Annotated in this window: 60 protein-coding genes, 1 pseudogene and 2 riboswitches (2 of these 63 only partly in view); of the genes and pseudogenes, 34 read left to right on the forward strand and 27 right to left on the reverse strand. The window is 47.9% G+C overall.

Annotation, left to right across the window (positions count from 1 at the left end):
• From AC5LIL_RS07085 to AC5LIL_RS07100, 4 genes are all read left to right on the forward strand, one after another.
• Window positions 1-625: the 3' portion of a carboxypeptidase M32 gene (locus AC5LIL_RS07085; RefSeq protein WP_499825307.1), read on the forward strand. 848 nt of this gene lie to the left of the window's left edge; the window shows 625 of its 1,473 coding nt (coding positions 849-1,473); the start codon falls outside the window, past its left edge; it ends in the stop codon at window positions 623-625.
• On the forward strand, window positions 622-1,329 hold the full coding sequence (locus tag AC5LIL_RS07090; protein WP_499825308.1) for a glycerophosphodiester phosphodiesterase: 708 nt from the start codon (window positions 622-624) through the stop codon (window positions 1,327-1,329). The genes AC5LIL_RS07085 and AC5LIL_RS07090 overlap by 4 nt, the downstream gene beginning before the upstream one ends.
• A 248-nt stretch (window positions 1,330-1,577) precedes the next feature.
• The gene (locus AC5LIL_RS07095) at window positions 1,578-2,375 is read left to right on the forward strand and encodes a DUF4397 domain-containing protein (RefSeq protein WP_499825309.1); all 798 of its coding nucleotides are present in this window, start codon (window positions 1,578-1,580) and stop codon (window positions 2,373-2,375) included.
• Window positions 2,320-2,967, forward strand: a complete 648-nt coding sequence (locus AC5LIL_RS07100) for a class F sortase (protein WP_339963086.1) — start codon at window positions 2,320-2,322, stop codon at window positions 2,965-2,967. The genes AC5LIL_RS07095 and AC5LIL_RS07100 overlap by 56 nt, the downstream gene beginning before the upstream one ends.
• 91 nt (window positions 2,968-3,058) lie before the next feature.
• Here AC5LIL_RS07100 and AC5LIL_RS07105 read toward each other — a convergent pair whose 3' ends face one another.
• The gene (locus AC5LIL_RS07105; RefSeq protein WP_074034413.1) at window positions 3,059-3,496 is read right to left on the reverse strand and encodes a MarR family winged helix-turn-helix transcriptional regulator; all 438 of its coding nucleotides are present in this window, start codon (window positions 3,494-3,496) and stop codon (window positions 3,059-3,061) included.
• A gap of 88 nt (window positions 3,497-3,584) precedes the next feature.
• Window positions 3,585-4,643: a GTP pyrophosphokinase gene (locus AC5LIL_RS07110; protein WP_274664382.1), complete on the reverse strand. Its 1,059-nt coding sequence runs from the start codon at window positions 4,641-4,643 to the stop codon at window positions 3,585-3,587.
• Window positions 4,644-4,727: 84 nt separating this feature from the next.
• On the opposite strand from AC5LIL_RS07110, the gene AC5LIL_RS07115 reads away from it, so the two are divergent.
• Together AC5LIL_RS07115 and AC5LIL_RS07120 are read left to right on the forward strand one after the other, a co-directional pair.
• On the forward strand, window positions 4,728-4,946 hold the full coding sequence (locus AC5LIL_RS07115; protein ID WP_499825310.1) for a hypothetical protein: 219 nt from the start codon (window positions 4,728-4,730) through the stop codon (window positions 4,944-4,946).
• Between the two features lie 88 nt (window positions 4,947-5,034).
• Entirely contained in the window at window positions 5,035-5,355 is a 321-nt protein-coding gene (locus AC5LIL_RS07120) for a YflT domain-containing protein (RefSeq protein WP_214782886.1), read from the forward strand.
• A 27-nt stretch (window positions 5,356-5,382) separates the two neighbouring features.
• On the opposite strand, the gene AC5LIL_RS07125 is transcribed toward AC5LIL_RS07120, so the two are convergent.
• Window positions 5,383-6,423 carry an SDR family oxidoreductase gene (locus AC5LIL_RS07125; RefSeq protein WP_214782889.1) on the reverse strand — a complete coding sequence of 347 codons (1,041 nt, stop codon included), beginning with the start codon at window positions 6,421-6,423 and terminating at the stop codon, window positions 5,383-5,385.
• 189 nt (window positions 6,424-6,612) lie between these two features.
• Between AC5LIL_RS07125 and AC5LIL_RS07130 the strand changes: the two genes are divergently transcribed.
• Entirely contained in the window at window positions 6,613-7,908 is a 1,296-nt protein-coding gene (locus AC5LIL_RS07130; RefSeq protein WP_214692487.1) for a glutamine synthetase family protein, read from the forward strand.
• 42 nt (window positions 7,909-7,950) lie between these two features.
• On the opposite strand, the gene AC5LIL_RS07135 is transcribed toward AC5LIL_RS07130, so the two are convergent.
• From AC5LIL_RS07135 to AC5LIL_RS07145, 3 genes are all read right to left on the reverse strand, one after another.
• Entirely contained in the window at window positions 7,951-9,444 is a 1,494-nt protein-coding gene (locus AC5LIL_RS07135; protein WP_214782892.1) for a peptide MFS transporter, read from the reverse strand.
• A gap of 145 nt (window positions 9,445-9,589) precedes the next feature.
• Complete coding sequence (locus AC5LIL_RS07140; RefSeq protein WP_214782895.1) at window positions 9,590-10,834, reverse strand: MDR family MFS transporter; 1,245 nt, start codon at window positions 10,832-10,834, stop codon at window positions 9,590-9,592.
• Window positions 10,835-11,103: 269 nt separating this feature from the next.
• Entirely contained in the window at window positions 11,104-12,204 is a 1,101-nt protein-coding gene (locus tag AC5LIL_RS07145; protein WP_499825311.1) for an AI-2E family transporter, read from the reverse strand.
• 158 nt (window positions 12,205-12,362) lie between these two features.
• Window positions 12,363-12,462: riboswitch (SAM riboswitch) on the forward strand.
• Between the two features lie 78 nt (window positions 12,463-12,540).
• Between AC5LIL_RS07145 and AC5LIL_RS07150 the strand changes: the two genes are divergently transcribed.
• From AC5LIL_RS07150 to AC5LIL_RS07170, 5 genes are all read left to right on the forward strand, one after another.
• Window positions 12,541-13,716: an aminotransferase class I/II-fold pyridoxal phosphate-dependent enzyme gene (locus AC5LIL_RS07150; RefSeq protein WP_214782898.1), complete on the forward strand. Its 1,176-nt coding sequence runs from the start codon at window positions 12,541-12,543 to the stop codon at window positions 13,714-13,716.
• Window positions 13,713-14,729, forward strand: a complete 1,017-nt coding sequence (locus AC5LIL_RS07155) for an iron-containing alcohol dehydrogenase (protein WP_214782901.1) — start codon at window positions 13,713-13,715, stop codon at window positions 14,727-14,729. The genes AC5LIL_RS07150 and AC5LIL_RS07155 overlap by 4 nt, the downstream gene beginning before the upstream one ends.
• Before the next feature lie 41 nt (window positions 14,730-14,770).
• Window positions 14,771-14,874: riboswitch (SAM riboswitch) on the forward strand.
• 73 nt (window positions 14,875-14,947) lie between these two features.
• Window positions 14,948-15,769, forward strand: a complete 822-nt coding sequence (locus tag AC5LIL_RS07160; protein ID WP_499825312.1) for a MetQ/NlpA family ABC transporter substrate-binding protein — start codon at window positions 14,948-14,950, stop codon at window positions 15,767-15,769.
• An 11-nt stretch (window positions 15,770-15,780) separates the two neighbouring features.
• The gene (locus tag AC5LIL_RS07165) at window positions 15,781-16,815 is read left to right on the forward strand and encodes a methionine ABC transporter ATP-binding protein (protein ID WP_214782906.1); all 1,035 of its coding nucleotides are present in this window, start codon (window positions 15,781-15,783) and stop codon (window positions 16,813-16,815) included.
• A complete protein-coding gene (locus tag AC5LIL_RS07170; RefSeq protein WP_214782909.1) occupies window positions 16,787-17,449 on the forward strand; it encodes a methionine ABC transporter permease in 663 nt (220 codons plus the stop codon). The genes AC5LIL_RS07165 and AC5LIL_RS07170 overlap by 29 nt, the downstream gene beginning before the upstream one ends.
• Window positions 17,450-17,479: 30 nt before the next feature.
• Here the strand turns inward: AC5LIL_RS07170 and AC5LIL_RS07175 are convergent, their stop codons facing one another.
• Complete coding sequence (locus AC5LIL_RS07175; protein WP_012726343.1) at window positions 17,480-17,875, reverse strand: Spx/MgsR family RNA polymerase-binding regulatory protein; 396 nt, start codon at window positions 17,873-17,875, stop codon at window positions 17,480-17,482.
• Between the two features lie 161 nt (window positions 17,876-18,036).
• Here AC5LIL_RS07175 and AC5LIL_RS07180 point away from each other — a divergent pair, with 161 nt between their 5' ends.
• The 3 genes from AC5LIL_RS07180 to AC5LIL_RS07190 all read left to right on the forward strand — a co-directional run bounded on the left by AC5LIL_RS07180 (window position 18,037) and on the right by AC5LIL_RS07190 (window position 21,091).
• The gene (locus tag AC5LIL_RS07180) at window positions 18,037-18,420 is read left to right on the forward strand and encodes a DUF302 domain-containing protein (RefSeq protein WP_214782912.1); all 384 of its coding nucleotides are present in this window, start codon (window positions 18,037-18,039) and stop codon (window positions 18,418-18,420) included.
• A gap of 98 nt (window positions 18,421-18,518) precedes the next feature.
• On the forward strand, window positions 18,519-19,808 hold the full coding sequence (locus AC5LIL_RS07185) for a hypothetical protein (protein ID WP_499825313.1): 1,290 nt from the start codon (window positions 18,519-18,521) through the stop codon (window positions 19,806-19,808).
• Window positions 19,805-21,091: a hypothetical protein gene (locus AC5LIL_RS07190; protein WP_499825314.1), complete on the forward strand. Its 1,287-nt coding sequence runs from the start codon at window positions 19,805-19,807 to the stop codon at window positions 21,089-21,091. Before AC5LIL_RS07185 ends, AC5LIL_RS07190 begins: the two co-directional genes overlap by 4 nt.
• 12 nt (window positions 21,092-21,103) lie before the next feature.
• On the opposite strand, the gene AC5LIL_RS07195 is transcribed toward AC5LIL_RS07190, so the two are convergent.
• On the reverse strand, window positions 21,104-21,757 hold the full coding sequence (locus AC5LIL_RS07195) for a M48 family metallopeptidase (RefSeq protein WP_499825315.1): 654 nt from the start codon (window positions 21,755-21,757) through the stop codon (window positions 21,104-21,106).
• Window positions 21,758-21,872: 115 nt separating this feature from the next.
• Between AC5LIL_RS07195 and AC5LIL_RS07200 the strand changes: the two genes are divergently transcribed.
• From AC5LIL_RS07200 to AC5LIL_RS07210, 3 genes are read left to right on the forward strand one after another with little or no spacing between them, the layout of a single operon-like run.
• Window positions 21,873-23,045 (forward strand): MalY/PatB family protein, encoded by a 1,173-nt coding sequence (locus tag AC5LIL_RS07200; protein ID WP_499825316.1) that lies wholly within the window; start codon window positions 21,873-21,875, stop codon window positions 23,043-23,045.
• 55 nt (window positions 23,046-23,100) lie between these two features.
• On the forward strand, window positions 23,101-24,312 hold the full coding sequence (locus AC5LIL_RS07205; protein ID WP_499825317.1) for a hypothetical protein: 1,212 nt from the start codon (window positions 23,101-23,103) through the stop codon (window positions 24,310-24,312).
• Entirely contained in the window at window positions 24,309-25,448 is a 1,140-nt protein-coding gene (locus AC5LIL_RS07210; RefSeq protein WP_499825318.1) for a hypothetical protein, read from the forward strand. Before AC5LIL_RS07205 ends, AC5LIL_RS07210 begins: the two co-directional genes overlap by 4 nt.
• Window positions 25,449-25,510: 62 nt before the next feature.
• On the opposite strand, the gene AC5LIL_RS07215 is transcribed toward AC5LIL_RS07210, so the two are convergent.
• Together AC5LIL_RS07215 and AC5LIL_RS07220 are read right to left on the reverse strand one after the other, a co-directional pair.
• Window positions 25,511-26,524 carry a tyrosine-type recombinase/integrase gene (locus tag AC5LIL_RS07215; protein ID WP_499825319.1) on the reverse strand — a complete coding sequence of 338 codons (1,014 nt, stop codon included), beginning with the start codon at window positions 26,522-26,524 and terminating at the stop codon, window positions 25,511-25,513.
• On the reverse strand, window positions 26,521-27,582 hold the full coding sequence (locus tag AC5LIL_RS07220) for a GGDEF domain-containing protein (protein ID WP_499825320.1): 1,062 nt from the start codon (window positions 27,580-27,582) through the stop codon (window positions 26,521-26,523). Before AC5LIL_RS07220 ends, AC5LIL_RS07215 begins: the two co-directional genes overlap by 4 nt.
• Window positions 27,583-27,923: 341 nt before the next feature.
• On the opposite strand from AC5LIL_RS07220, the gene AC5LIL_RS07225 reads away from it, so the two are divergent.
• The 3 genes from AC5LIL_RS07225 to parC all read left to right on the forward strand — a co-directional run bounded on the left by AC5LIL_RS07225 (window position 27,924) and on the right by parC (window position 32,830).
• Window positions 27,924-28,328: a CoA-binding protein gene (locus AC5LIL_RS07225; protein WP_074034448.1), complete on the forward strand. Its 405-nt coding sequence runs from the start codon at window positions 27,924-27,926 to the stop codon at window positions 28,326-28,328.
• A 126-nt stretch (window positions 28,329-28,454) separates the two neighbouring features.
• Window positions 28,455-30,422, forward strand: a complete 1,968-nt coding sequence (gene parE / locus AC5LIL_RS07230; protein WP_339963070.1) for a DNA topoisomerase IV subunit B — start codon at window positions 28,455-28,457, stop codon at window positions 30,420-30,422.
• A gap of 2 nt (window positions 30,423-30,424) precedes the next feature.
• Window positions 30,425-32,830 (forward strand): DNA topoisomerase IV subunit A, encoded by a 2,406-nt coding sequence (gene parC / locus AC5LIL_RS07235; protein WP_499825321.1) that lies wholly within the window; start codon window positions 30,425-30,427, stop codon window positions 32,828-32,830.
• A gap of 32 nt (window positions 32,831-32,862) precedes the next feature.
• Here the strand turns inward: parC and AC5LIL_RS07240 are convergent, their stop codons facing one another.
• The gene (locus tag AC5LIL_RS07240) at window positions 32,863-33,369 is read right to left on the reverse strand and encodes a DinB family protein (protein WP_214782942.1); all 507 of its coding nucleotides are present in this window, start codon (window positions 33,367-33,369) and stop codon (window positions 32,863-32,865) included.
• Window positions 33,370-33,499: 130 nt separating this feature from the next.
• On the opposite strand from AC5LIL_RS07240, the gene AC5LIL_RS07245 reads away from it, so the two are divergent.
• Genes AC5LIL_RS07245 through AC5LIL_RS07255 form a run of 3 tightly spaced genes read left to right on the forward strand, consistent with a single transcriptional unit; the run spans window position 33,500 to window position 35,311 of the window.
• The gene (locus AC5LIL_RS07245; protein WP_337873860.1) at window positions 33,500-34,117 is read left to right on the forward strand and encodes an NUDIX hydrolase; all 618 of its coding nucleotides are present in this window, start codon (window positions 33,500-33,502) and stop codon (window positions 34,115-34,117) included.
• A 12-nt stretch (window positions 34,118-34,129) separates the two neighbouring features.
• On the forward strand, window positions 34,130-34,843 hold the full coding sequence (locus tag AC5LIL_RS07250) for an MBL fold metallo-hydrolase (RefSeq protein ID WP_499825322.1): 714 nt from the start codon (window positions 34,130-34,132) through the stop codon (window positions 34,841-34,843).
• Window positions 34,844-34,858: 15 nt separating this feature from the next.
• Window positions 34,859-35,311, forward strand: coding sequence for a GNAT family N-acetyltransferase (locus AC5LIL_RS07255; protein WP_214782950.1), 453 nt, complete (start codon window positions 34,859-34,861; stop codon window positions 35,309-35,311).
• Between the two features lie 109 nt (window positions 35,312-35,420).
• Here the strand turns inward: AC5LIL_RS07255 and AC5LIL_RS07260 are convergent, their stop codons facing one another.
• Window positions 35,421-35,975, reverse strand: a complete 555-nt coding sequence (locus AC5LIL_RS07260; RefSeq protein WP_499825323.1) for a GNAT family N-acetyltransferase — start codon at window positions 35,973-35,975, stop codon at window positions 35,421-35,423.
• Between the two features lie 260 nt (window positions 35,976-36,235).
• On the opposite strand from AC5LIL_RS07260, the gene AC5LIL_RS07265 reads away from it, so the two are divergent.
• The 5 genes from AC5LIL_RS07265 to AC5LIL_RS07285 all read left to right on the forward strand — a co-directional run bounded on the left by AC5LIL_RS07265 (window position 36,236) and on the right by AC5LIL_RS07285 (window position 40,821).
• Window positions 36,236-37,084, forward strand: coding sequence for a transporter substrate-binding domain-containing protein (locus AC5LIL_RS07265; protein WP_499825324.1), 849 nt, complete (start codon window positions 36,236-36,238; stop codon window positions 37,082-37,084).
• Window positions 37,085-37,093: 9 nt separating this feature from the next.
• Window positions 37,094-37,792 (forward strand): amino acid ABC transporter permease, encoded by a 699-nt coding sequence (locus AC5LIL_RS07270; protein WP_214874398.1) that lies wholly within the window; start codon window positions 37,094-37,096, stop codon window positions 37,790-37,792.
• Window positions 37,793-37,908: 116 nt separating this feature from the next.
• Entirely contained in the window at window positions 37,909-38,817 is a 909-nt protein-coding gene (locus AC5LIL_RS07275; RefSeq protein ID WP_214692405.1) for an AAA family ATPase, read from the forward strand.
• Between the two features lies 1 nt (window position 38,818).
• Window positions 38,819-39,847 carry a DUF58 domain-containing protein gene (locus AC5LIL_RS07280; protein ID WP_499825325.1) on the forward strand — a complete coding sequence of 343 codons (1,029 nt, stop codon included), beginning with the start codon at window positions 38,819-38,821 and terminating at the stop codon, window positions 39,845-39,847.
• Entirely contained in the window at window positions 39,844-40,821 is a 978-nt protein-coding gene (locus AC5LIL_RS07285; RefSeq protein WP_499825326.1) for a hypothetical protein, read from the forward strand. The genes AC5LIL_RS07280 and AC5LIL_RS07285 overlap by 4 nt, the downstream gene beginning before the upstream one ends.
• Before the next feature lie 41 nt (window positions 40,822-40,862).
• Here AC5LIL_RS07285 and cls read toward each other — a convergent pair.
• Window positions 40,863-42,329 (reverse strand): annotated as a pseudogene (gene cls, locus AC5LIL_RS07290) (cardiolipin synthase).
• Between the two features lie 109 nt (window positions 42,330-42,438).
• Between cls and AC5LIL_RS07295 the strand changes: the two are divergent.
• Window positions 42,439-43,659 (forward strand): cation:proton antiporter, encoded by a 1,221-nt coding sequence (locus tag AC5LIL_RS07295; protein WP_214782965.1) that lies wholly within the window; start codon window positions 42,439-42,441, stop codon window positions 43,657-43,659.
• A gap of 47 nt (window positions 43,660-43,706) precedes the next feature.
• On the opposite strand, the gene AC5LIL_RS07300 is transcribed toward AC5LIL_RS07295, so the two are convergent.
• Window positions 43,707-44,489 carry a LysM peptidoglycan-binding and 3D domain-containing protein gene (locus tag AC5LIL_RS07300; RefSeq protein ID WP_214782968.1) on the reverse strand — a complete coding sequence of 261 codons (783 nt, stop codon included), beginning with the start codon at window positions 44,487-44,489 and terminating at the stop codon, window positions 43,707-43,709.
• Window positions 44,490-44,697: 208 nt separating this feature from the next.
• On the opposite strand from AC5LIL_RS07300, the gene AC5LIL_RS07305 reads away from it, so the two are divergent.
• Together AC5LIL_RS07305 and AC5LIL_RS07310 are read left to right on the forward strand one after the other, a co-directional pair.
• Window positions 44,698-44,958 (forward strand): DUF1294 domain-containing protein, encoded by a 261-nt coding sequence (locus AC5LIL_RS07305; RefSeq protein WP_499825327.1) that lies wholly within the window; start codon window positions 44,698-44,700, stop codon window positions 44,956-44,958.
• 149 nt (window positions 44,959-45,107) lie between these two features.
• Complete coding sequence (locus AC5LIL_RS07310) at window positions 45,108-45,902, forward strand: helix-turn-helix domain-containing protein (protein WP_339963057.1); 795 nt, start codon at window positions 45,108-45,110, stop codon at window positions 45,900-45,902.
• A 16-nt stretch (window positions 45,903-45,918) separates the two neighbouring features.
• Here the strand turns inward: AC5LIL_RS07310 and AC5LIL_RS07315 are convergent, their stop codons facing one another.
• Window positions 45,919-46,677 carry a glucose 1-dehydrogenase gene (locus tag AC5LIL_RS07315; protein WP_339963056.1) on the reverse strand — a complete coding sequence of 253 codons (759 nt, stop codon included), beginning with the start codon at window positions 46,675-46,677 and terminating at the stop codon, window positions 45,919-45,921.
• A gap of 181 nt (window positions 46,678-46,858) precedes the next feature.
• Between AC5LIL_RS07315 and AC5LIL_RS07320 the strand changes: the two genes are divergently transcribed.
• Window positions 46,859-47,710 carry an alpha/beta hydrolase gene (locus tag AC5LIL_RS07320; RefSeq protein ID WP_499825328.1) on the forward strand — a complete coding sequence of 284 codons (852 nt, stop codon included), beginning with the start codon at window positions 46,859-46,861 and terminating at the stop codon, window positions 47,708-47,710.
• A 22-nt stretch (window positions 47,711-47,732) separates the two neighbouring features.
• On the opposite strand, the gene AC5LIL_RS07325 is transcribed toward AC5LIL_RS07320, so the two are convergent.
• The 8 genes from AC5LIL_RS07325 to bglA all read right to left on the reverse strand — a co-directional run bounded on the left by AC5LIL_RS07325 (window position 47,733) and on the right by bglA (window position 53,382).
• Window positions 47,733-48,686, reverse strand: coding sequence for an alpha/beta hydrolase (locus AC5LIL_RS07325; RefSeq protein WP_499825329.1), 954 nt, complete (start codon window positions 48,684-48,686; stop codon window positions 47,733-47,735).
• Window positions 48,679-49,233: a helix-turn-helix domain-containing protein gene (locus AC5LIL_RS07330; protein WP_499825330.1), complete on the reverse strand. Its 555-nt coding sequence runs from the start codon at window positions 49,231-49,233 to the stop codon at window positions 48,679-48,681. Before AC5LIL_RS07330 ends, AC5LIL_RS07325 begins: the two co-directional genes overlap by 8 nt.
• 131 nt (window positions 49,234-49,364) lie before the next feature.
• The gene (locus tag AC5LIL_RS07335; RefSeq protein ID WP_427373281.1) at window positions 49,365-49,589 is read right to left on the reverse strand and encodes an excalibur calcium-binding domain-containing protein; all 225 of its coding nucleotides are present in this window, start codon (window positions 49,587-49,589) and stop codon (window positions 49,365-49,367) included.
• Between the two features lie 153 nt (window positions 49,590-49,742).
• Window positions 49,743-50,333, reverse strand: coding sequence for an SDR family NAD(P)-dependent oxidoreductase (locus tag AC5LIL_RS07340; protein ID WP_499825331.1), 591 nt, complete (start codon window positions 50,331-50,333; stop codon window positions 49,743-49,745).
• 40 nt (window positions 50,334-50,373) lie between these two features.
• Window positions 50,374-50,562, reverse strand: a complete 189-nt coding sequence (locus AC5LIL_RS07345) for an SDR family NAD(P)-dependent oxidoreductase (protein WP_499825332.1) — start codon at window positions 50,560-50,562, stop codon at window positions 50,374-50,376.
• An 87-nt stretch (window positions 50,563-50,649) separates the two neighbouring features.
• Window positions 50,650-50,973, reverse strand: a complete 324-nt coding sequence (locus AC5LIL_RS07350) for an ArsR/SmtB family transcription factor (RefSeq protein WP_214782999.1) — start codon at window positions 50,971-50,973, stop codon at window positions 50,650-50,652.
• 69 nt (window positions 50,974-51,042) lie between these two features.
• Entirely contained in the window at window positions 51,043-51,852 is an 810-nt protein-coding gene (locus AC5LIL_RS07355; protein ID WP_499825333.1) for an MBL fold metallo-hydrolase, read from the reverse strand.
• 93 nt (window positions 51,853-51,945) lie between these two features.
• Window positions 51,946-53,382: a 6-phospho-beta-glucosidase BglA gene (gene bglA / locus AC5LIL_RS07360; protein WP_499825334.1), complete on the reverse strand. Its 1,437-nt coding sequence runs from the start codon at window positions 53,380-53,382 to the stop codon at window positions 51,946-51,948.
• Between the two features lie 136 nt (window positions 53,383-53,518).
• Between bglA and AC5LIL_RS07365 the strand changes: the two genes are divergently transcribed.
• Complete coding sequence (locus AC5LIL_RS07365; RefSeq protein WP_499825335.1) at window positions 53,519-54,229, forward strand: GntR family transcriptional regulator; 711 nt, start codon at window positions 53,519-53,521, stop codon at window positions 54,227-54,229.
• Between the two features lie 34 nt (window positions 54,230-54,263).
• On the opposite strand, the gene AC5LIL_RS07370 is transcribed toward AC5LIL_RS07365, so the two are convergent.
• The 4 genes from AC5LIL_RS07370 to AC5LIL_RS07385 form a co-directional block, all read right to left on the reverse strand.
• Window positions 54,264-54,815, reverse strand: a complete 552-nt coding sequence (locus AC5LIL_RS07370; RefSeq protein WP_499825336.1) for a suppressor of fused domain protein — start codon at window positions 54,813-54,815, stop codon at window positions 54,264-54,266.
• A 105-nt stretch (window positions 54,816-54,920) separates the two neighbouring features.
• Window positions 54,921-55,634 carry a hypothetical protein gene (locus AC5LIL_RS07375; protein WP_499825337.1) on the reverse strand — a complete coding sequence of 238 codons (714 nt, stop codon included), beginning with the start codon at window positions 55,632-55,634 and terminating at the stop codon, window positions 54,921-54,923.
• Complete coding sequence (locus AC5LIL_RS07380; protein ID WP_499825338.1) at window positions 55,631-56,353, reverse strand: hypothetical protein; 723 nt, start codon at window positions 56,351-56,353, stop codon at window positions 55,631-55,633. Before AC5LIL_RS07380 ends, AC5LIL_RS07375 begins: the two co-directional genes overlap by 4 nt.
• 15 nt (window positions 56,354-56,368) lie before the next feature.
• A protein-coding gene (locus tag AC5LIL_RS07385; protein ID WP_499825339.1) for a DUF58 domain-containing protein crosses the window boundary here: on the reverse strand, window positions 56,369-56,469 show its final stretch. Its footprint extends 961 nt past the window's final position; the window shows 101 of its 1,062 coding nt (coding positions 962-1,062); the start codon falls outside the window, past its right edge; the stop codon is at window positions 56,369-56,371.

The raw sequence follows: 56,469 nt of genomic DNA on the forward strand, positions 1-56,469 counted from the left end.
AATCCATGAATCACAGTCGCTCTTCTTTGAAAACTTTATCGGTCGGAGTGAAGCTTTCTTACGCCGCGTCTATCCGAAACTGCAAGAGCTCTATCCGGCATATGGTGACATCGATTTTGATACGTTCTATCGTGGGGTGAATGAGGCAAAACCTTCACTTATCCGAATCGAAGCGGACGAACTGACGTATAGCCTTCATATCATCATCCGATATGAACTCGAGAAAGCACTCATTCAAGGAACGTTATCCGTAGACGAGCTTCCGGCCGCGTGGAATGAGAAGTATAAAGAGTATCTTGGTCTCGATGTTCCATCGAATGCAAAAGGTGTTCTTCAAGATGTACATTGGGCGGGTGGGTCGTTTGGCTACTTCCCAAGTTATGCACTCGGACTCATTTATGCAGCCCAGTTAACGGAGGCATTGAAAGCAGACCTTCCTCAATTTGAGACACTAATTCAAGATGGTGAGATTGAGCCGATCAAAACATGGCTCCAAGAGAACGTCCATCAATATGGAAAACGTCTGACGCCGAATGAACTCATCCAGCAAGTGACAGGTCAAGAAATCTCGGTTCAACCACTTGTTCGATATTTGACTGATAAGTATCAGACCGTAGGCAAATGAAGCGATTCGCGCATCGTGGTGTGATGGCACTACAACCGGAGAATACGATGTCGGCGTTCAGACTCGCACTGGATACGGGGGCAGATGGGATTGAAACAGATGTTCATTTGACCAAAGATGGTGAGCTCGTTCTCATTCATGATGAGACGCTAGAACGTACGACGGACGGGAGCGGGTTAGTGTCTTCGTACACACTCGACGAACTGAGAAGGTTTAACGCCGGAGTTCGATCTTCCCAACAAGAGGCCATCCCGACCCTGCAAGAACTTCTCGAACTTGTGAGGGATACATCGATTCGATTAAATCTTGAAGTGAAGACCGATGTGCTGCGATACGTTGGAATCGAATCCCGGTTGCTCGACACAATCGATTCGTTGAGCATAGACCCGTCTCGTATCCTCTTCTCTTCATTCAATCACGAAACAGTTCACCGATTGAAAAAGATGCGACCAGACATCGAGGCTGCCATCTTACTCGCACAGCCGCTATTTGACATCGTTGGATATCTCGAATTGGTTGGCGCCGATTCAGTCCATCCACACATCGATCGCATTACCGATGAAGAGATTCGAGAAATACAACAGAACGGCGTGCCTGTCAGACCCTATACGATCAAGACAGATGCACAACTCGAGCGTTGCGAAGCATTAGAAGTCGACGCCATTTTCGTCAATGATATCGAATGGGCAAGTAAAACCCTTTAGTCGCCGACTGAAGGGTTTTATAATTTGATGGGAGGGAACTACAATTTATGTAAAGGTTGCGCTTTCATGCGCTAGCATATAGGAGCACATTCGGAACATAGTGTACCCTTTACGTCACTGTCGGATTGTCTTAAGTTTAAGATGTCACCGAGCTACATAGCAATCAGATGTAGCACACCATGTAGCACTGCATCACACTTGTTGTATGCAAGTCGTAGGTTACCGTAGACAAAAGGAGGAAATTTCACATGAAGAAGTTGATGTCTTTACTGGGTACACTAGCACTGGCCTTCGCTTTCATCCTACCGGTTAACGCCGATGGACATGAAAATGCGATGGTCCGTGTGCTACATGCTTCACCTGATGCACCGGCAGTTGACGTGTATGTGGATGGGGAAGTCGCGGTCGAGGGAGCAGAGTTCAAGGATCTCACTGACTACTTGACACTTCCTGCAGGGGATTACAACGTTGAAATCAAGCCAGCAGGTGACGCAGAAACAGTCGTCGTCGCAGCAGACCTTTCAATCGAAGCAGGCAAATTCTACACAGCTGCTGCGATCGGTCAACTTGAAAACATCGAAATCGCTGCAATGGAAGATGATGCGAACTTCGAAGACGGTAAATCAAAAGTCCGCGTCGCACACTTTGCACCAGATGCGCCAGCAGTGGATGTCGCACCTAAAGGTGGAGACCCACTCTTCTCGAACCTCGAGTTCAAAGCAGTAAGTGATTATGGCACACTCGATGCTGGTACGTATGACCTTGAAGTTCGTCCAGCAGGAGCAACGGATGTCGTGAAAGCACTTGACGGAGTTGCACTCGAAGGTGGTAAGAACTATACAGCATTCGCAATCGGACTCCTTGAAGGAGAACCAGCGTTTGAAGTACTCCTTGCCGCTGATGGTGGAGAAATGGCGATGGCCCCTGAAACAGGACAAGGTGGCCTCGCTCAAACAGCGTCAATGAACTGGTTGCTCGCAGCAGTAGTAGTTGGAGCAGCAGCGGCTGGATTCTTCGTCTTTCGTCGTCAGAAGCAAGACGCTTAAGCTGTTCTTTCTAGGTACCATCACTTTTCTAGTGACGGGCGCTCAAGCTGAAGCGCCAGACAAACCATTTGTCATGCCGACGGCCGAATTCGCTGAACCACTCGTCTTGACCTCTAAACAGGTCGACAGACAATCGTTTCATTCGAAAAGTTTTATCCCGAAACGACTCGTCATTCCATCAATTGATGTCGACGCATCGATTGAAGCGGTCGGGAAAGATGAGGCTGGTCGAATGGATACACCGTCTAAAGTGGATCAAGTCGGTTGGTATCAGTATGGTGCGAAAGCAGGGGCGACTGGAAATGTCGTCTTGTCGGGTCATCTTGATGACTTGAACGGTCCCGCCATCTTTGCAAATCTTGGTCAACTTCCGCTAGGAGAACTGGTGACGCTCCAGACGGAAGGTCAAGTCGCAACGTATGAAGTAGTCAGTGTGAAGCAATATCGCCTTGATCAAGTCCCGCTTGCATCAATCTTTGCGGCGACTCAGGCGAAACGGATTCAACTGATTACATGTGCAGGGCCATACGATGAAAATCTTGGGTATCGTGACCGGATTGTCGTCACGGCACACCTGATTGAAACAAACTGACAGCAAGGAGATGCAAACAAACGTTTTGCATCTCCTTTTTCATGTTTCATAAAAAATAGACCCCAACCATCGGCTGAGGTCTGTTCATGGATTAAGCATCCATGCGGTCTAATAATTTCGAGAGTAAAATGAGTTCTTCATCAGAGAAATCAGTAAATACATCCATCAAGTATTCAATTTTCATGCTCTCTAACGTCTCGAACAACTCGCGACCTTCGTCTGTCGCTTGAAGTTCGACGACACGGCGGTCTCGTTCACTGCGTTCACGAGAGATTAATCCTTTCTTCGTCAACTCATCAGCGAGTGCTGTAATCATTGAAGCTGAAAATTGAAACTCATTCGACAAAGCAGAGGCGATTTGAGGACTCTGTTGACAAAGAGAACGTAGAATGAAGAATTCATTACGAGTCAAATATTGTGAGAACATCGAACGGAGATTTTTTTTCACTCCGCGATAGTTCATCCGGATCCCACGTTCAGCATCAGCGACGAGCTGACGACGTGAAGCAGTTGGTACAGGTGTTGTCATCCTCGAAACTACCTCCTAGTGATAATATTATTCATATATACTTCAGAACATAGAAACATTCTACATTAAAAACATGTTGTCTGTAAAGTTATAAAGGCTCGTCTTTTGAACGGATTTGTTGAATGATTTCCTCATAATGTTTCAAATCTGGATAGAAACGTCTAAAGAAGAATTCAATCTGCGGATCATCACCTTCTGCCAATAGTTTGGCCAGGACGGCATAGACGACACCCATCCCTTGTCTTGGTAAAAGGGAAGAAGGGAGTAAGGTCGCACATTGAATGGCTTGCGTGAAGTAGGTCGAAAGCGTGTCGTTCAAATCTTTGAACGTTCGAATATCTGCATAATGGAACATCCGAGTCAGTTCCACGATTGCCGAAAGATCAGTTTCGAGTAACCATTCGCTTTGGAAGATGGCTTGATCCAATTTTTCAACGGTTTGGTCGTTGGCAATATAATAGTTTAAATTGTCCCGAGTAATGGCTACTTTCTCAGGAGAATCGAGGATTTGTTCAACTGTTTCTTGTTCAAATGTCCTTAGTTGTTTACGGATGTTCACAAACTCAGAGTCAGCAATCTCGAGAAGCCCGGCGACACGACTGAAACTACGCTTGATTTCAGGAGGGACGGCATTTGGATTTTTGTAACCGAGATCATGCTCAATTTCAGCCCAGGCATGTTGTAGAATCGAACGGACCTGAATCTCCGCTTCTTTTTCTGCAAAGCGTCGGTACTCCCCGAGTGCAAGTCTTTTCTCGCTTAGTTCCACGACGTAGTGCACCGATAAATAACCGAACTCATTCGCATCGAGTAGAGTCGATTTATCAATCGATTGTTCTCGATCAATGGTAAACTCATCCTCTAATATTTGTGCGACTGCTCGAACATCATCATGAAAGTAAGTAACGATCCGAATCCCGGCGAGGTCTTGGACGTCGCGTAACGAACGGTATTGGTATGGTTTACGCGAGAGTTTGGCATAGAGACTATCCGCTTCTTTCGCTCGGGCGACAATCGAATGAAACTGGATCCCGGCTTCCGTCAATAATTCACTGAGGAGCGCTTTCAGTTTTGTGGCAAACGCTTCATAATCTTCTTTTTCATTCAAATATTCCAGCATGATTGTATTCAGATCTTGTTTAGGCACGTCACTCACTCCTTTTCGCTGTCTTTAGTATATCATCTACATCATGAAACGATATGGTAGCATATATACAGAGGGGGAATGAATATGAACCATACATTTCGGTCATCCGAGAGAGAAAAGCTGGAGATCATCGCTGGTTTATTGCAACAGGCGGATTACCGGATATCGCGTATCCGAGAAGATGGGAATCAATTCGTTGTGACCGCGCGATTATTGGGTCGTGTCACCATGGAAGGGGAACGTGAGCGCATTGAAGGGATCGTGCAGCATTTTGATGTGGAAGAATGGACTTTTCATGATTAACCGATGACGATTTATGTTTACCACCTCATTTTTCGGGAATAACAAAAACAGTGAAAACCATGACTGTGAACGTTTAGGAGGATGGGGCATGTTAGAGACAAGGGTAGTAAATGATATGACAACGGTAGACCATGAAGTGAACGAGATGGTCTCAGGTGGGTGTGTGAACGAACACATCTATTTGTTTGCTAAAGATGAAGAACTGACGATTCGACTGGCAGCGGAAGCTGGTATCCAACCGTACCGCATCCCGGAAAAGGGAATGTTCGAATCGTTGCTCTCGAAATTCACGAGCAACTCGGAAGATCGCATGGAACAGATGGAAAGCCTCGGTCTTACGAAAGAGATGGTCGACTCACTCGAGCGCGAAATCAAAGATGGAAAAATCGTATTAGTCTGTGATAAATGACAATGGACCGGAAGCCCGGTCCATTTTTTAGTGTTTTGTTTGATAATAGGCATTCACGATTCGTCGCAACGACTGCTGGTCAAGTCGAAGTGGAGAGAATCCCGCATCTTTTAACAATTGTTTTGTGTTTTCATCATGGAAGGTGATGTTTCGATTCAAATAAGGATTGAATACTTTCACCATGTCGTTAAATGACTGTTCGACAGAGCTGAGTGTAGACGATGGCGTCTCCGTGATCGTCAAATGCGGGAAAGAGAGCGACTCTTTCATATAGTCAAGCATCATCTCATTGTGCGGTGGCTTATCATTCGTGACATTGTAAATCGTGCCCGCTTTCGCATGCTCGATAGCGGCCAGAAGTACGTCCGCGACATAATCGACGGGTACAAGATTTGAGGTACCCGTCGCCGATCCGATTAAACGGATGGATTCAAAGTCATGACCGCGGCGCTCCAATTTCCGTTTGAACAGCTCGAGTGCACGCATATAGCCATACATCGTGAACTTTGAATCCGCTTCTCCGGTCTTAGAGTCACCAACGATGATGGCTGGACGGAAGATGGATACGTCGAGTTCATCCCGTGATTGCCAGACAGCCTGTTCGGCATGTGCCTTACTCTCTTCATATGGATTTAAAAAGGATTGGGATACATCATACAATGTCTCGCCGCCGACTTCTTTTGCCCCGAGTGTATAGGCGGTACTTACATGGAAAAACCGAGGAACATCAATCAACTTAGCTAATCGAAGAGCTTCTTTCGTCCCCGTTACATTTGTTTCAAACAATTCATCGCGTAACTCTTCATCAAATTTGACGAGTGCTGCCATGTGTAGGAATAAATCGATTTTTCCTTTATGTGAATCGATAAATTGTTCATTAGCACCGAGTGCGTGTGCCGTCAAATCGCCAGGCAACACATCGATTGATTTTCTTTCTTCCACCGTGAACTGAGCATTTACTTTTTCCGGTGTTCGGGCGAGCATGCAAATCCGATGCCCCCGTTCAATCAACTCTTTGGCGAGTCGACCTCCTAAAAATCCAGTTCCACCAGTCATAAAAATATACAATCGCGTTCTCCCTCTCTGTGACATTCTGCATCCATCATATCAAGTCTTCCGTCATGTAGCCACTTTGCGTCTTTCAAAATTTCATGTTTAGAAAAAAACGAAGTCGGTTATGAACTATAGAGAAGCGTACGAAAGGTGCGTAACGACAGCTTGCCTGTCAAATCCATTGAAGTGAGGTTTTTAAGAATCATGGCAAATCTATTCGGAACAGACAAGGATGACGTAGCAAAAAAGCAACAAGAAATTGAGAAAACGGTACAAGAGAAAAATATTACCCAAATCCATCTCTACTTTTCAGATGTCCTCGGTGATTTGAAACTCTTGACGCTTTCGGCAAAATTGTTGCCAGAGGTTTTTGAAGGAAAAACAATGTTTGATGGCTCTTCAATCAACGGATTCTCTTCCATCAAAAACTCCGACTTATTCTTGAGACCGGATTTAGATCGTCCACGTTATGAGCAAGATGGTGATGAGAGTATTTTGGCGTTCTTCTGTGATGTTTGTACACCAGAGGGTGAGCGATATGAATACGACCCACGTAATGTGTTGAAGGATGCACTCGAGCGAGCTGCACGCGATGGCTACTCGGTTTTCGTCGGCGCAGAGCCAGAATTCTTCATCTTTGATGAAAATGGAGAGTTTTATGATGAGGCGGGTTACTTCTCGACTCGTTCAGAAGACAAAGGTTACGAAGTACGTCAGCATATTGCAAATCGCTTGAGCAATGTCGGATTCAACATCGAAGCGGTCCACCATGAGGTCGCTCCGGCACAACATGAAATCGGAATCAAATATGACGATGCGCTCCATACGGCAGATAACATTCAGTTTTTCAAAGAAATCGTCAAGATCGCGGCGAAAGAAAAAGGGGCATCTGTCTCGTTCTTACCGAAGCCGTTGCGTGACGTGAACGGTTCTGGGATGCATTTGAACATCTCGGTATGGAAGAACGACGAAGCAGGCAAAGCGACAAGCAACGCGTTTGACGAGGCTGACGCCGATTATGGCCTCTCTCAAACAGCTCGTCATTTCATCGAAGGGATCTTAAAGCATGCCCGTGCGACGGCCATCTTTACAAATCCGCTTCCTGAGTCATATGAGCGTCTCGTTCCTGGATTCGAGGCACCGGTCAACATTTGCTGGAGTCCATCGAACCGTAGTTCGATGATTCGAATCCCGGCTTCTCGTGGAAGCGCGACTCGAGTAGAGGTCCGAAACCCTGACCCGAGTGCAAACCCATACTTGGCACTTGCTGCCCTCATTTACGCTGGTTTAGAAGGAATCGAGCAGAAGCTCGAACCGTCTAAGCCGAACGAGGACGACTTGTTCGAGTATTCAGCGAAACAAATCGAAAGCCAAGGAATCGCATCTCTTCCTGCGACATTCCATGAATCGATTCAATCGCTGAAACAAGACAACTTCCATGATTACTTTAACCACAATATGATTGACCGCTACTTGTCACTCATTCAAGTACGCAAATAAAAAATGACGCCAGCCGATCGAATCGGCTGGCGTTTTTGATGATTAATGGATTCCGCGCATATATACTTTGATTTTTGGTGCGAGTGCGAACAGAATCAAACTTAAGATGATGGCGACCCCGCCGATGACTCCGAAATAGAGCATCTCATTCTCTGGTGAGTAGAACTTGACGAGCTGGGCATTGATCCCTTGCGCGGCAGCGTTCGATAAGAACCAGAGTGACATCGTTTGAGCAGAGAACGCAGCGGGTGCAAGTTTAGTCGTAGCCGACAAACCGACCGGCGACAAGCTCAACTCGCCCAACACGACGATAAAGTAACTCAAGACGAGCCAGAGTGGGTTGACGAGGGCATCCGGACCGCTGAAGTAAGCAGGGAGTAGGATGACCAAGAAACTGATCCCTGCAAACAAGATCCCGAAAGCGAATTTCGTCGGGATACTCGGCTCACGGTCACCAAGGCGAACCCACAACCAAGCGAATACCGGTGCGAGCAGAATGATGAAGAGCGGGTTCAACGACTGGAACCATGCTGGTGACAATGTGAATCCGAAGAATTCAAGGTCAGTCCGTGTATCGGCATAACTCGCAAGGATCGTTGCCCCTTGCTCTTGAATCGCCCAGAACATGACGGAGGCGATGAAGAGCGGGATATAGGCGATGATGCGCGAACGCTCGACCTCTGTCGTCTTCGGACTGCGGTACATAATGATAAAGTAAATCGTCGGAATCGCAACCCCGAACACTCCGACGAGCGAGATGAACGTGTTGATCGTGAACCATCCGAGCGGAATCAAGATCGCGAGCAAAATGGCGATCCCGATCGTGACGAGACTGACGATGCGAATCGTTTTCTTTTTCTCGTCTGGAGACAACGGGTTCGGTACATATGAACCAGCAAGGCCAAGGTTCGTTTTACGTGTCAACACGAAGACGACGAGTCCGACGAACATCCCGATTGCTGCAAGGGCGAAGCCCCAATGGAAGCCGTAGTCTTTTTGAACTTGTCCAACGATGAGCGGTGAGATGAACGCGCCCAAGTTGATCCCCATGTAGAAGATACTGAATCCAGCGTCGCGACGGCGATCCGTTTCGCTATACATATCTCCTACGATGCTTGATACGTTCGGTTTCAATAAACCTGTACCAATAACAATCAACGCCATGGAGATGAATAAGAAGACGACGCTACCTGGAATCGAGAGGACGATGTGCCCGAGCATGATGAACACACCACCGTAGAAGACCGCACGTGACGTCCCGAATACTCTGTCCGCAAGCCATCCCCCAATGACCCCTGACATATAAACGAGCGCACCATAGACGGACATGATGGACAGCGCGACATTACGGTCGAGTCCGAGTCCACCTTCAGAAACCTCATAGTACATATAGAATACGAGGATGGCCCGCATGCCATAGTACGAGAAACGTTCCCAAAACTCCGTGAAGAATAGGGTGAACAACCCTTTCGGTTGTCCGAAGAAGCCTTTTTGTGGAACACTGTCCACGATTGTCTGTTTATCGATCCTTTCCATGAAAGATCCCTCCTTAACCGTTTTATCATAAAAAGGATTATTATGATTGTAAAGTGAATTGAATGATAATTTCAAATTTTAATAAGAATGAAAAGAATGAAAAGACCACACTTTCTAAAAAACAGAGAGTGTGGTCAATGAGTGATTACGCGGATTTTTGCTTTGCTTCTGTCGCTTGAACGTGACGTCCGAGTTGCCAGTAAATAATACCTGACAGACAACTCGCGCCGCCGATCAAAATCAGTGCGATATGTCCGGCACGATGATCGAAGAAGACACTCGCGATAATCGGTGCCGTCACACCGCCGATCAGCCACTGGACACTCGCAGCACCATTGTAGGCACCGCGCATGTTCTCTGGCGCAATCAAGGCGATGAATGTCTGTTGGACAGGAGACATGATCATCTCACCAAACGTGTAAAACGCGTAGACGGCGAGTAAAATCCCGACGAGTGGGAGATAAGGAACGTCGAGAGCGTACAATGCTCTCGGGACGATTGCAATCAAGACCATCCCAATCCCGAATACGGTAGCTCCAGCAAACATGACTTTCCCAAAAGGCTTATTCCCAAGCTTCGATGCAATCGGGAACTGGAAAAGAACGACGAGAATCCCGTTAAGTGCCAACAGGTAAGGGAATGGGTTTTGTTGATCCGTATACGTCGGGAGCGACTCTTTCAAAAAGAGCGGCAACATACTTTCGACGACCGAGAACCCCATTGATATGAATATACCCGCAAAGATAAAGATCAGAAACACGCGGTCGTTATAGAATACGCGCAACACTTCACGGTTGCTCGGGGTCTCATCTTCCGTGAACTCCGGCAACGACTCGTGAATAAATGCCCCAAGCACGAGGGCATATAATCCAAAGATGAAAGCAGCCGCAAAGAAAATGAGCTCCCTGTCGATAAACAGTACCGCACTCCCGAGAAGCGGTCCGAATGCGGCTCCGATGTTATGCCCCATTCGTAAGAGGCCGAACGCCTCGTTCATATGCTCGGGTTCCGTGACATCAGCGACCATTGCACTGGCAGCGGGGTGGAACAATGAATTGGTCAAGCCGAGCATGGCATTGAGTAAGAGCAACGGCCAAAACGAGTCGGCGAACGCAAAACCGATGAGGGCGAGCGCGTCACCAACGATGGCGATCATCATGATTGGTTTGCGTCCGTATAGATCAGCAAGCCGTCCCCCAATCATCGAGCCGAGGAGCGCCATGATTGGTCCCGTCGCCATGATGATTCCGACTTGAAGATAGCTGTCTAACTGGTCACTATAATAAAGGACTAAGAATGGGGCAATCATGAACATCATGATTCCCGTGATCGTTTCTCCTAAGAAACGTATCCAAATGTTGCGGTCGAGTTGCTTGAGTGATTGAAACATACAGGTCACCTGCTTTATTTAATTTTAGACACAAAAGGGACGTCATATGCATGAAGGCATACGACGTCCCACGTTGTTTATGCATGCCTAGTTAGGCAGGCGTCTTAGATATGAATCAATCGAAGAGGTGCCTGCCAATCAGTATGAACTTGAATGAATGGTTTCGAAGATACTACTGACATGGGAACCTCTCCTTTCTGTTAATTGTTGTTCTTCTCTTCAACTGTATGACACATTTCATCAATGTGTCAACAAATTATTGGGAGGATTTAGAGTAATTCATTTAAATTTTTTCGATTCAAACGATAATCAATCAGTCTAGACAAGACGACTTGAATCATCGCCGTGATCGGAACGCTCACAAACATGCCGACGAGACCGAATAGACTTCCTCCGATGATAATCGATGTGATGACCCAAAACGGAGTGATTCCGACGCTGTCACCCAAAATCTTCGGCCCGAGCCATAACCCGTCAAATTGCTGCAACAAGAAGATGAACAAGAGCACCAATACGGCGGTGAACGGATCATAGAAGTAAGTGATGATAAACGCTGGGATCATCCCCAGTAGCGGACCGACGTATGGGATAAAATTGAGCACCCCGACGATGACACCAAGAAGTAACGCGTATGGCGCCCCGATGATTAAGAGTCCGATGACAGCGAGAACACCGATGATCAGACAATCGAGTGATTTACCGATGATGTATCGTTTAAAAATGTAGTCCATCTCCTGAAAGATATCGATTGTCGTCTTCGCAGTGCCCACTGGTAAGAGCGCGTAGAGAAGGCGTTTGAACATGCGAGCGAAGACTTCTTTGTCTTTTAACAGATAGATGGAGATGACAATCCCAATCAAGAAGTTGATCAATGTCATCGTGAAACTAGAGACATAACTGACAGAAGAGAGGACGGCCGTCTCGACCCATCCGGAATAACGATCCTCGAAGCGTGCAAAATCAATCGCCTGGGCGATCGTCGCATTATAGTCTTTCAAGTAATTGTTTACATCACCTAAGAACGCATCGATTTGACGGATGTAGACGGGTAACTCCTCGATGAGTGATGAAAGACTCGAGTAGATCCGCGGGAACAACGTGACGACCGAGATCGCTAAAATCCCGATAAACGTGATATAGACGATGAGCAGACCTTGATATCGCTTCAAATGGAACCGTTCTTCAATATAAGAGAGTACGGTGTTAAGTAATAAAGCGATGGCAATCCCCATGATGATTGGGGTCAGTAACTGAAACGTGTACTGCAAAACACGTGAGATGGTATCCTGTTCACTGATGACCCGCCATAAGACGAGTAAAATCAGACCGATCACACTGAGTTTCCAAATAAGTTGACGATTAAGCTCCAATGCTCTATCCCCTCATACAAATATAATTTTTCTACTCTTTTACTATGAATGTTTTTTGAAAAGGATTCAATAGATGTTCACTTTGAAAAAAATGTTTGACACCGTTGGAAATGTCTGGTTAACTTAGGGACATACAAAAATTACATAGCGAATAACACTTTCTATCAAGAGAAGCGGAGGGACTGGCCCGATGAAGCTTCAGCAACAGATTGCAAAATACTGTGCTAATTCCAGCAAGGTGACCTTGAGAGATGGGAAGGTGGTTGACTACATACGTCTGTATTGAGCACCCCTTTCCTCAGAAAGGGGTGTTTTTTCGTATCAGGAGGAAGAATCATGGCAGACAGACGTTCACAGTTATTAAAATCTTTACCGACGCAACACTTCGTCGGATTGGCAGAAGAGGTCGCAGCGGTAGAGGCAAGCGGAAAGAGCGTCATCCGACTCGGGCAAGGGACACCCGATTTACCGACACCCGCTCCAATCTGTGAGGCGCTCGAACGTGCCATCACGGACCCGACCACACACCAATACGGTCCATTTCGAGGACAGACCCGATTGAAAGAAGCGGTCGCATCATTTTACTCTCGTGAATATGGTGTCGAACTCGACCCGGAACGAGAAGTCGCCATCTTGATTGGTAGTAAATCAGGTTTGATCACACTCCCACAATGTCTTCTCGAACCAGGTGACGGGATTTTACTCCCGAACCCGGGTTATCCGGATTACATCTCTGGAGCGAGGCTCGCAGGTGCGGAAATCATCGATTTGACGTTAAAAGAGGAACACGGCTTTCTTCCGGACTATTCAACACTCGACCCGGCACACGCAAAGCTCATGTATTTGAACTACCCGAGCAATCCGACTGGGGCTGTCGCGACGCCGGCATTCTTTGAAGAGACCGTCGCGTTTGCAAAGAAGCATGATGTGATGGTCGTCCACGATTTCGCTTATGGAAGCATTGGGTTCGACGGTTATGTTCCCCCGAGCTTTCTTCAGGCAGATGGTGCGAAAGAAATTGGAATTGAAGTATACACGATGTCGAAGGCGTTCAATATGTCGGGGTGGCGTGTCGCGTTCGCGGTCGGAAATGCCGATATTATTGAAGCCATCAACACGTATCAAGATCACGTCCACGTGTCTGTCTTCTCAGCCATTCAAGAGGCAGCGATTGTGGCGTTAGAATCCCCGCGCGACTTACGTGATGACCTAGCCTCACTTTACGAAACAAGACGAAACCGATTGATTAATGGGTTACGCCGGGCGGGGTGGGAGATTGAGGCACCGAAGGGTTCGTTCTTTGTATGGGCGAAAGTACCTGAGGGGGATGCAAAATCGTTCTCGACAAAGTTACTCCACGAGGCGGGAGTCGCCGTCACACCAGGCTACTTCTTCGGAACAGAGGGAGAGCACCACATCCGTTTCGGTCTCGTATCGTCTGAACAGAAGATTGATGAAGCGGTAGAACGGATTGAGAGACTGTTTGCAGCCTATGAGGAGGTACATTTGTGATTCGTCAGGCCGTGCTCGAATATGACCATTCGCATGATGCGCTCGAGAACCTTCATACGTTGATTGGAAACCGGAAGGCACTCGTTTTGAAAGGATCGAACGGATACGGTGAAGCGGTTCGCGTGTTCCCTCGTCTAGCAAATCTTCCGAGTGTACAGTTCAACGGGGAATGTACAGACGAAGAAATAAATCGTTTGAATGCCTATCGACCCGACGTATGGATTGCCGTCGGCGGAGGTAAATTGATCGATACGGCGAAGCGGATTGCATTCACCCAGTCGGTCCCGCTCATTGTCGTCCCGACACTCGTATCAAACTGTGCAGCCTTCACACCACTCAGCGTCATCTACAGTGAGGAAGGGTCTTACATTCGCTATGACACGTTTCCGGTCGTCATCGAACGCGTCATCGCAGATGAACGACTGTTACGTGATTCGCCTTATGACTATTTCAAGGCTGGCGTCATCGACACGGTCGCAAAGTGGTTCGAGGCTCGTTATATTAGCGGGACGACTTCAAAGGATGCAGGGATTCAGTCAGGGTTATCACTTGCTGCGCAGTGCGGTAAATTGATGGACCTGTCAATCCGCGAACAGGACTTCCGTCGCTACGGTAAGGACATTCGGTATATCGTCGACCATGTTCTCGCAATCGGTGGTGCGGTTGGTGGGTTTGGGGATGCCGGCACTCGTGTTGCTGTCGCTCACGCCGTTCATAATGCACTTAGTCGTTTTGGATCGACCCACCATTGGCTACACGGAGACAAGGTTGGCTTCGGATTGATTGTTCAAGAACGGTTGATTCGATCCGATGACACCCTCCTGCTCGAGGACTGGCTTCAATCCATCGATGCGCCAACTTCACTTACCCAACTTGGGATTCATCCTGATCAAGTCGATGAATTGGTCACTTCGATCGTCGAAGAAATCACGATTCAAGGGATTCGGAATCTTCAAGATTCAGAGCAGTTAAAAGAAATTCTCATCAATCTTCAAGAAGTAGTTTACAAATAATGCTTTTATCAGTAATATAATAACAAAATAATAAAACCGTTTGCTTATCAAGAGTGGTGGAGGGACTGGCCCGATGAAACCCGGCAACCAGATCAGTATGATCATGGTGCTAATTCCAACAGACGAGACGTCTGGGAGATGAGCGTGTCCGACTTTCACTTGTCGTGCCCGCCGCTCTTCGTGAGTAGCGGGCTTTTCATTTGGAGGAGGAACTATTCATGAACATCAAACAAAAAACACTTTTGGCAGGCACGTCATTCCTTGCAGCAATCGCACTTTCTGCGTGTGGACAATCCGAGGCGAGCGAGACGCTCAGCACGGAAGAACTGACGATCGGCGTGACTGGTGGCCCACACGAGCAAATTGCGGAGAAAGTACAAGAACTCGCGAAAGAGGACGGTCTTGAGATCGATATCAAAGTATTCAATGATTACAACACACCGAACACGGCACTCGACGAGGGAAGCCTTGATGTAAACAGTTACCAGACGTTATCGTTCCTCGAACTTCAAAAGTCAGACAAAGGGTATAAAATTGACGACGTATTCAAAACGGTCGCATTCCCGATGGGTCTTTATTCTGAGAAGTTGACAGATATCAAGGATTTAAAAGAAGGAGATAAAGTTGCCGTCCCGAACGATCCGGCAAACGAACTTCGTGCCTTGCGACTATATGAAACAGCAGGTCTGATCACACTAAAAGAAGGTCTGACGGATAAAGCGACGAAACGAGATATCGCGGAAAACCCGCTCAATCTCGAATTCATCGAACTCGAAGCGTCACAGCTCCCGACACAACTTCCGGAAGTGGCCCTTGCAGCCATCAATACGAACTTCGCGATGGGTGCAGGTCTCTCTATCAACGAGGATGCCCTGTTCCATGAGGACACGGTCGACAACCCGTATCCGAACTATGTGGTTGTCCGTTCGGCCAACAAAGAAGATGAGGTCGTTGAGACGTTGAAGTCTTACTACCATTCGGATGAAGTACGTGCCTTCATCGAAGAGGAATTCAGTGGATCTGTCGTACCAGCGTTCTGAGGAGGGATTCGATGATTGAACTGAAACAAATCACCAAGCAATTTCACGTCAATGGAGATACGATCACCGCGCTCGACGACGTCTCCCTTACAATCGAAAAAGGGGAGATCTTCGGCATCATCGGCCGAAGCGGTGCCGGAAAGAGTACCCTTATCCGGATGATCAATCTATTAGAACGCCCGACGACAGGTGTCGTTGAGATTGAGGGACAAGACATCACGCTGCTAAAGAAAAAAGGTCTGTCGAATTTACGTCAGCGAATCGGCATGATCTTTCAACATTACAACCTATTAAAGACCGCGACCGTCGAAGAGAATGTCGCCATCCCGCTCCGCCTCGAAGGGCTCGGGAAGCAAGTCATCCGTGAACGGGTCGACCGCTATCTCAACATCGTCGGTTTATCTGAACATCGGAACCATTATCCGGAACAATTATCAGGCGGTCAAAAACAGCGTGTCGCCATTGCGCGAGCGCTCGCCCATGAACCGGACATCCTCCTCAGCGACGAGTCGACGAGTGCGCTCGACCCTGAGACGACCGAGTCGATCTTAGAGTTGTTGCTCGAGATCAACCGAGAACTCGGATTGACCATCTTCTTGATCACGCATGAGATGGAAGTGATTGAACGAATCTGTGACCGAGTCGCCGTCATCGATCATGGGAAAATTATTGAACAAGGCAACGTGTTGGATGTCTTCTCAAACCCGAGACACGAAACGACGCAGCGGTTCTTGAAGACGAATCTCGATGTTCCGGAAGAAGTGGTGTCGGAATTACAGACGCGAGGCACGCTCGTTCATTTATCATTCATCGGTAGTCAAACGGAGCAAGCTGTGCTCGCGCAGTTGACGAAACGATTCGGGATCTTACCGAACATCATCGGAGGCGGGATCAAGAAATTGAAAGCGGGTCTTGTCGGAAATCTGCTCGTTCACCTTGACGGGGATCACGATCAAACAGAACTTGCTGTCCGTTATTTGAAGACGAGCGGCGTACACGTAAGGGAGGTGTCGAACCATGCAACAGTTCTGGACAGACTGGGGTGACCTGATTTGGACGGGGACGATTCAAACGTTGACGATGACGAGTATCGCGCTCCTCATCTCGACCTTGATTGGACTTCCGCTCGGGACGTTGCTTGTACTGACGAGACCGAACGGGCGTCTCGCGAACCGGTTCGTGTACGGTGGATTATCGAGCGTCATCAACGTCATCCGTTCGATTCCGTTCATCATTCTCTTGTTTTTCATCTTGCCGTTCACACGTTTCATCATGGGTACAACGATTGGTGTCCAAGGTGTGCTTCTACCACTCATCGTCTTCACCGCCCCATACATCGCACGGCTCATGGAGTCTGCTCTTCTTGAAGTCGACCGCGGGGTCATCGAGGCGTATGAGGCGATGGGCATCTCAACGAGAAAGATTATCTGGTACGTCCTCATCCGTGAGGCACGTTCTTCCATCGTTCTCGGATTGACGATTGCGACAATCGGGTTGATTGGTGCGACAGCCATGGCAGGTCTCGTTGGAGCCGGTGGGCTTGGAGATATCGCGTATCAATACGGACACCTTCGTTTCGAACCGGAAGTCATGTATGTGACGATTTTTGTCCTTATCCTCCTTGTTCAATCGATTCAGTCATTCGGAATCCGATTGGCAGCTAGATTAAAACGAGCCTAAAAAAGAATCGTGTCGCCAAGGCGACACGATTTATGCGTTGTGGAGCAAACGTTTTAGTTCAGCGATGCGGTCATGCCGAGGAATGAACGTCCGAATCTCTTTCTCACTGAAACCGACCTGGATGCGATGATGGTCGAAGACAATCGGACTCTTCAGGATTTGAGGGTTTGATGCGACAAAACTGTACAGTTCGCGGATCGACATCTCGTCGAGTTTCTCAGCCGCTTGCTTATAGACGCTCTTCTGTACCGACAGCAAGTCGGTCGTCCCATTCTCGGTCAGACTTAGCATTTCTTTAAATTCACCAAAGGATAAGCCTTGGTCTGTCAATTTCTTTTCGATGAAGGGAATCTTTTGTTCCCGCAACCAATCAATCGTTTTTCTGGAAGAACTGCAGCTCGTATGCGTGAATACCGTGACCGTCACGACAACCACTTCTCCTTTACATCAGTTTGGTTCTAACTATTATCTCTTTTTATACGTTACGTTTCGTGATTATGTTTCAAATCACATACAGTTTCTTTTTGATTGAAGAAGACTTCGTTCGGGTACAGATTTCAAGAGTGACCACATAAGGAGGAATGAAGATGTTTGATTATACTGTACAGTCTGACCGTACCGTTGAGGACGTCATCGACCGTCTTGGAGAAGCGCTAAAAGATGAGGCATTCGGTGTATTATGGGACTTTGATTTGAGCGACACGTTAGAGAAAAAAGGGCAGGCCATTGAAGGGAAGTATCGCATTTTAGAAGTGTGCAACCCGAAGGCAGCAAAAGAAGTGCTGTCACACCATCTAGAGGGAGGCTACTTCCTCCCGTGTAAAATTGCCGTTTTCGAAAAGGACAATCACACACAAATCGGCATGCCGAAACCGACAACGTTGATTCGCCTCATAGATGACGAATCCTTACAAGCCGTCGCAGCGGACGTCGAATCTAGATTGCAACGTGCGATCGATCAAAGTAAATAAACGATGTACCATCCGTTCATGAAACATGAGCGGATTTTTTTCGTATAAGATAGTTAGATAATGGTAAAATTGGATAGAAGCATGAGTGGAGGGATTATATGTTCAAACGTGGTATGGCGATGTTGCTTGGCGCTTTCATGTTAAGCGCATGTGGAGCATCTGACATAGAAGTCATTCAACTAGATTACATAGAAAATCAATGGAATCTCGAGAGTTATACGAAAGAAGGAGAAATTGTTAAAATCCATGAGGTGCGAGAAGTGCTCGAGGCATGTGAGGGCGAACGGGTGACAGAGTTGAAAGGGGAGATTACCACGTATCAAACGGTGATTGCAGGGAGAGCTGGAGTTTCATCCGTTGATCCGTACTCGATGAAGGTAGTTACCTATTTAGAAGGTGACGAGCGATATGTCGTCTGTCGCGAAGATTATACGAATCAATTGATGGCGGAGGCGATTGATGAGTTCCCGGACTTCGTGAATACTTCTGAAGGAATCAGCGTCCCCCGATTACCTAACCTTCATCAAACATCATCATCCTCTAAGGACAAGCTAATGAAAACAGACGAACTGAACATCGATGAAATCGACATCATTCCGTTTCGAGATACGTTACTTGAAATTGAACCGGCACTATTCGGAGAAATTGAACTAGAACTGGATGGTAAAGCGACGAGACACCCTCTTGCCCAGTTTGGACCGACTGGAATCGAGATGCCGCATCGACAGATCGCCATTGGACTCGATCGAAAAACATCTCAGCCTTACATTCTTTTCGCACTTAATGAACGCTTTGTTTTTCAACCATTACAGTTTGAAGAACTAGAAGACCCTGCGTCAAGAGAACAAAAGGCCTTTGATAAGTTAAGCGTCGACACCATCGTCGAAACTGGAGAGCTAAAAGAAGGAGAAGCGATTCCCATATATACGTTCCATTACATGCGGGAGGGTGAACCCGTGACTGAAACGATGACGGTTCGCTTTGTTGAAGGTACGTTGCTGAAAGAAGGCGAAGAACCCGATTCGATGTATGAAGAGTGGATGCCGGCCCAAGAAGATGGTCCAAGAGTCGTCTCACACCGGAAACCGTTTGACGAGAATGCACTCGCTTATCCTGATTTTATTGAAATCTCGACGGAAGAATCTGAACAAGTCATGAAAGTATTGAAGGAGGCAGAACCGGTCAGCCGAAAGGGTGAGCCTGCAGACTATCGATACTTGACGTTGATGGATGGATGGAAAGGTCAAGCGTTTGAAGTCAGTTATAAACAGCGGTCAAAAAAGATTGACATCTATCTGACAGACCCGCTTCGCGAGCAGACATTTAAATTATCTAGTAAAGGGGCGGAAGTGTTCTTGGATATTTTCCCGGAGTACGAAAAATCATGATGAAACGACTATTATTCACGTTATGTACAGTTGGAATTTTATCGGGTTGTGGTGGTGAAGAGGTAAAGGTCGTCAAACTGGACCATATGCCCTCACAATGGGATGTACGAGACATGAACAGCTTTACTACCGGGCCGGAGACGTGGGCGAGCGATTTACTCCTTGCATGCACCGATGACCCGGTTCCCCAAATTAATGAAGACGTCACGGTCTATCATTCGTATGTTTTGAACCGAAAAGCCATGATTTCGGACTACGATGCACATGCCTATAAGCTAGTGACGTATGTAAAAGGCGAACAGAACTATGTCATTTGTCAGGACGGCCTTTCTCCAAAGATGAGAGTCGGACTTGTGGAAAAGTTCCCTTCGTTTGTACAGGCTTCTGAAGGTGTCACCATCCCAAGTAATCCGACGATTGCAAATGGAACTCCGGAACAAGAAGAGAGTTTGAAGGAAAGCGATTATTCCGATGTTTTAGAGGTACCCGTCAATCTCATTGACGGAACGATGATTCAAGTGACCCCTTCCTTGAATGGAAGTATCCATTTAACCATCGGAGAGGACGAAGGAATCTTTCCGCTCTCAATCATTGAGCCTTATCACGCGCAAATGGGAATCATGACGATTGCACTCGGCTACGACGAACAATCTAAAGAGGCTTACTTTTTCGCTGAGTCGGAAGGAGGCTTACTTTCCTATGATCCGGTTGTCATGATGTCCGAAAACGATTATTGGCAACCAAAGCAATTTGAAGGGCTCAAAGTCGAGCGGGTACTGCAGGCAGACTCGCTTGAACCCGGAGTCGAGACACCGCTTTACACGTTCTCTTTTATTGAGGATGGCAAGCGTGTGACGGAAGACGTCCGTCTCACCTACACCGATCGCGAATTTGCGACGGATGAATCGATCGAAGCGGACAAGGAATCGACTCCTGCCGTACCAAGTGGTCCGTTCGTGTTCGTCCATAAGACTCCTTTAGACGAAAAGGCAACGATTGGTTACCCGAACGTGCTGCGGGCTGCAGGAATCGACATGTCTGATTTGATGGATGCAATCGATGAGGCTGAACTGGTCAAGCGAGAAGGGGAGATAGAGGAGTATTCGCTGCTTACGATCATCGACGGGTGGGGCGGTCAGGAGTTTCAATTAAGCTTTCAGAGACGCTCGAAAAAGGTGGATGTGTACTTAACCGATCCAAAGCGAAAGCAGACGTTCAAATTGTCGAGCACAGGAGCAGAGACATTCTTCAGCTATTTTCCCGATTTACTAAAAACCGATTGACCCTTTGATGGGTCAGTCGGTTCTTTTTAGTTGTAATGTATGGCCGTTCTCCTTCAACCAAGCTTTCGCTTGATCTGTTTCTGGATATACGGTACGTAACGTGTTCCAAAATGAGGCAGAGTGGTCGAAGTGGACGAGATGCACCCATTCGTGAGCGATGACGTAGTCCATCATTTCTTTTGGTGCGAGCATGAGGCGGACGTTGATGGAGATGGTCCCATTTGAACTACATGACCCCCAACGTGTCTTTTGGTGACCGATCCGAATCTTTTTCGCTTTCACGCCTAAGATTCTTTCGTAAGTCGGTGCCCGCTTAATCACATATTCAAGCGCGCGTTCGCATAGCCATGCCTCATAATGTTTAGACAGGGTGCTTTCGTCCCATGTCCCCGGTACGAAAAATGAGGAACCGTCATGTCTGAGTGTCGTGCCATCATCTTTTTTGGTCGGATAGCTTTTTCCATGAAAGACGAGCCCCTCATCAAGAACAGACGTCTGTTCCGGAAGATTGTGCCATGTATGACGAATCCATGAGTCGTGCTCTTCTAAAATGCGATCGACGACTCGTTTTGACAAACGTGCTGGGATACGTAGCTCGATGCCATTTGGTGTGACATAAAATGCGGCTTTTTTTCTTCGTTTATGTCTGACGATGTTGACGTTCATCCATTACCTCCTCACTATATCTCGATTGAGTATAACGAAGTCGGCAAGAAACTGCCATGCTTTTTTGGCACGCAGTCGAATCAACTTTGATACAGTAAGAGGAGGAGGGATGAACATGAAATCAATTTTACAACAACAACTTGAACGTACTGGTACGAACTCAGTGAAGTGGGATGGGTTGGAGCGTTGGTTCCATCTGTCAGAAGAGGTCTTGCCGCTCTGGGTGGCCGACATCGATATCCGTACAGCACCGTCTATTTCGGAGGCACTCGCCAACAAGGCCGCTCAAGGAGAATTCGGCTATACCTTGTTCGCGCCTGAAGCGCAGGAAGCGGTTCGGTCTTGGTACGGACGACGTCACGATTTAGATGTTGACCCGAAACATGTCTTGTTCTCAAGTGGGGTCGTTCCCGCATTGACACATATCGTCGAGGCGCTAACGGAAGTCGGGGATGGTGTTGTCATTCAGTCACCCGTCTACCCACCTTTCCATGAACTCGTCATCGGTTCGAAGCGACAGGTGTGCGATGCGCCATTGAATGAGAACGATGGACGCTATGAGATGGACTTTGTCGCTTTGGAGGAAGCGATGAAACAAGCGAAGCTCTTCTTGCTCTGTTCTCCGCATAATCCGGTCGGACGTGTCTGGACGAGAGCAGAACTGGAAAAGGTCGTCGAGCTTGCAAATCAATATGATGTCATCGTCGTCGCAGATGAGATTCATGCGGATTTGACGTTCCCTTCTCACAAACATACTGCAATCGGCTCACTCGACCCCCGTGTCATCACGGTAAGTGCGCCCTCAAAAGCGTTTAATATCGCAGGTTTATTTGCATCTTACATCATCTGTCCGGTTGATGAATGGCGGAAACAGATCACGAAAGTACAGAACAAACATCACGTCCTCCCGACACCGTTTGCGAACACAGCCATCATCGCGGCCTATACAGACAAACGTGCGGAGCAATGGCTCGATCAGTTACGTGAAGAACTCGAGCAGCAAATGAGCGAGGTCATCGACTCGATTGAAACCCATCTACCGATGCTCCGTACGGCGCGTCCTGAGGCGAGCTATTTATTGTGGATCGACTTTTCGGAGCTCCCGATGTCTGCAGAGGAGAGAAAGTCTTGGCTACATCAAGACGTTCGAATCTTCTTGTCACCGGGTAGTCCGTTCGGTCCTCAAGGTGAAGCGTTTGAACGGATGAATATCGGGACGCGTCGCGAATTGCTAGACGAGGCAATCCAACGTCTCAGCGCGCAAATGAAGCGAAAAGCGTTTGTGTAAAACGAGAATCGGGAAAAATTCACAATGAGATGATGAGAGAAAGTGAGTGGATGGGATGGAGACGATCAACTGGAAGAAAAAAATGGAGGAACAGCTAAGGCGCAGTGGATTCACCTTGCAAGTCGAAAACATGTCCAATATTCGCTTGACTGAGATTCATGCGAGTTCTTCTCCGTTGATTTCTTATCCGCTCCGTGTCCGATTGTATGAGCGGATGGGCTGGCTCATGTGTGCGGTCGATTCGCCGACTCTTGACCGAAACGAGGACCATCCCTTATTCGAGCGGATGGTGACAGCCGTGTTCGAACGAATCGTACGTCATTTATACAACGGATATGGATTCCATGTGCTGACGTTCATCGGTGATACCGGGAACTATATCGCCCCGAAAGATTCTGAGACGGGCGAGGTCGTCCGGCTCGTCGCTCACCTATGGAATGACCGCTCCTATATCCATCTCGACACATTCGAGGAATATCCGGCCTTATATGTCACCCCACCGTGGGCCCACCAGGCGTATGCCATCGAGAGTACAGATGAAGAATGGGTCATTTACGCAGGTAGGGGGGGGAGACCATCGACCGATTATCGGGCGGATGGCGTCGAGTTAAAGCCTCATCGTCTGGCAGACGGTGAACTCTTCTTCCCAGTCGACCGCATCTCAAAACACAAAGGCACACTCGCTCTTGCCGAATGGCTCCGACTCGAGCGGAGAGAAGTTGAGGACTTCATGATGTCGTTCATGCAGACGATTCGAAAGTTCGACCCTTCGTTCGGATTCGCATGGGGTGGTACAGAGACGTTCTTTCACGGCGTGCCGGTCGAGCCTTATGCGCAAGTACTCAGACTCGAGAGCGGGAAGCGTCGCTATCGCGTTATGAACAATACGGCGAAGCGATTGTTTGCGGTATCGGATGACCCTAACGAATGTCTCAAGGAAGTGAGTCAGACGCTAGGAACGATCACGTTACCGGAACGACGGGTCTCAGCACTTGGCCAACTGATTATGGGGATTTGGCAACAGTTCGAGACCGATGAAGAGACGTATATCCAAGAAGTCGCATATCGGGACATCTCAAAATTTCAGATGGAAGAGAAAATCGGTCATGCTCTGGCGAATCAACAGCGTATTCGTTGGATCGATAAGAATCATCCACACCAGAATGTGATTGAATATGCCCATCTCCGTATCACGTTCCCGAAACGACCACCGGGCCTTGTCACTGTCGAACCTGCTGAATCTGGACATGAAAGAGGTGCTTTATGAGAATTGTGGACGCACGTGCCATGCCGATCGACCATGAGGATTTGATTGCTGTCACATCATCATCGGTCTACTATCGGGAAAAGAAAGATGAGACGACTTTCTCCCTCTATCGTTTTGATGAAGAGGACGGGATGATTACCCAGTTGAACCGTCGTCCCTATGAAGACTATGGCTATTCGAAACTCTTCGTGGATGGGGACGTCGTGTACTTCTTAAGCGAGATCCCAGACGGCGAGGGAATCATCAAGACAGAGTTGATCGCGTTCTCTTATAAAGCAGGGAAAGAAGAAATTGTAACGACATTTGAGAAGAGAGGGAATAGCACGCTATTCTGGGTACTCGACCATCGTTACTTCCTCTTTTTGACGGCGTTTGAATCGTCTGATGAGGCATGGTTGTATGATCGGGTGACCGGTCAGCGTGAGCGCATTCGGGACGAGCGTCTAGTCGGGAAGACGGAACGATTCCGTGAACTGTATTTGTTCACGACGACATTCGCGGATATCGCGTATATCGTCTGTAACGCCAGACTCGATGAATTTGACTACTATGATGCACTCGACAATGGACGAGTCTCTCCGGACGATCCGATTGACCATTCTGAGGCGCTACTCATCTGTCCGCTCGAGGAGGCGATCGAGGCGATCTGGGATCAGCGGGATGAATTGCCATTCGATGATGTTCTCCGATTGCAAGGAGAAGGCGACACGGTACAATACCTTGGAGAAAACGAGGGTATTCTTCGATTTTCAGCGTTCGTCGACTCTTTGAACGAAGAAGTCATCTATGATTTGACGGCACCTGACGTGTTACATGAAGTATCGGTTGTCGACTGGGGTGCCTATGAACCGCTCGACTTCACATATGACGATGTCAGTTCGACAATCTTTATCAAGGTAGATGAGAGTGACATGCACACGGAAGTCATTGATATTGCGACTGGGGCACGTTATATCGACGTGGAACCGTTCGAACGCGTGATTGGTCGTCGTTATCTCGTGCATGAGTATACAGAAGGTCTTACGAGCGGCGTAGTCATTTTCGATTTAGAGACAGAGGAACGCATTGCATATGAAAATGCCTATTATATGGTCATCGATGATGCCGTATTGATCTTGTCCATGTCTAGCACATAAATATAAACACCACCCATTTATTAGGTGGTGTTTATATTTGGATATATAGTTTACATAACATATTATTGTAAACCTAATATCGCGTGTTTTTTCCGCTCGTCACCGATATGGGCATACACTTGTGTCGTGGCCACCGATTCATGACCAAGCAGCTGTTGAATCGTCAATACATCGATCCCGCTCATCGCCAGTCGTGTAGCAAACGTGTGGCGGAGTTTGTGGGGTGTCACTTGTTTATATGTCAGGAAAGGAAGATACGGTTTCAATCGATCGATATGACCTTTTAACACGTGTTGAACCGTACGAACCGCGATTCGTTTCCCTTTTTCATTCTGAAATAACGCACCCTCACGCGACAATTGACGGTATTCGATGAGCAGGGGCTGAAGAGGACCTGCTATCGGGATGAGGCGCTCCTTGTTCCCTTTACCGATGACACGGATGGTCTCGGTCTCGAAGTTGATATCGGTCCAATTGAGTCCGACGAGTTCCGACACGCGCATACCTGTCAGTCCGAGAAGTTGGATGATCAAAAAGTCACGTTCGCGATTTGCCTCATACCAGCTCGCCTCACGGTTCGTCATCCCGACATTGCTTCGGACGAGCGTTGAGAAGTCGAGCCACTCCGACTCCGTCAAATAGATCGGGTTTCGCTTGCCTCGCTTCGGGCGCTCCACGGCCTGGAATGGATTGATTGTGGCCTGGTTCGTCTCAATCAAATAATTGAAGAGTGATTGTAACGTAGACAATTTTCGATTGATGACACTCGGGGCGTTCTCGAGCTCGAGGGCGAGGTAAGTCGCATATGCTTCTGCCCCTGCATGATCGATTTCCGTAAATGCCGCCAAATCAATTGTCTCAGGTTCTAATTCAGTCCCGCTCACGTGTTCGACCCAACGGAAGAAGTCCAATACATCATAGACATAGCGTTGGGCGGTCTGTTTGGAGTAGTGCTTGGCCGCTAAGTGGTGGAAGAACTGTTGGATGAACACGGGTAATCGGTGCAATCCGTTCAGCTCAAATCGCTTCAAGTTCGTTGTTGTCGGCCGTTGTCCGAGTTGACGGAAGATACTCATTGAACCCCTCCTTTTCTTACGAATCTGACTTGATTCTTTCCATTTTGTTTTCCTTCACGCAAATAATCATCTGCCTCTTTCACAATCTCCTCTAACGTATCGAACTGTGTACGCACGGCAAGCCCGAACGTCATCGTGATATGGAGTTGTTCACCTTCGTATTCCAAACGTGTGGATTCGATTTGATGTCGCAACTGTTCCGTTATGGCGTAAACGTCTCCAGACGAGTTCGTATAGAAGAGCAAAAACTCTTCACCACCCCAGCGTACGGCAATCCCGTCAACCGAGGACAAGATGGATGCGACTTGTTGGATGACACGGTCTCCACAATCGTGGCCATATGTCTCGTTGAACGACTTGAATCCGTCGATGTCACATAGCGCAATGGCGTAAGAAATGCCGCCACGACTTGCCTGCTCGATGGATTCCGAGACGCGTTCATGCCCGTTTTTCCGATTCAGCAGCCCGGTCAATCCGTCTGTCGAAGCGAGAACCTGCAATTGCTCATTCGATTGCTCGAGTTCATCCGTCACCTCGACGACGGCCGATTCAAAGATGAATGAGAGACCGGCAATCATCATGACCGTCGAAAGGATGCAAAAGAGCCCAAGTGCCTGTTCGATAGGTTGCGGCAAAGTCACCATTCCGTCTGATACATTGACGAAGAGGATGCTATAGATCATCATTGCGAGGGCAGTCGTCAAGATTCGTTGTCCTTTTGTCACGCTCGGCATGAAAAAGACGCCATAGGCCATCATGAGTATGAAATAATGCATGTTGACATCCCAACCGAGAATGATAGTCGAGATGATTGCGTTATACACGACTTCGATGAAGAGTCCGGTGAAGAAAATGCCGTACCATCGCTTATGTACAAAATAAAATGAAATCGTGTAATATAGGACACTCACTCCGTTAGAGATGAACAAAGAGGTCACATCCAATCGCCAGAATAACAGACAGAACAAGACATGAACGAACCAGGCGATGACGTTGCCATAAAACATGATGCGTTCATTATACAGCGTTCCGCGACGGGCATCATAAATTGTTCCCATCTCACACCTCCTCTCATTCAGTATAGCGAAAGAACGCTTGTATTTATATAAAAGTCATCAAAATCATCCATGAAAAGACCTTATAACACGTCCTTATTATTGCGTGAAATAGATATTTCACGCAATGTTTATGAGTTACATGATTGTTTCTGAATCGAGTGGTTAATCGACTGATAAGTTTTATCGCAAAACAAAAGGTAGACAATAATTTGTTATGTAAACCATATTGGTTTGTCTTGAAATTGTAATGTTGAACCATTATACCTTATGATGAAAATAGGACTTGAAACGGCAAGTCAGGTAACGTTACACTGTAAACGTAAACCAAAGGGGGATTTTGGATGGATGATCAGCGTTTGAAGCAACTTTTGTCTGAAGCGAAGACCATCGCGGTCGTCGGCGTGTCCGACAACCCGAACAAGACGGCCAACCAGATTGCGGAGTACTTACTACGTGTCGGGTATACCGTCATCCCTGTCAACCCGATGCTCGAGGAGTGGAACGGCCGCAAGGCATATCCGTCCGTCGAGAGCATCCCGGGTAGAATCGATATCGTCGACGTGTTCCGTCGCAGTGAGTTTTTAGCAGGTGTCGCGGAAGATGCGGTACGACATGGGGATGTCGGACTCGTCTTCAACCAGCTCGGTCTCTCAAGTCCAGAGGCGGAGCAAATCGCACGCGATGCCGGGCTCGATTACATCGAGAACCGCTGCCTGTACGTGGAGCATGCTCGTCTACTCGGATAAGACCTACCTCCTTGGTAGGTCTCCTTTTTTTCAGCAACGGCTGACAAGGGAGGCTTGCCAGAATCGATGAACAGCTATACAATAGGAAAGAAAAACGAACGTGTGTTCGAAATTGAGGTGACTGCTATGTCAACAGATCTATTTAATTACAATGAAGACGCCATCCAGGTGCTCGAAGGACTCACGGCCGTACGAAAACGACCGGGGATGTACATCGGGTCAACCGACCATCGCGGGCTTCACCATCTCGTCTATGAGATCGTCGACAATGCGATCGATGAGGCGCTCGCCGGGTTCGGTGGTCAAATCGATGTGACGATTCATAAAGACGATGCGATCACGGTCCGTGACCACGGACGTGGGATGCCGACAGGGATGCACGCCTCTGGAAAACCGACACCTGAAGTCATCTTCACGGTTCTCCATGCCGGTGGGAAGTTCGGGCAAGGCGGTTACAAGACGTCGGGCGGTCTCCACGGGGTAGGTGCCTCGGTCGTCAACGCACTCTCGAGCAAGGTCGTCGTGACCATCCATCGCGACGGGAAAGTGTTCGAGCAAACATTTGCGGACGGCGGCGTGCCGCAGACGACGCTCCTTGAGACGGGCAAGACGCGCCAGACCGGGACGAGCGTCTATTTTAAACCGGATGCAACAATTTTCTCGACGACAACGTATAACTATGACACGCTCGCCGAACGCCTTCGTGAATCGGCTTTCCTATTAAAAGGATTGACGATCACACTGACGGACGAACGTACCGATAAACAAGAGACGTTCCATTACGAGGATGGGATCGCTGAATTCGTTCAATATTTAAATGACGATAAGGCGACGCTTCACCCGATCGTCTACTTCGAAGGGACAGAGAACGAGATTGAGATCGAGCTCGCATTCCAGTTCACAGACGCCTATTCTGAGAACGTCCTTTCTTTCGTCAACAACGTCCGTACGCGTGACGGTGGGACGCATGAGGTCGGCGCCAAGACTGCGATGACCCGGATCATGAATGAATATGCGCGTAAGAACGGATTGCTCAAAGAGAAGGACAAAAATCTAGACGGTGGCGATGTCCGTGAGGGACTCACGCTCATCGTCTCGGTCCGAATCCCTGAGGAGTTCCTCCAGTTCGAGGGCCAAACGAAGTCGAAACTCGGCTCTCCAGAGGCACGTGCGAGTGCGGATAGCGTCATGGCGAAGCAACTGACGATCTTCCTAGAAGAGAACCCACAGATGGCCACGATGCTCATCAAAAAGGCGATTCGCGCGGCTCAGGCACGTGAGGCGGCACGAAAAGCACGTGAAGAGGCACGGAACGGTAAGAAGAAGAAACGTTCGAGCATCTTGAACGGGAAATTGACGCCGGCGACATCGAAGAATGCCGCGAAGAACGAACTGTTCCTCGTCGAGGGTGACTCGGCCGGTGGTTCCGCCAAACAAGGGCGGGACCGGACGTTCCAAGCCATCCTTCCGTTACGTGGGAAAGTCATCAACTCCGAGAAGTCAAAACTCCAGGACATCATGAAGAATGAAGAAATCAATACAATCATCCATGCAATCGGTGCCGGAGTCGGTCATGATTTCGATTTGGATGACTGTAACTTCGACAAGATCATCATCATGACGGATGCCGATACAGATGGTGCGCATATCCAAGTGCTCCTTCTCACGTTCTTCTTCCGTTATATGCGACCGCTCGTTGAGGCTGGCCGTGTGTTCGTCGCCTTGCCACCGCTCTATCGCATCTCAAAAGGGAAAGGCAAGTCCGAGCAGTTCGACTACGCATGGGACGAAGAGGCGCTCGAGAAGTTGGTCAAAGTGTATAAGAAAGGCTATATCCTCCAGCGCTATAAAGGTCTCGGTGAGATGAACGCGGACCAGTTATGGGAGACGACGATGAATCCGGATACCCGTACGCTCATCCGTGTCACGGTGGACGACGCGGCCGTCGCGGACAAGCGCGTCTCGGTCTTGATGGGCGATAACGTCACGCATCGCCGTGAGTGGATCGAGGAGAACGTTGCCTTCGGACTCCAGGAAGATGATTCGATCATCGCCAATGAACATGTGACTAAAGCGATTGAGGAAGTGATGTAACGATGTCGACGATTCAACACATTTTAAACTTATCTCTCGAACAGGTCGTCGGTGACCGGTTCGGGCGTTATTCAAAATATATCATTCAAGACCGTGCCTTACCGGACGCACGCGACGGGCTAAAGCCCGTACAACGTCGTATCCTGTATGCGATGCACCATGAGGGGAATACGAACGACAAGCCGTACCGAAAGTCTGCGAAGACGGTCGGGAACGTCATCGGGAACTATCACCCGCACGGTGATTCGTCCGTCTATGAGGCGATGGTACGTCTCTCTCAGGACTGGAAACTACGCTATCCGCTCATCGACATGCATGGGAACAACGGGTCGATGGACGGTGACCCGGCAGCGGCCATGCGTTATACGGAAGCGCGTCTCTCGAAGATTGCTGGGGTCATGCTGACGTCGATTGCGAAGAATACGGTCGACTATACGCCGAACTTTGACGATTCGACGGAAGAGCCGCTCGTCTTGCCGTCACTCCTCCCGAACTTGCTCATGAACGGGACGACAGGGATCTCAGCGGGTTATGCGACAGAAATCCCGCCGCATAACTTGACGGAAGTGCTCAACCTCGCCATCGCACGCTTGAGAGGTCAGGTTGATACGGCGAAAGACGCCCTCGAGTATGTCACAGGACCTGACTTTCCGACCGGAGGAACAGTCATGGGGAAAGACGGTATCCTGAAGGCGTTCGAGACCGGCAAGGGTAAGGTCATCATCCGCGCGAAATCAGAGATTGAGCAGCTAAAAGGTGGCCGTGAACAGATTACGATCACCGAACTTCCGTATGAAGTGAACAAGGCGAACCTCGTCAAAAAGATGGAAGAGCTACGTCTCGATAAAAAGGTCGAAGGTGTCGCGGAAGTCCGTGACGAGACGGACCGGACCGGCCTTCGTGTCGTCATCGAATTGAAGAAAGAGGCAGACGCGGAAGGTGTCCTTCACTTCTTCTTGAAGCATACGGACCTGCAACTCGCCTATAACTACAATATGGTCTCCATCGTGAACCGGACACCAAAACAGATGGGCATCATCCCAATCATCGACGCCTATTTGAAGCACGTCGAAGAAGTGGTGACACGTCGCACGACGTTTGAACTCGAACAGGCGAAAAAACGGGCTGAAATCGTCGATGCCTTGGAGCAAGCCATCTCGGTCCTCGATGAGACGCTTGAATTGATCCGTTCCGCGAAAGATAAAGCCGACTCGAAGAAGAAACTGATGGAGCGGTTCTCATTCACGGAACGCCAGGCCGAAGCGGTCGTCATGCTCCAATTGTACCGACTCACGAATACGGACATCGTCGAGTTGCAAAAAGAAGCGAAGGCACTCCAAAAAGAGATCGCTCGCCTCTCGAACATTCTCGACGTGGATGCGACGAAACGAAAGTTGATTGTGAAAGAACTCACGGCGCTACGTGATGAGTTCGGAGATGACCGTCGCTCGGTCATCGAGTCGGAAGTCGAAGAATTGAAGCTGAAGACGGAAGTCATGATCGCCGTCGAAGAGACGATGGTCTTCGTCAGCCGTGACGGTTATGTCAAACGTGCCTCGATGCGCTCATATGGTGCCTCAAGTGACGTCTTACCGGAGATGAAGGATAAAGACCGTCCTCTCCTTACGACACAAGCGATGACGACAGACCACTTGCTCGTCTGGACGAACAAAGGGAGCTACCTCCTCATCCCAATCCATCAGATCCCTGAATCGAAGTGGAAGGATGCCGGTCAGCACGTCGCCAACCTCGTCCCAATCGAAGGAGAACAGGTCATCTCGGCAGACGTTGTCTCGACGTTCGAGACAGATGCCCATTGCCTCTTCGTGACGAAAGACGGAATGGTCAAGCGTACGCCGTTACGCGACTATGACGCGCAGCGGAAGTCGAAGCCGCTCATGGCCTTGAAGCTAAAAGGTGACGATGAGGTCGTATTCGCTGGGATCAGTGACGGTCCTGGACAGTTGTTCCTCGTTTCAGAGCGTGGATACGGGCTCTGGTTCAAAGAGGATGACGTTCCGGTCGTTGGACAGCGGGCAGCTGGTGTGAAAGCGATGAACTTGAAAGACGGTGACGTCGTCGCCGATGCCTTCTCATTCTTCACGCCACCACTATTCGTTCTCGTGACGCAGCGAGGAGCGGTCAAGAAGATGAAACTCGAAGACCAGTTCGATTGCACGAACCGCAACCTTCGCGGAACGATGCTCATTCGTGAGGTCAAGTCAAAACCACACCAAATCCGTCGTGTGCTCCCTGTACATGGGGATGAGACATTGCATATCGTCGGAAAAGAGAAAGCAAAACAAGTGAAGACAAAAACGCTCACGCTACTTGATCGCTACGCCAACGGGTCGTTCGTCTTCGATGAAGATTCATTCGGTGAGATTGAGGACGTGTATCTCGATTAAAGGAAAGACCTGTGCATCGGCATAATCGCCGCTCACAGGTCTTTTTGTGTTAGCCATCCTTCTAGTTCTTGTTGCTGTCGACGGTGATGCCGTGTATGCATCTCGACAAGCTCGAACCACTCTCTCGCATTCAACCAGCCGAATCCACCGTGAAAGGTCTTCCAATCGTCTGTGGCGTCGCCTAGACGGGTTTTTAACGCATCCATCCTTGAAATCAAGGCGGTCACTCGCTCCAGTAACTGCTCATTCGTATCGGTATTGTTAGGTGGTTGGTTCATCTCGGGAGGGAGTTCGATTTTGATTGGAGGAAATCCACCTTCTCGGAACAACTTCTCCCCAAATGGCGTCTTCTCCCCACCGAGTTTGCCGTCTTCTTGAAGACAACGGTCGACTTCATCTAAATACTCACTCGCGACCAACATGATATGATCGTACATCTGACCAATTGACCAAATCGTAGGGGAGCATTTATACCGTAAGTCAGGTTCTGAATAATTCAACAAAGTTTCTTTGAAATGAGTCAGTTCATAACGATTCATGTTGTATCTCTCCTCTGTTTTCTTTCAGTATACGTGACTTGTCCGAGTCTTCGGGGAATATAAAACTAAAAAGGAGGATCGGATTGATTTGCCGAAAGAAACATGTAGGACAAATGATAGGGGGATCTATATGTCTCAATGGCTGACGTGGGCGAAACGGATTCAGGCGCTGTCTCAGGCCGGTCTGACGTTCACACGTGATCAATATGACCGAGAACGATATGAAGAACTCCAAGAGATTGCAAAAGAGATGTATGAACGACATTCGGACTTATCGAACGAGGACATCTCACAATTGGCCCATGTTCAAGGATATCCGACACCGAAGCTCGATGTACGAGGCGTCGTCTTCAAAGGAGACCGATTGTTACTCGTCAAGGAGCGGTCGGACGGGTTATGGACACTACCAGGTGGTTTCTGTGAGGTGAACCGTTCTCCTGCTGCGAATATCATCAAAGAAGTAGAAGAGGAGGCCGGCTTGGATGTCATTCCGGTGCGGTTACTCGCCTTATTTGATATGCACGAACATCCACACCCGCCACTTTCTGAGCACTATTACAAACTCTTCATCGAGTGTGCATTGATCGGTGACGGGGAAGGCGCTGCCGGCGTAGAGACGACGGATGTCGGATTCTTTGAACGCGACCATTTACCAGAGCTCTCCCTTGCCCGAAACACGCTCGAACAGATTCATATGTGCTTCGACGCGCACTGGCAAGAAGATGACTGGACCACCTTATTCGATTAGGAGGATTTTTTGATGAAAGTGAGACGATACGGACATATCCACCAACTAACCTTTTACGCTCCCGTTCTTCCGATCAACGTCCAGCTGATCGAACATGAACTTGGGCTCGTCTTGATCGACACGGCGCTAAAACGAAATGCGGCACATATTCTGTCGTATATTGAAGAACTCGACAAACCGCTCCTTGCCATTTTATTGACGCATGCCCACGGAGACCATGTCGGCGGGGTAGATGCCATCAAAGCGGAGCATCCACTCGCAGAACTGTTCATCTCCCGGCGTGATGCCCGCTTACTATCTGGAGACCGTTCACTAGATGAGGAAGAAGAGCACAAGATACGGGGTTCCTTGCCGACGATCCGTTCTACACCGGATACGTTGTTAGATCCAGGTGAGCGGCTATTTGGTCTACGTGTCCTTGCCGCAAGTGGACATACACCAGGTTCGATTGCATTTTACGATGAAACGAATCGGGTGTTATTCGCCGGAGACGCTTTTCAGTCGCAGGGAGGGGCCGCAGTGGCAGGGGACGTCCGTCCGTTGTTCCCGCTGCCTGGTCTTGCGACATGGAACCGATCCGTTGCTGTAGAGAGTGCGGAGCGGCTGGTCGATTTGTCACCGCTCCTGACGTTTGTCGGGCATGGTCCGCCACTCAAAGGGACACACCGTCTCTATTTAGCACTGAAGCGGGCGAAACGCAAACAGGCGAGAAAGTTTACTCGATAATGGAGGGATGAGACGATGCAACTAAAAGAAATCCCAATCCATCAATTCGAACAGGCCCAGCAGATGCTCGAGATTCAGCGGAACGCATATGCCGTTGAAGCGGAATTGCTCGGATTTGACGAAATTCCGGCACGATATGAGACGATTGATGTCATTCAAAACTTGCCAGGTACGAGCTATGGATTGTATGTCGAGGAGCGGTTGATTGGATTTGTCACCATTGAAGCATCCGAAAACACGGTGGAGATCACAAAACTTTGTATTGATCCGACATATTTCCGAGCGAGACTGGCGACGACGCTACTTGAGCATGTGTTAAGCATTCATAAAGGGCAGCTCGTCTACGTTCACACGGGCAAGCATAACGGGCCCGCCAAGCGTCTATATACGAAACTCGGATTTGTGCGAAGTACTGAATTTGAACCAGAACCCGGTGTCACATTAATTCGATATACACACTCTTCTTAATTTTTATCTCATCTCACTATCATAAGTATACTAAGATAATGAGATGAGAATTTATTTTTACTGATAATATATGTTATGTAAACTAATAAAAAAAGAGTATGAAAATACTCTATTTATAATTGCCCCCTTCTTCGAAAATCTTGTACCAATACAAGGTCAAATCAATCTGTGGATTCGCGTATTGTTTCATTGTATCGACTCCTCCGAGCTGAAATCCCTCTTTTCTATAAAAGCGACATGCAATCAAGTTATCGTTCTGTGCCTCAAGAGATAATCCGATCAGTTCTTTCTCTTTGGCCCAACGTTCGGCTTTTTCAAGCAACATTCTTCCGATTCCTTGCTTACGGTACGTCATTTTGACCGCAATGTTTTCGATATATGCAAACTGATTCCAATCCTTCACGAGCCGGATTTGCCCGACACATTCATCATTGTCCATCGCTAAATATACGACGCGATTGTCTCGTTCTATGTAATCTCGCCAATCAATCTGATCGTCTGGGAATGATATTTCTTTCACCTCATAATCAAGCTCTTCAACATATGTCCATTCGCCATTTATATAACTTGGTATAATTCGACCGATGATTGGGAATGGATCATTTGTGTCATTCATTTGATTAATGAGCGACGCTTTAAGTCTTTTTAGTTGAATACCACTCATCCGCTCCGCCTCTTTTCCCTGTAAAGTATTCTTTATTTATTCATTTCTACCATTTCTTTTATTATGCAAAATAACAATCTGTTTCATTGATTATAGTTTTCTGTATTAATGAAATGAATTTTGCTTTCAAAGGAATGTTAGCGCTTTATGAATAAACGTTTCAAATGTAAATCGAATCTGTTTAATACGTGTTTCACAGTTGCTAGACCGCTGAAGTCATGCTATTTTTAGACAGATGAAGCATCTAAGGAGGAATTCTTGTGAAACGAACAACAAAAGGTTTGGCAGCAACATTGTTTTTAGCAATCCCACTTGCCGCTTGTGGTGATGATAGCACGAATCAAGCAGATACGACACGTTGGGAAGAAATTCAAGAAGAAGGAACGTTGACAGTCGGAACGGCTGGTACGCTCTACCCCGCTTCTTTCCGTGAAGAAGAGAGTGATACGTTGACAGGTTTTGACGTGGAACTCATGAAAGAGATCGCGAAGCGCCTCGAGCTTGAAGTCGAGTTCAAAGAAATGGCGTTTGACAACATGTTGACAAGCGTTCAAAACGGTCAAATCGACGTCGCGGCGAATGATATCTCGGTCACGGAAGACCGCAAGGAGAAGTTCGCTTTCTCGAAACCGTATAAGTACACATACGGAACAGCCATCGTTCGGAAGAGCGACCTTTCAGGCATTGAATCGCTCGAAGACTTGAAAGGCAAAAAAGCCGCTGGTGAAGCGACGACCGTCTTCATGGATGTGGCACGTCAATACGGAGCTGAAGAAGTCATCTATGACAACGCGACGAACGACCAGTATTTGCGTGACGTCTCGACAGGACGTACCGATGTCATCTTGAACGATTACTATCTTCAAACGCTTGCTCTCGCCTTCTTCCCAGAGTTTGATATCACGATTCACCCTGATATCGCTTATAACCCGCAAGAAGTCGCATTCTTGATAGATAACGAAAACGACGAGCTTCAAGAAAATATCGACCGTGTATTAGAAGAGATGCTCGAGGACGGTACGGTCAAAGAGTTGTCAGAGCAATTCTACAACGGGGCCGACGTCTCGGTTGAACCTGATGTGGACGCGACAATCGTCGAGACGAAATAAGGAAATGATATGACGTTCTCAGACATCAAATGGGACGCCATCTTTGACGTAGACCTAGCCATCGAGTCGTTCCCTTATCTGTTAGGCGGATTACCGAACACGCTTTGGATTTCCTTTACGAGCATGTTTTTCGGTCTTGTGCTCGGTCTGATATTGGCGCTTGGGAAGTTGTCTCCGACGCGACTCCTTCGCTATCCATCGACATTTTATATCTCGTTCATGCGTGGTGTGCCCATTCTGATCATCTTGTTCATCCTCTATTCGGGATTCCCGTTCATCGGCATTGAGTTTGCCGCATTGACGGCAGCCATTCTCGGGTTTAGTTTGAACTCTGCCGCCTATATCGCCGAGATTATCCGCTCGTCGATTCGTGCGGTTGATGACGGACAGGTGGAAGCGGCCCGTTCGCTCGGGATGGGGAAATGGTTGACGCTCAAAGGTGTCATCCTACCTCAGGCGACACGGATCGCCCTTCCCCCGCTCTCGAACGTCTTTCTCGATTTGATCAAAGCGAGTTCTCTCGCGGCGATGATCACTGTTCCGGAGATCTTCAATAAAGCAAAAATCGTCGGGGGGCGTGAGTTTGATTATATGACGGTCTATATCGTCGTGGCATTGATTTACTGGGCGATTTGTACGTTCATGTCGTTTTTCCAAGAGTGGCTCGAACGTCATTTTGAACGATATTTAGATTCCCCAAAACGTTGACTGACTGGCTGATGCCGGTCGGTCTTTTTTAGATTATCGTTGGATTTTCCGCACACCTCAATCGTCGATTATGCTATGATTTTCTTAATTATCAGAAAAATATAGGGGGATTTTGAATGGTGCATCCATGGGTTTCACATTTAAATGATCAAGTCATCGGGCAATCAAAAGCAATCAAGCTTGCCTCGATTGCATTATTATCAGGAGGACACGTGTTACTGGAAGACCGTCCAGGAACAGGGAAAACGACTCTCGCCCGAAGTCTCGCAAGTTCCGTATCGGCGACGTTTCAGCGTGTCCAATGTACGCCGGATACCTTACCGAGTGACATTTTAGGAATGGAATTGTTCAATCCGACGACGGGGGCGTTTGAACGTCGGACGGGACCTATTTTTACGTCAATTCTTCTCGTCGATGAGATTAACCGGACGACACCGCGTACGCAATCCGCCTTGCTTGAAGCGATGCAAGAACGTCAAGTGACCCTCGGGGAAGTGTCACTTCAGTTACCGGAACCGTTCTTTATGATTGCTACACAAAACCCGTTCGACGGGCAAGGGACGTTCCCACTTCCGCAAGCACAATTGGATCGTTTCCTGTTCAAATTGACACTCGCTCCCCTGTCACGGGATTCAGAGCGTCGTTTGATTCGGAACGAGCATCTGTCGACGGAACCATTCTCGCTTCAACGTGACGAACTATTGAAGATGCAACAAGAGGTACGCGATGTGAAGTTCCATGAGGCGATGGAGGACTATCTCCTCGATTTGATGGAGTCACTTCGTCACCACAGGGATATCGAGGTAGGTCCGAGTCCGAGGGCGACACTTGCCTATACGATGGCGGCTCGGGCACATGCCTATATGGAAGGACGAGACTTCGTTTCGCCAGAAGACATCCGAGCGCTCGCTCTCCCGATCCTAGGACACCGAATCGTCTTGACGGTCGAAGCTTCATTGAAAACGAAACCGACGAAGCTCATCAAATCAGTACTCGAGACCATCCCGGTCCCATCAGAGGTGTAAGATGCAGTTAGTCAGCCCACGCTATCTCGAGTCCGGATACATGTGGCTCTTGTTTGTCGTCGGGGTCTTCACAGCGCTATACGGGAATGTCTTGATTGCGAGCCTATTGATCGGCTTCAGTCTCTATGCCTTGGTCATGCCTGCTTTCATGTTTCGATTGGCAGAACAAGTGCATGTCGACCTCACCGAGGAGTTAAAACTTTTCCCGAACGACGACGCCGTCTACGTGTTAAAACTCGTATCCACTGCAAAAGTACCACTCGGAGTCGTACGGCTATCCGGGTATTTACATCCGACCGTCGAGTCGGAAGGTCACGCGTTTTGGCGGCAAGAGAACTTTATCGAGACGAATGCAACCGTCGACTTTACCATCCCGCTCCATGCCAAGAAGCGCGGCCCCATCCGTCTTGAGGCAATCGGGATGGAAATTCGTGACCCGCTTCGTATGTTCTCTCTATACAAGGAAGACACACTTCCCCGAATCGGTTATGTGTTCCCAGAGTTTTCACCGTATCCGATCCCGAAACGGCCACCTACCCTCCCTGGTGAAGAGATGGTCCGACATAGCGCCTATCGTGATCCGGAAACGTTCCAGTCGGTTACCCCGTATCACGGGCAACCGATGCGACAGTTGTACTGGTCCGCTTATGCAAAGACAGGGGAACTGCTTGCCCGCACAGAGCAACCGGTCCAAGCGAATGAGTATGTGATCGTCCTTGATTTGTTGACGAAAGACGGACGAGCCCTCACCTATCAGATGGAGCGACTCATCTCTCAAGCGGCAGCCCTATGCCGTGATTTCGAGAAAGAGAACGCGAGTTACGGTCTCATCGTCCCGACGCTTACGAAAGATGGGATCACATACGACCTACCGCCTGGAAGCGGCGAGGTGCATTTCCGTAAGATCATGACGACGTTCGCCTGTCTGTCGGAGAGCGATTTTCCATTGGCACGCTCCTTGTTCGAACGAAAAGTCGCCAAGTATAGCGGGAATCAATCGATTTTACGGTTAGGGGGTGACGGTCAATGAGATGGCTATGGTGGGTCTTCGCGGCATTTTATATCGGTCACGTGTTTCCGCTCCTCTTTTTATTGACGCTACGTCTCTCTCGGAACACACAACTTATCGTGCAGACGGTCCTTTCGATCGGTGCCCTGTACTTCTCATACGAAATGAGTATTTTGCTTTTGGTCTTCACGTACGTGCATGCATTTATCCGAACGTTGGATTGGACGGACCGTTACGCGATGGCGAGTGTCCTGTTCTTAGTGGTCGACTGGTTATTCCCACCGGCGACCCAGCCGCTCGCGATGGTGCTCTTTCCGTTCATCTTTTTGATCTGGCAGCGGAACCTTTACTATCGTCGTGACTATAAGCGCATGGTGACGATGCTTGCTCTCGGGCTAGGAATCGGGTTAGCCGTCTCCCTCATCATCCGTACGATCAAAGAGCTGTTGTTTGGGAATGTCATCGCCTGGATCAGTCCTTTCTTCTTATGGATCGGCAGCTGGTTCTACGGCATCACACTCGATCCGAATGACCGTGTGAACCGCTTCCTCGTGCCAGATAACCCAAACATCGATGCGGAGACAGTGTCACAGGAGACATTACTCCAGTCCGCTTCGAATGAGTCACTCTTTTTCATCGGTATCTTTGTTGTCACCTTGTTGATTGGTGTCGGTTTGTTCTTCTATTTACAGAAGCGAAAAGACATCCAGGAAGACGGGATGATTCCAAAGAGTATTCATCACCCGACGCTCTCAGATAAACGAATCGTTCGTTCCCCAAGACAGATTCAGCTTCTCGAAACGGGACGGAAACTCGAACAAGTGCAACCACGTCTCCGTGAAGAGACGGTATCTGACTGGTTACAACGAATTGAGTTCACGAACCACACCTTATATGCTGAATGGTTAGAGGCAGCGGAATATGGAGACAAGGAAGCCCCGAAAGACGTCAATGAATCATTCGAGCGTCTTGTCGCACAATTGAAGAAACGTTAAAAAACATCCGGTGAGGAATTTCCTCTACCGGATGTTTCGCGTTATAGGATTGGACTGAGCAGGCGTGACACGCTCTCTTTGAAACGAATCCAGCGAGTCCTCGACTCGTATCGTTCAATCGTCAAACGTTCGGCATTCGACTCGTCTCGTTCGAATGCATCGATGACGGACTGGGCGACATCTCGGTCGAAGACGAGCGCTGAGATTTCAAAGTTGAGACGAAAGCTTCTCGCGTCGATATTCGTCGTCCCGATGGAAGCGACCTCTCCGTCGATAACAAGAGTTTTCGCATGGAGGAATCCTTCTTCGTATGTGAAGACCTGGGCCCCATAGCGTACAAGCTCCGCCGCATTCGCATAAGTTGCCCAGTAGACAAACATATGGTCCGGCTTATTTGGAATCATCAGCTTGATTTTGGTGCCTGCCATAAGGGCAATCCGACAGGCATCAAGGAAGCTCGCATCCGGTATGAAGTACGGTGTTTGAATATAGATACAATCTTTTGACTGAGTGATCATTTTGACGAGCATGTTCTTCAGGTGCTCCGTCGAGGAGTTCGGTCCTGAGGTCACGATTTGAACCGGTGAAGCGTGATGTGAGATTCCCTCCGTCGGCCAGACAAAGTCGTCTTTCTGAGCCTTCGTTTTTGTCGGGACCGAGCGATTCCAATCTAAAATGAACCGTTCTAACAGTTCCTTGACGGCGTCGCCGGAGATTCGTAAGTGAACGTCACGCTAATAGCCGAAGTGCTCATCTTTTCCGAGATATTCATCCCCGACATTGAAGCCACCGATATAGCCAAGTTCCCCGTCGATGATACAGAGTTTTCGGTGATTTCGATTATTGACGCGGAAATTGATTCCGAGTTTGGACGGGAAGAACGATTTGACTTCTCCGCCGTGAGCGAGTAGATCCTTAAAGTGTTTGTGTCTTAACCCTCTCGATCCGACCGCATCATAAAGGAGACGGATGCGTACCCCTTGTTTCGCCTTCTCCGTTAACAGACGAATTAACGACTGACCGAGCGGGTCGTTTTGGATGATGTAATATTGAATATTGACTTCTTTCGTCGCGCTCTCGATATCTTGAAACATCTTCTCAAATTTTTCCGTTCCGTCGTGCAGGACAGTGATATCGTTATGGAATGACATCAGTGCATTCGTCGACACGAGGTTCAGACGAGCAAGACGACGATATTTCAAAAGAATTGGATGATTGAACGGGGCGAGCGAACGGTCGAGTTGATCGAGTTGTTCTTCGACGTGGTGGTGATACGCTTCGCGTTTCTCTTCTTCGACTTCATAAAAGTTTTGAGATTTGATCAGTCGGCCGAAAAAGATGTACACGAAGAAGCCGATGAGTGGTAAGAAGAAGAGAACGAGCAGCCATGCCCACGTCGTACCGATGTCTCGCCTCTCAAAAAAGATGATGGTGATGGCAAACGTGAGGTTAAGTAATAAGATGAGCCATGTCATGATGACGATGATGAGTCCGATTGTTACTTCCATCGTATCCCTCCCTTTCTTTCAATTCTTACCCGAAATCGGGCAATCTTAGCAGATGTTTTTCATGATGTGGGTATACATATATGAAGAAGTAATGAAATGGAGGATGTTTATGGAAGACATGATGATCGGATTCAGCTTACTTGTCCTCATCGGCGCACTTTCGCAGTTGATTGCATGGCGTTTTGACTTCCCGGCCATCTTGATCATGACGGTTGCGGGTATTTTGGTCGGTCCGATTTTCGGATGGTTAGAACCAGACTTGATTTTGGGTGATTTATATAGCCCGCTCATCTCGATTGCCGTGGCGCTCATCTTATTTGAAGGCAGTCTCAGTCTCGAGTTTAAAGAGATTGATGATTTAAGAAAACCAATCTTTCGACTCGTTACCGTCGGTGTCTTCATTTCTTTTATCCTGACATCTATCTTAATGATTTGGATTGGTGAGTTTCATTGGTTACCCGCCTTCACACTCGGCGCCATCTTCGTCGTGACAGGACCGACCGTGATCATCCCGTTATTACGTCAAGCAAACTTATCGGTTCGCCCCTCAAAAGTATTGAAGTGGGAAGGAATCATCGTCGATCCACTCGGCGCTTTGATTGCGCTGTTCGTCGTTCGGTTTGGATTTATTTTGTATCAGAATGAGGGACTTGCGAGCCATCTACCGTTCTTTTGGTCCTGTATCGTGGCCGTCGCCTTTGGAATCGCCGTCGGACATTTACTCATTCGTCTATTCGGAAATGATAAAGTCCCAGAATATTTACGGACGACGTTGACGTTCTCCGGTGTCCTTCTCGTCTACTCCATCAGCGAATGGGTCATGCATGAGGTCGGGTTATTGGCCGTGACGGCGATGGGATTGACGATGGCGAACTCCAAACATGGACATCTCCACATTTTGAAACAACTTCGCGAGTTTAAAGAAAATATCTCTATCTTGCTCGTTTCGACCGTGTTTATCATTCTGACCGCGAGTTTGACCCGCGACAGTTTACTTGCCATCTTCGACTGGCCGCTCCTCTTATCGATTCTAGGAATTTTATTCATCGTCCGCCCCGTCTCGGTGCAAACCTCTTTAGTCGGCTCCCCTTTGACGACGAAGGAGCGGGCGCTCATCAGTTGGATTGCCCCACGTGGGATCGTCGCCATGACGGTGACAGCATTTTTTGCACAAGAGATTGCGGAACTGGGGATTGAAGACGCAGAACGGATGCTCCCGACCACGCTCGGTCTCGTCGTTATCTCGGTCGCCTTGCATGGATTGACGATTAAGCCGCTCGCCAAACGATTAGGTTTGACGAAAGTGAAGAATCCTTGGGAAAAGGGCTAGGCACAAAAAAGACACCGCCCGATGGCAGTGTCTTTGATGAGCTTGAATTAGTTCAAGACTTTGATTGTGATTGATTGACGACCGAAGTTGAGCGCTTGCTCTTGTGTCGGCATCAAGATATCAATTTTGTTACCTTTGATGGCACCACCAGTGTCTCCTGCGATTGCTTCTCCGTATCCTTCAACCCATACTTTAGAGCCGAGCGGAATGACAGAAGGGTCGACTGCGATGACTTTTTGGTTAGGGTTCGAACGAACGTCGATACCTGTCGCTGTGATACCAGAACATCCAGCACAATATGGTGTATAAGCTGTTGCTTCAACAGTCATTGTCTTACCTGAAGCCGGAGCTTGGGTTTGCGTTGTAGACGATGCTGTTTTTGTAACAGGTGTTGATGTTGAAGTCTTCGGTGCTGATGTTTTCGCATCATTCGCTACCGATGCAGCTGCTGCACCTTTCACGGCGAACTCTTGTCCTGGGAAAATAAGATCTGAATCAAGACCGTTCCAAGTCATCAATTGATTAACAGAGATCCCGTGGTTCAATGCGATACGATAAAGTGTATCACCTGATTTAACTGTATACGTTTTAGATGCAGTAGAAGCTTTTGCTTCTGCCTTTCCAAGTTTCAAGACTTGGTTCGGGTAAATCATATTTGAGTTTAAGCCGTTCGCTTGTTTAATGTCGTTTACAGAGACGTTGTTGTTCACGGCGATACGATAGAGTGTATCTCCAGACTGAACTGTGTGTGTTGATGCTGCCGAAGCTGGAGCAGCGACTCCTAAACTAAGGCCAGCGAGTGCCGTTAGTGTCAATAGTGGTTTTTTCATAAGAATATTCCTCCCTTTTCTAACGCCCCCTTACTGTAACACCTCTATATTTCACAGCGATTACAGGACGATATGAGAGTCATATCAGTTCATTTACAGAACAATTCATGGGGATGAGAGGATTCAGAAAATTGTTTTAATCCATAAAAACGGCTTTATAGAGCCATTTTACGATATAATCAAGAGAGAAATAAGGAGGTTTTGGTCTTTGGAACTATTACTGCTATATTACATTGTGACTAATTTACTAGCGTTTGTGTCATTTTTTGTCGATAAACGACGGTCTCGCGTCGGGGCTTGGCGCATTTCAGAGCGCACGTTATTGACGGTGGCATGGATTGGTGGGGCATTCGGCGCTTATTTGGCAATGCGCATCTTCCGACATAAGACATTGAAGCCTAAATTCCGGATCGGGGTACCTGTTGCCATTCTCGTCCACGCGGCTTTTACAGGGTGGCTCATCTTTTAAGCATTATATAGAAGAAACACAATCATGATTAAGATTACGGGGATGAGGAAATGTTGAAATCGTCCCTGTTTTTGGAGGAATCAAAGTATTTGACCCGTTAAAAAAGAAACGAAATATCGGAAAACTACCGAAACGAGGAGATTGTCATTTTGGAAAGCACGATACTGACGAATCAAGGGGCATCCACATTTACCATCACGAATCAGTTCACGGTACTATTGATTGAATCAGGGATCGTCGATATTCGGGTGAACGGAGAGGATATAAAACTTGTTTCAAAAGAAAGCGTCCTGTTGGCATCTGGACAAAGTTATGTCGTACAACGGACGGAAGAGACTTCGCAAATCGTCAAACTTGAATTTGATCCATATGAGTTGTTCCATCCTAGATTGTCCGAAGAATATGTAACCCCATATCTTGCAGGCGACAAATCCATACATATCTTAAAGAGAGAACGAACACACCGCTCCATCGTTCAAACGATTGAACAAGTCGTTAACCATTTGCAGGTAGACGGACCGCTTAAACGGATGGATGCGACACTCCAATGTGCGGTGATCTGGCGTTATTGGATTCAGCAAGATAACCAAGGAATGAATAACGAGAAAAAACTGGAGAGTCTTCGAAACATGCTGGCATATATTCAGTTGCAGCTTGAAGATAAACTATCGTTAGCGCAAATCGCGACTGCGGGTAATATAAGTCGTAGCGAATGTTGTCGGCTGTTTACAACGTTCGGGAACACCTCCCCGCTTGCGTATGTTCAAGTTAAGCGGATGGAACGGGCCGCAATCCTATTAGAGGATTCGACTGAATCGGTTGCTGAGGTCGCCAATCGCCTGAGCTACTCAAGCGTCAGTCACTTCGTCCAGACATTTAAATCACATCATTCAATCACCCCGCTCGCCTATCGAAAAAAATATCAAACGAAAAGAGCCGAATGATTCCGGCTCTTTTCGTTTATCTTGCCGTCCAACCACCATCCGCTTTCAACACATCTCCATTTACAAAACTTGAATCGTCTGACGCTAAAAAGAGCGCGACGTTCGCGATTTGTTCGGGTTCACCCATCGGTGCTTCCCCTGCACCTTGGATGGCACGCATCCCGAGTTCGCTCGGAGCGGTGATGGTCGAACCGATATTCGTGTTGACACCACCCGGCGCGATGGCATTTGCCCGAATCTTGCCGAGCGTCCCATGGGTCGCTGCGATGTTTTTCGTCAACCCGATCAAGGCATGTTTCGATGACACATACGATGCACCACCTCGTGTGCCGAACAATCCTCCGACCGACGCGTTATTAATGATGACCCCGCCACTATCTTGTTTCTCCATTACTTGAATGGCGGCACGTGATAGTTTCATCGGTCCGGTCAAATTGACAGCAAGGACTCGGTCCCATAGTTCATCCGTCACTTCCCCCACTGTCATAAAGTTGTCCATGATGCCCGCATTATTGACAAGAATGTCGACTGACCCGAACGTTTCTTTCGCCGTATCGACGAGACGGTCGATATCCGTTTGATTCGTCACGTTACCCGCGATGCCGACGACATCCCCGCCTCCCGTCTTCATCTCTTCGACCACCGCCTGCACAGCATCTTCATTCATGTCGAATGCGACGACCCGTGCGCCTTCCTTCGCAAAGAGTTTAGCGATGGCCCTACCCATACCAGAGCCGGCCCCGGTGACGATTGCTGTTTTCCCCGAAAGTTTCATCCATCATTCCTCCTTTAAATGCAAGAGCAAATATGATGCGTGATGATAGAAATCGATCTATCACTAAGTTATACCCTCATTTGTTCACGAACATCGTGAGAAAGATGGCAAAATTTCTTCAATTGATATTCAATCCTCTTTATACTTATATGGAAGCCACTATTAATAGAGGAGAGATGATGTGCGACAATTTAAAGCAACCATCCACGGTCAAGGTGATTCTATTCTATTCCTTCCCGGTGGCGGATTTACCGGGTCTCAAGGTCAACAGTTTGTCGAAGCCTTACATAAACAATTTGAAATCCATCTGTTAGATTTACCTGGTTTTGGTGAAAGTGAAGGACTACATACATATGCGACCTCTAAAGTACTCGCGGACTGGGTCGAAGCGTATCGAACTTCACGAAAACTGGAGTCCATTCGGTTGATCGGACATTCGATGGGCGGAGCCATCGCGCTTGCTTACGCGGTCCATTACCCAGACCAGGTCAGACGGTTGATTCTCCTCGACCAAGGCCATAAACCGAATGCCATGATTCCTTTTCGTGAATATGGCGTATTCGGATTCGCTTTCCCCCTTTTGCGATTGCTCTATCAAAGTTCCCCTAGTCGCCTCATGAACTGGATTGAAGCTCGCATGAACAAGAGTGATTCCGTATTTTCCGAGGAACGGTTCCAATTGTTCTGTCAACGGATTGGGGTAGAATCAACACCAATGATTCGAACAGCTTTCGAACAGCCCGCTCGTCTGTCGACCGGTGGCCTACATTTATTGTTCGGATACGACGGACTAGACTTTAAAGATTTGTTCCGACGGGTCAAAGTCCCGACGCAACTCTATTATGCGGACTTCACAGGTGTTGATTTGAAGGAGGCGAAACGAACGCTCCGTCATGTCAAACGAGCGGAACGAGAAATTCATCCCTCTGTTCAATTGATTGCCGTCCCAGGCGGGCACTTCGTCCAGTGGAGTCGTCATTTCTCGATGGGACACGTTGAGCGGTTCTTACATACAGAAGAAGGCAACGGATAATTCTCCGCTGCCTTCTTTTTCGTCATGATATCCAGTTGTGAAGTATGAGCCATTCGTGGAGCTGGTGTTGTAGCTCGGGATGAAGCGGCTCCTTAAGTTGTGCGCGATATTGTTTTTTCACGTCCAGAATGCTCATTTCCCCGTCGAAATGTTTCAACATATGGTCCATGTTTCTAATCTTTTGTACCTCGATATGTTCCGCGTGAAGTGCATCGAGCTCGTCAAGATGATGGACGTCCGTTTGAACGTCTCGATCCCCGGTCAGCGCAAGTGTCGGTACATTTAACTGAACCAAGCGATCCCGGAGCGTCTCATCCGTATACGCAAGGTGTTCCCGTAACCATTTGGCAGGGAATTTCATCAGTTGGATTCGCATCGTATCCTGGTCCGTTGCTGTGACACGTTCGAACAGTTTTTGTTGCTTCCCGATGACCGACTTCTCGTTCAAGCTGAGTCGGAGTAACATTCCTTTGATTCCTTTCGTACGCTTTACTTCATCGAGTAAGAAGTGTGCCTGCTCCTGCATGCTCGTCTTCAAGGCAACACCGGCCCCGGACAACAGGATAAGACCGGAAACCGACTCGCGTTCAGCCGCAAGCGTCGCGACGATACATCCTTCGCTATGACCGAGCAGCAAGATGTCTTGTGAGACATAGTCAAGCGATTTCAGATAACGGATAATCGTTGCCACGTCGTCCACGAGTCCTGTCAGACCGACGGTATTCCGATCTCCCCCGCTTTTGCCGATGCCACGTTTATCAAAACGTAACGTGACGAAACCTTGTGTCGTCAGCCATTCTGCCAGGTCTTTATACAAGTTTGACTTGAAACCTGTCCCATTCCCGTCTCGATTCAACCCTCCCGTTCCCCCGATGAGGACGATGACCGGATCAGTCGATTGGCCATCATTTGGGATTGTCATCGTCGCGGCGATGGTTGATTCTCCTTGAATAAATACCTGTTCTTGTTTAAACATCATCCATCTCCTCCTTTTCTTCGACCGGCATGAACGCATACGAGAACTTTCGTAACGTGCGTTCTTCGGATGACTCATGACCCAACACATCTTCTAATAAGTCATAAAGACCTTTTAAGAATCGGTCACTTTCGCCATCGGACAGATAAAGCGGGATGCTTCGGAATCCGACTTTGTCTTCTGGGAGGTCGATCGAGTCGCGCTTCAGATAGTTCCCAAAATCCATGAGCAGTGACATCGCAAACGTGTAACAGACCATATACAGTTGTTCTCGGTCTTCCTCCTCGACAATCTTGTTGATACTGGTCAACGGATTGTTTTGAATCGCATACACTTTCTCATACACCCCGCGAACTTTATTTTCGCTCATGACAGATAAAATCTCGTCTTGTACCATTTTGTTGATATGGCGATAGAGGCTCGCTTGAGGCACATCGGGAAGTGCTTTTGCTAAGTCTCCGGTCGTGACTCCTTCATTCATCAGAACGTGTTGAAAGATTTTCATGCGAATCGGGTTCAATAAACTTTTTAAGACATCTTGATTCATTGATTACACCTCAATGTTATCATATTTGATAATGTTATTATTTATGATAATATCATGTGGTCGAACCGTTGTCTATGTCCATACAAAAAGCCGCCCTCGTATGGCGGCTGATGCGATGCATGATTTTATGATCACCGTTCACAGGCGATCCCATCTTTGTCGCGGTCTTTTGATTGATTCGCGTCATATAAGGCTTTATTGACATAAGGTTTATAACGCGTCTTTCCACCTTTGTTTTTGGTCGTCTTTGATTTAGCCACGCCCCCTTTATACACTTTGTTCATCTCCGTGCAGTTTTTGAAGCGTTTCGCCGCTGCATCGACCGACTCTGTCGGTGTTGCCGTCAATCCAATCATAAGAATGAACGTCGATAATGCCAGTGAGACTTTTTTCATCAAATCCCTCCTCTTACAAGTTATATCGGGTGATTTTGTGTGATATTTATCATTGAATGAGTGGATGAAAAAATTCTTTCTAACACTGATGAAGTTCGAAACAGATACTTGTTGTTAGTTTTTCTCTACGACACGTCGCACGATGGAGAAAAACAATCGGTTCGGGAGATAACGTTTCAACACAATCAACAGTCCCGCCTGTTTACCTGATGGATAGCGGAGACGCTTCTTCCGGTCGGTCGCTGCACGCCAAATCGTCTCGGCGACGACGTCCGGGCCTTCAGCGTTCGCACCAGCGGCATTCGTGTTATGGAGCGCGACTTCCGTATAGTTATCATATACGTCGAGCGGTTGGTCACGGACGAGTTCCTGGGAACGACCATAAAAGTCTGTCTTGATTGGTCCTGGTTCAATCAATTTCATATCGATGTTAAACGGTGCCAGTTCAAACTGAAGCGATTCGATGAACCCTTCAATCGCCCATTTTGAACTGTGATACAGACTATAGATTGGGAATGTGATTTGACCACCGACCGAAGAGACGGTCACAATCCGTCCGCTCCGTTGTTTACGGAAATATGGGAGAGATGCCCGGATCACATTCATCACACCGAAGACGTTTGTATCAAACTGACGCTGAATCTGTTCAGGAGAGGCTTCTTCAAAAATCCCGACCGCTCCGTACCCGGCATTATTCAATAACACATCGATTGTGCCGTGATCCGAGACGATTTGTTGAAAGGCGTCACGAATGCTCCGATTCGTTCGTCACATCTAGCTGATAGAGCGATACCCCTTTTAGGTTGGACAGTTCTTGATGGTCTTCAGGACTTCGCATCGTTGCGGCGACATGCCAGCCTCGTTTGCTGAACAATTCGACGGTCGCTCGACCAATCCCGCTTGATGCTCCCGTGATAACAATGGTTTGATTCATTTTCATTCTCCTTTTAACGTTTATATGTTTAAACTTTTAAACTAATTAGTGGAAAAGAAGCCTTTCTCTTTGTTTCCAAAAGAAAGGTCATAAGATACATTCATCTTCGATTGCACGTGTCAGTGCTTTGAGCAGTCCGACCGCGTCCTCGAGGGTCAAGAAGTAAAAGTTCTCTGTCCCGATTTTCTCGGAAGAGACGATACCTGCTTGTCGCAACAGTTTGAGGTGATGCGAGATAGCCGGTCTAGACAACTCGATCTTTTCATCAATCTGATTGACGTTCAATCGCTCATGTCTGGCGATCTCGACGATGATGCGTTGACGATTGACGTCGGCTAATACTTGAAACAATGGGATTGCATCTTCAAATAATGATAGCGACGCCTCGGGTGTTGTATTTGGTTGTTTCATATTCATCACTCCGTTTAAAAGTTTAAACGTTTAATCATGTATTCAGAATACTAGGTGATTCGCCTTCTGTCAACGAAGTTGTTCGTAGACTTCCCGAAGAATACTTGAAATCATATGTCTGGAGTCATAATCCCGCTTGGAGATTTGGACGAGCGGCGACGGGACAGGGAAGAGGTGAGCGTTGATATCGTCAATCGTATAGCCCGCAGCGGTTTTCGTTATCACGTCATCGGTCAAACGTTCTAGATAATCGAGCTTTTTGGTTAATTGCTCCCTTCCCTGCTCGAGACGTCCGGCATGCTGGCAATACACTTCCTCAAAATCGAGGGACAGGACACGCTTGAGCGAACGGATCTGTTCAGGGACCGACTCCTCTGGAATCATGACTTTTGGATACGGATGAACGAACAAATCACCTGAAAACAGTCGACCGTTCTCCTCGTCATATAAGACGATGTGATTCGGTTCATGACCGGGTGTATGGATCACCTGATAGGTATGATGTTCTGATGTGATCTGATTGTCGTGATAGGCGATCGGCCGGAACGGTTCCGGGTCACCGGAGAAGCGTGCCCGATAAGCGGGGATATCTAGCCCCGTTATGCACATGTCTCTGGCAGATTCATGTATGTAGATTGGCACGCGATACGTTTGTTCGAGCCATGCGGCCGTCCCGATGTGGTCTTCATGTGGGTGTGTGATGCTAACGAGGTCAATCGGAACCGACTCATAAAAGGATTGGAGAGCGGGGAGCATCGTACGCGTCCCGGTATCGATGATCATCCCATCGAGATAATACACATACATCGACATCTCGAATGGACCGTTCTTTACTTTGGCGCAAACTGCGGTCACTGGTCCATGTTGCTTCACTTGCATCATTCTTCCCTCCTAACTCTCACTTTTCTTTATTATAGCGAAAAAGAGCAAAGACCTGCATACATTTCACAGTTCTTTGCCCCCCTGTTTCACTTACAGTTCTTCCCCGTTCGTCGCGATGACCCGCTTATACCAGTCGAACGAGTCTTTCTTCATCCGCTCCATCGAGCCGTTCCCTTCATTGTCGCGGTCGACGTAAATCATCCCGTACCGTTTCTTCATCTCTCCCGTCGTGAACGAGACGATGTCGATGATGCCCCAAGGCGTGTAGCCGATCAAGTCGACCCCGTCATAGAGGACGGCTTGCTTCAATTGTTCGATATGTGCCTTCAAATAATCGATTCGGGCCTCGTCATGAATCCTCCCATCAACAATCTCATCGACGGCACCGAATCCGTTTTCCACGATGAAGAGCGGAATCTGGTAGCGGTCATACAGACGATTGAGCACATAACGGAGACCGACCGGATCGATGGCCCAGCCCCAGTCGCTCGATTGGATGTACGGGTTCTCGACTCCATTCGGCAGACCACCGTTCACGATATCTCCGCTGTTGTCCGCGACGACATCACTCTTCACGGTTGTCGACATATAGTAACTAAATCCGAGATAATCGACCTTTCCGTTCTGAAGGATTTCTTCGTCTCCTTCAAGGATCGGGATGTTGTACCCTTCGCGCTCGAACTCGTTCAACGCGTAACTTGGATAAAACCCACGTACTTGCACGTCCGGGAAGAAATAACGTTGACGCATCATCTCTTCGGCCAACATGACGTCGTCCGGGTTCGATGAATACGGATAGATCGGAACGTGAGAGACCATGGCCCCAATCTCAAAATCTGGATTGATTTCTTTCCCTTTGGCGACGGCGAGGGCACTCGCAATCAGTTCATGGTGTCCCGTCTGATACATGACTTCACGCGCGTTCTCCCCTTCTTCTAGAAGGACACCTGAATTCGTCCATAAGAAGAGTGGGTTGTTGACGTCCATCTTGTTGTTGATTTCGTTGAACGTCATCCAATATTTGACCTTGTCTTTGTAGCGGTTGAAGCAGACCTCTGCAAAACGGACGAAATGCTCGACGACGGCACGGTTGCGGAATCCGCCGTACTCACGTGCGAGGTGTAGCGGCATCTCGAAATGCGAGAGTGTGATGATCGGTTCGATGTCATGTTTGAGTAACTCATCGAACAAATCATCATAAAATTGAAGACCCGCCTCGTTCGGTTCTGCATCATCACCATTTGGGAAGATGCGACTCCACCCGATCGAGGTACGCAAGCATTTCAATCCCATTTCGGCAAAAAGCGCTACGTCTTCTTTATAACGATGATAGAAATCAATTGCCTCATGGTTTGGGTAGAATTCGTTTGGCTCAACCTTGTCCGTGATCCGACGCGCGACACCGTGTGCGCCTGCTGTCAAGACGTCGACGACGCTCGGTCCTTTTCCGTCAGCGTCCCAACCACCCTCGAATTGATGGGCGGCGAGTGCGCCTCCCCATAGAAAATCTTTCGGTAACGTCTTCATCCTCTATTCCTCCTTCTGATGAATCATACATGTCAAGTATAATTGTACCGGTACAATTTAACAAGGTTGATACAATGAAGCAATCTTGTTTTTTCATGATATAATACAAGAAGTGACGAAAAAGTGAGGAATGCCCATGTTAAAATACCAACAAATCGCGAATGAAATAGAACAATACATTCATGAACAGAATTTAAAACAAGGTGATAAGCTACCCGTCCTCGAGCAGTTGATGAGCCAATATGCCGTCAGCAAGAGTACGATCACGAAAGCGCTCGAGTTGCTCGAACGAAAAGGCATCATCTTTCAACTCCGTGGTAGCGGCATTTTCGTCAGACGCCATAATCGTCCCGGTTATATGAGTCTCTTTTCCACCCAAGGATTCAAGAGTAACCTTGGAGATCGAATCTTGACCTCTGATGTACTCGACGTGTCTGTTATGAAACCAGATGCGTTGGTGGCCGAAAATCTCGGGATTGACGTAACAGACGATGTGTATCGTGTCGAACGGGTAAGGTATGTGGACGGGGAAGTGCTTTGCCATGAAGAATCGTATTACGTAAAAGCCATCGTCCCATATTTGAATCGAGAAATCGTGGCCGACTCGATTTTCGATTACGTGCAATCGGCGCTCGGTGTCACAATTGGTTTTTCTGACATGTATCTACAGGTCGGGCGATTGACGGAAAGTGAAGCGGTACTTCTCGGTTTGCAAGAGAATGACCCGACACTTCGCATCGAAACGATCTTTCATCTGACGAACGGAAAACCTTTTGACTACTCACGCATCACGTATCATTACGAGCATTCGCAGTTCGTCGTCCAAGCGAACGGCCCCTTTATGTAAAGAATCCCCTCATGCGCGCATGAGGGGTTGTTCGTTAGACAAGTTCTTTTCGGTTCAAGTCGAATAATTCGCGATCAGTCTCATATAGGAGTTCGTCAAACCGTTCGGTTCCGTGTTCTTCGATGAACAGCTCTTCTGAAGGGTAAATCGGTACAAACCAGACGACTAGGACGCTCTGCTCCCCGTTCGCATATGTGATGAACGACTCATCTGAGTAAAAAGGAGCGGTCACATAGACCGAAGAAAATGAATATTGTTCAAGTACTTCCTCTGGCAGTTCGTAGAGTTCGCCCAACTCGAACGCCTGGTGCGTTCCCAGCGCATAATCGGTCAGCTGCCACATCAATTCAACAAATTCCTCTTTGGCATGCTGTTGATTGAAGCGGAACAGCAACTCCTGGTGAGCGATCGAACCATTTTCGAATTGAAGTGCATGCCAATGCAGTCCTAATGTCGAAATACTCGTGATTTTAGAGGACTCTTCTTCAAGTTCGATGATTTGGACATCATCTTCTAGCAAGTAAGGGATATCAAACCCGCTGACGAACGTGCCACAATGTTTTTCTAGATGTTCTAAATAGTTCATGTTCCATCCCTACTTTCTCATAACTGGCGTACTTTTTGCTTCGGGTTTTGAGTTTGATGGACTCAATCGATTGACGCAAATTTACTTCTTCTTTAGTTGGGTCATTCAAAACACTTTGATGTCTCCATTCACGTGATCCAAGAAATAATACGTGTCATGGGCATCGTGGGCGAAAACGAAGTTTCCCAAGATGTTTGCATGAAATTCACCAGTGAACCATTCGATTGTCTGATTGTTTGTCGGAAAGAAAAGGGACTGCCATACATTCTTCGCTTTCGGAATTTGAAGCTGAGGCAAAAGTTCGTCTTCAATCAATGTCTTCCAATCTGCGTCAGGCAACGTGAAGCGATACACGTTCTCACGAGGACCGAGCGTTCCATCTAAACAAAATGATACCTCGATTGGAAACGCACCTGTAGTCACATATTCAAAAAATACCTCGAAATTGGCTATTCCCTTTGTTCCGACACGACTCACTTGCTTTCCTTGAAGCGTCAAACCGTCCTCATAATAACTCAGAATCCAATCTGTCTCTCCTTGTAGGACGATGATTTCATTCGAAGAGAGTGTCAATTCCGATTCTAATGACTCACGATTCTTGAGGGTTTTGGTCGTCAGATGCTCTTCTTGACGTTCAAAAGAGAAGAGATGTTTTCTCGTAGCTCTCACAGTTCGTTTCCGTTCAATGCGCAATGGAAAGTCCTCATCCTTCAGATGTCGAAAAATCAATCGATTTGCTTCTCCTTCTCTCAGTGCATGACTCGGAATGATCACTAATTCTAGTGGTTCATGTTGATTGTATAAATCTTTTGACATCATGCTGTTTTTCGTCTTTTAAGGAACCAATATCCGAATGGCAACATCGCTAACACTGCAAAACCAATCAATCGGTTGGTATTCGATGTTGGATTGTTTGATTTTGCTTCATCCGAATAGCCACCCGCTCCATCCATCATCCCTTCTTCAGCAGATCCTTCAATGCTTGTATGCTCTTCAATCAATAAGGCTTGGAAGTCCTTCGTCGAAATTGCATCCCCACTGATCATTTGTCTTGAATTGGGTGTAAGCGCCTTTAACATATCCCCATCATGATCAAACCATGCCGACCTTTCTGTGTATTTCACGAGATGTCCTTGTACGTCCATCAGCGCTTTCGGAGTTTCTTTGTCTGAACCGAACGTTGAAAACGCATATGTACCCGCTGATTGTTCATACGTTCCGATCACGTTGACCGGTTCATCATCTTGAAAGACGGTCGCCACAAATTCTTTTGTCGGGACGAACGTACATGTTTCCCCCGTTTTGTAGCAAGAGGATGACGGGATATACGTCTCCAGCAACGGACCGAAAGTGATGTTCTCACTGTCCGTCATATGATAATTAGTCGGATCGTCCCCCTGAATATGATCCATCACAATGTCATAGAAATATGCATCTGCAAAACGTTCCGCCGAGGATTCAGTCATCTCGGCTGATACGGTCGTCGTGCTTGCAAGCAGTCCAGCACAACATATGAGTAAGCTCGTCATTCGTTGCATGTGTTTCTCCTTTCATCACCCTGAAGATTTCAGCAGCATCGCGTGATTGATGTGAATCAATTCGGCGTGCGGCTGTTTGTGACGACTGACATATGAAGTGAAACGTGATGACGCAA

Source organism: Exiguobacterium sp. RM11 (genome assembly GCF_059821525.1).

What these genes read in the sequence shown, in the direction of transcription:
- AC5LIL_RS07090 (WP_499825308.1), top strand. Translation starts at nt 622, where the DNA reads ATGAAGCGATTCGCGCATCGTGGTGTGATGGCACTACAACCGGAGAAT.
- AC5LIL_RS07335 (WP_427373281.1), bottom strand. Translation starts at nt 49,589, where the DNA reads ATGATTGGATTGACGGCAACACCGACAGAGTCGGTCGATGCAGCGGCG.
- AC5LIL_RS07300 (WP_214782968.1), bottom strand. Translation starts at nt 44,489, where the DNA reads ATGAAAAAACCACTATTGACACTAACGGCACTCGCTGGCCTTAGTTTA.
- AC5LIL_RS07135 (WP_214782892.1), bottom strand. Translation starts at nt 9,444, where the DNA reads ATGGAAAGGATCGATAAACAGACAATCGTGGACAGTGTTCCACAAAAA.
- AC5LIL_RS07285 (WP_499825326.1), top strand. Translation starts at nt 39,844, where the DNA reads ATGAGATGGCTATGGTGGGTCTTCGCGGCATTTTATATCGGTCACGTG.
- AC5LIL_RS07105 (WP_074034413.1), bottom strand. Translation starts at nt 3,496, where the DNA reads ATGACAACACCTGTACCAACTGCTTCACGTCGTCAGCTCGTCGCTGAT.
- AC5LIL_RS07180 (WP_214782912.1), top strand. Translation starts at nt 18,037, where the DNA reads ATGTTTGATTATACTGTACAGTCTGACCGTACCGTTGAGGACGTCATC.
- AC5LIL_RS07210 (WP_499825318.1), top strand. Translation starts at nt 24,309, where the DNA reads ATGAGAATTGTGGACGCACGTGCCATGCCGATCGACCATGAGGATTTG.
- AC5LIL_RS07120 (WP_214782886.1), top strand. Translation starts at nt 5,035, where the DNA reads ATGTTAGAGACAAGGGTAGTAAATGATATGACAACGGTAGACCATGAA.
- AC5LIL_RS07365 (WP_499825335.1), top strand. Translation starts at nt 53,519, where the DNA reads ATGTTAAAATACCAACAAATCGCGAATGAAATAGAACAATACATTCAT.
- parC (WP_499825321.1), top strand. Translation starts at nt 30,425, where the DNA reads ATGTCGACGATTCAACACATTTTAAACTTATCTCTCGAACAGGTCGTC.
- AC5LIL_RS07350 (WP_214782999.1), bottom strand. Translation starts at nt 50,973, where the DNA reads ATGAAACAACCAAATACAACACCCGAGGCGTCGCTATCATTATTTGAA.
- AC5LIL_RS07225 (WP_074034448.1), top strand. Translation starts at nt 27,924, where the DNA reads ATGGATGATCAGCGTTTGAAGCAACTTTTGTCTGAAGCGAAGACCATC.
- AC5LIL_RS07170 (WP_214782909.1), top strand. Translation starts at nt 16,787, where the DNA reads ATGCAACAGTTCTGGACAGACTGGGGTGACCTGATTTGGACGGGGACG.
- AC5LIL_RS07215 (WP_499825319.1), bottom strand. Translation starts at nt 26,524, where the DNA reads ATGAGTATCTTCCGTCAACTCGGACAACGGCCGACAACAACGAACTTG.
- AC5LIL_RS07325 (WP_499825329.1), bottom strand. Translation starts at nt 48,686, where the DNA reads ATGTTTAAACAAGAACAGGTATTTATTCAAGGAGAATCAACCATCGCC.
- AC5LIL_RS07140 (WP_214782895.1), bottom strand. Translation starts at nt 10,834, where the DNA reads ATGTTTCAATCACTCAAGCAACTCGACCGCAACATTTGGATACGTTTC.
- AC5LIL_RS07220 (WP_499825320.1), bottom strand. Translation starts at nt 27,582, where the DNA reads ATGGGAACAATTTATGATGCCCGTCGCGGAACGCTGTATAATGAACGC.
- AC5LIL_RS07245 (WP_337873860.1), top strand. Translation starts at nt 33,500, where the DNA reads ATGTCTCAATGGCTGACGTGGGCGAAACGGATTCAGGCGCTGTCTCAG.
- AC5LIL_RS07370 (WP_499825336.1), bottom strand. Translation starts at nt 54,815, where the DNA reads ATGAACTATTTAGAACATCTAGAAAAACATTGTGGCACGTTCGTCAGC.
- AC5LIL_RS07280 (WP_499825325.1), top strand. Translation starts at nt 38,819, where the DNA reads ATGCAGTTAGTCAGCCCACGCTATCTCGAGTCCGGATACATGTGGCTC.
- AC5LIL_RS07255 (WP_214782950.1), top strand. Translation starts at nt 34,859, where the DNA reads ATGCAACTAAAAGAAATCCCAATCCATCAATTCGAACAGGCCCAGCAG.
- AC5LIL_RS07270 (WP_214874398.1), top strand. Translation starts at nt 37,094, where the DNA reads ATGACGTTCTCAGACATCAAATGGGACGCCATCTTTGACGTAGACCTA.
- AC5LIL_RS07185 (WP_499825313.1), top strand. Translation starts at nt 18,519, where the DNA reads ATGTTCAAACGTGGTATGGCGATGTTGCTTGGCGCTTTCATGTTAAGC.
- AC5LIL_RS07200 (WP_499825316.1), top strand. Translation starts at nt 21,873, where the DNA reads ATGAAATCAATTTTACAACAACAACTTGAACGTACTGGTACGAACTCA.
- AC5LIL_RS07115 (WP_499825310.1), top strand. Translation starts at nt 4,728, where the DNA reads ATGAACCATACATTTCGGTCATCCGAGAGAGAAAAGCTGGAGATCATC.
- AC5LIL_RS07345 (WP_499825332.1), bottom strand. Translation starts at nt 50,562, where the DNA reads ATGAATCAAACCATTGTTATCACGGGAGCATCAAGCGGGATTGGTCGA.
- AC5LIL_RS07295 (WP_214782965.1), top strand. Translation starts at nt 42,439, where the DNA reads ATGGAAGACATGATGATCGGATTCAGCTTACTTGTCCTCATCGGCGCA.
- AC5LIL_RS07380 (WP_499825338.1), bottom strand. Translation starts at nt 56,353, where the DNA reads ATGCAACGAATGACGAGCTTACTCATATGTTGTGCTGGACTGCTTGCA.
- AC5LIL_RS07315 (WP_339963056.1), bottom strand. Translation starts at nt 46,677, where the DNA reads ATGAAACTTTCGGGGAAAACAGCAATCGTCACCGGGGCCGGCTCTGGT.
- AC5LIL_RS07375 (WP_499825337.1), bottom strand. Translation starts at nt 55,634, where the DNA reads ATGATGTCAAAAGATTTATACAATCAACATGAACCACTAGAATTAGTG.
- AC5LIL_RS07190 (WP_499825314.1), top strand. Translation starts at nt 19,805, where the DNA reads ATGATGAAACGACTATTATTCACGTTATGTACAGTTGGAATTTTATCG.
- AC5LIL_RS07330 (WP_499825330.1), bottom strand. Translation starts at nt 49,233, where the DNA reads ATGAATCAAGATGTCTTAAAAAGTTTATTGAACCCGATTCGCATGAAA.
- AC5LIL_RS07130 (WP_214692487.1), top strand. Translation starts at nt 6,613, where the DNA reads ATGGCAAATCTATTCGGAACAGACAAGGATGACGTAGCAAAAAAGCAA.
- AC5LIL_RS07160 (WP_499825312.1), top strand. Translation starts at nt 14,948, where the DNA reads ATGAACATCAAACAAAAAACACTTTTGGCAGGCACGTCATTCCTTGCA.
- AC5LIL_RS07355 (WP_499825333.1), bottom strand. Translation starts at nt 51,852, where the DNA reads ATGCAAGTGAAGCAACATGGACCAGTGACCGCAGTTTGCGCCAAAGTA.
- AC5LIL_RS07095 (WP_499825309.1), top strand. Translation starts at nt 1,578, where the DNA reads ATGAAGAAGTTGATGTCTTTACTGGGTACACTAGCACTGGCCTTCGCT.
- AC5LIL_RS07275 (WP_214692405.1), top strand. Translation starts at nt 37,909, where the DNA reads ATGGTGCATCCATGGGTTTCACATTTAAATGATCAAGTCATCGGGCAA.
- AC5LIL_RS07205 (WP_499825317.1), top strand. Translation starts at nt 23,101, where the DNA reads ATGGAGACGATCAACTGGAAGAAAAAAATGGAGGAACAGCTAAGGCGC.
- AC5LIL_RS07150 (WP_214782898.1), top strand. Translation starts at nt 12,541, where the DNA reads ATGGCAGACAGACGTTCACAGTTATTAAAATCTTTACCGACGCAACAC.
- AC5LIL_RS07165 (WP_214782906.1), top strand. Translation starts at nt 15,781, where the DNA reads ATGATTGAACTGAAACAAATCACCAAGCAATTTCACGTCAATGGAGAT.
- bglA (WP_499825334.1), bottom strand. Translation starts at nt 53,382, where the DNA reads ATGAAGACGTTACCGAAAGATTTTCTATGGGGAGGCGCACTCGCCGCC.
- AC5LIL_RS07260 (WP_499825323.1), bottom strand. Translation starts at nt 35,975, where the DNA reads ATGAGTGGTATTCAACTAAAAAGACTTAAAGCGTCGCTCATTAATCAA.
- parE (WP_339963070.1), top strand. Translation starts at nt 28,455, where the DNA reads ATGTCAACAGATCTATTTAATTACAATGAAGACGCCATCCAGGTGCTC.
- AC5LIL_RS07195 (WP_499825315.1), bottom strand. Translation starts at nt 21,757, where the DNA reads ATGAACGTCAACATCGTCAGACATAAACGAAGAAAAAAAGCCGCATTT.
- AC5LIL_RS07240 (WP_214782942.1), bottom strand. Translation starts at nt 33,369, where the DNA reads ATGAATCGTTATGAACTGACTCATTTCAAAGAAACTTTGTTGAATTAT.
- AC5LIL_RS07250 (WP_499825322.1), top strand. Translation starts at nt 34,130, where the DNA reads ATGAAAGTGAGACGATACGGACATATCCACCAACTAACCTTTTACGCT.